Consider the following 57,671-nt stretch of genomic DNA (forward strand, 5'->3'; position numbering starts at 1 on the left):
TCTGCATATTTCTTGAACTCATACTTTTCCATTGCCTCACTTGCCTCATCAATAGTATTCTGGATGGTTTCCATTACTTCATCATCCAGTTTTCCTTCCGGAATGGCCTTGAAGTTCTTGTAGGCAAAGAGCAATGTGCGGTAGAGGAAATTGCCGAAGACTCCTACAAGTTCGGTATTGGTTTTTTCCTGGAATACCTTCCAGGAGAAATTGAGTTCTTTGGTATGGGATGTGTAACTTGCCAGATAATAACGCAACAGGTCCGGGTGGAAACCCTGTTCCATGTAGTCATCACCGACCCATACAACGTAACCACGGCTTTTTGAGAAAGTTTTGTTCTCTATCTTTACCATACCCGATGCTACCACCGATGAGGCGGGTGAATAGTCAGCACCTTTAAGCATGGCAGGCAGGAATATACAGTGATGGTAGATTATGTCTCCACCGATGAAATGTACTATTTCTCCATCATCCTTCCAGTATTTTTCCCAGCTGTTACCGGTTGCGTTTGCCCATTCTTCGGTGAAGGCGATATAACCTATGGGTGCATCCACCCATACATAGACAACAAGGTCATCACGACCCGGGAAATTGACACCCCATTCGAGATTACGGGTAATACACCAGTCATCAAGTCCCTGTTTTACCCATCCCAGGGCATAGTTGCGGGCATTGGAAGTACCGTCAAGTTTGTCAAGGTATTCAAGTAAGTAATCATTGAACTGGGATAATTTGAAGAAGAAGTGTTCCTGTTCTTTATACTCGGAAACCCCGCCACAGATAGTGCAGACGGGATTTTGGAGTTCTCCGGGTTCCAGATGTTTTCCACATCCCTGATCACATTCATCACCCCGGGCACTTTCTGCGCAGTGCGGGCATTCTCCTTCCACATACCTGTCGGGGAGGAATCGGTTACATCCGGCGCAATATGCAATCTCTATAGTTTTGGGGTATACGTAATCGTTTTCTATCAAACGATTTACTATATCATGAGTGCGGTTATGGTTTGTTGGGTCATCGGTTGTACCGAAGGCATCGAATTCGATACCCATTGACTTGAATGTCTCATCAAAATGGGTATGGTATTTCTTGATCAGGGCCTGAGGGGTAGTATTCTGTTCCTCAGCATTGAAGACGATGGGAGTACCGTGGGTATCCGAGCCACAAACAAATGTAACCTCATGGCCCATTTTTTTTAATGAACGTACAAATATGTCTGCAGGAATATAGGTCCTTAGATGACCGATGTGGGCCATTCCGTTGGCATAGGGTAATCCACAGGTCACAAGTATGGGTTTATCGGGTGAGAAGCGTGACATGTTATTTCTCCGTTTGTATCAATATTATGGATAATAATGTGTTTGCAATGGGATGGGGTACAATTATAAAATACATTTCGCTCCCTGTCTTAAGGAAAGTGAGGTGTGTCAGAAGGTATTTGAATATTCAGGGGAATATTTGCTTTTATATCGAGGAAAACAATGAACGAAAACGATCCCACCAATAATGATGAGGGCGAAAGTTTATCGGGCAGAGAGCAGTTTCTTGCAGGCAGTGATAAATCCCTTTATACGGAATTAGAAGACGAGCCGTATGAAGAGCCTGTGCAGGACGAGCCCGTATCCGGTTCACCCCCTTTATCCCCTCCCGACGAACCCGGCAAGGGCCGGATGGATGTTCCCCATACACCGCCTGAAAAAAAAAGTAACTTTGGTAAGTATGCCGCCCTTATTGCGGTCCTGTTTTTGATAATCGGTTCGAGTTTTGCAATAATCTATTATTCAGCCGGAGGGGATTTTTATTCCAGTAATGACAGGGTGGCTGTAATCTATATCCAGGGTACAATGCTGACCGGTAGTGTCCCTTCAGGACTGGGGTACGCTACATCCGAGGATATCTCTTCCAGTATCCGGAAGGCAGTTGATGACAATAGTGTAAAAGCCATTGTGTTGCGGGTCAACAGTGGTGGTGGTTCCGGTTCAGCCTCAGAAGAGATCAATACGGAAATAAGAAAAGCCCAGCAGGCAGGTGTGCCGGTTGTAACTTCCATGGGAGATGTGGCTGCAAGTGCTGCCTATCATGTCTCTTCAAGTACCGATCTGATAATTGCAAATCGAAATACAATGACAGGCAGCATAGGAGTAATCTGGACCTTCCGTAACATGTCTGCTTATTACGAGGAAGAAGGCATTGATTTCCATGTTGCTAAATCAGGCGAGTTCAAGGATATGGGCGGAACATGGCGCGGTCTTAGCGATGAGGAGAAAGAGTATGCAGATCGTGTAATAATGGAAAGCTACAATCTTTTCGTACAGGATGTGGCCCAAGGGCGCAACATGACGGTCAGTGAAGTGAAGGATGTAGCAGACGGACGTATCTACACGGGTGTCTCTGCCAAACATATCGGGCTTATAGATGAGTACGGCAATTTGTATGATGCTATCGATAGGGCTGCTGATATGGGGGGAATTGAAGGAGAACCCACGATTTACTATGTGAACAAACCCTCTATCACAAACCTGTTATTTGGCTCGGAAGTACAGAATGATAATGTGGTCGAGCATTTTGTGAATTACTATGAGAAATCTCCCTTTGGCAAACTTGCGTATTGAAGGTGTATTGGATGACAGGAGAAGGCAGAAATTTCATGGACGCAACCAAATTTGGTGAATTGGACCCTTCCCCTCAGATGCTGGGTCGTTCTCCTCCACCTCTCGAAATAGCCCCTGATGCAGGCAAGTCTCAGATATCCCTTCCAGATATTGGCGGTTTGGAAATGGATTCGGTCGATCTCAAAAGGGCTATTGAAACCCGTCGCAGTGTAAGGAATTTCACAGATTCTCCCCTCTCCCTGCAGGATCTTGCCTGGTTGCTTTGGGCCACTCAGGGTGTAAAAAAGACAGTAGATGATGTGGCCACTTTCCGTACCGTTCCTTCAGCGGGCGCAAGACACGCCTTTGAAACCTATCTTTCGATTGGTAATGTGGAAGGGTTGGAGGAGGGGCTGTACCGCTATCTTGCTCTGGAACATTCGATTGTTGAAGAACAACAGGATGAAAACATTATGGCAAGGGTGGCCCGTGCCTGTCTGGACCAGCCTTTTGTGCGTAACTGCGGAGCTGTTTTCATGTGGGTTGCCGTTTCTGAAAGGATGGCCTGGCGATATGGTGAGCGGGGTTACCGTTATTTGCATCTGGATGCCGGACATGTCTGCCAGAATCTCTATCTTGCATCGCAGACGGTAAATTGCGGTGTTTGTGCTGTTGCAGCTTTTAAGGATGATGAACTGAATTCCCTGCTTGGCCTTGATGGGGACAAACATTTCGTGGTTTACCTGGCTGCTGTGGGAAAACGGGATTGATTCATCCCATTTTTTCCAGTTCCCAGCCCAGGTGTTCTTTTATTATAACATAAGCCATTTCTGGGGGGAATGCTCCCGCTTCGGTCACGATCAGGTCGATGTATTCTGATGGTGTGACATCAAAGGCAGGATTGCTTATTTTTACATCTGGCATATCACCAAGTTTGTCTTTGGAAATGACTTCTTCAGGGTCACGTTCCTCGATTTCCACCAGATCTCCAAAAAGGGTAGAAGGGCTGAATTTGTAGGTCTCGGCTGCGGATATGAAATTGACACGGGCTTCATGGGCTGCCAGGGCCAGCTGGGACGTACCGATCTTGTTAACAAGAGCACCATTTACGGTTATTGAATCTGCACCCACAATTACAGTGTCCACATTTTTCATTGTATGTCGCACTGCGGAATCTACGATGAGGGTTGTGTCAATTCCGGCGTCACTGAGTTCTTTAATTGTGATGAATCCCTGTCTGCGAGGGCGGGATTCGGTTGCATAAACTTTTATTCTTTTTCCCTGGTTGTGTGCGGTTTTTATGATTGCAAGGGCTGCGTGGGAATTACAATGGGTCATGACGGTATCTCCGTCACGGAGGCGTTTTGCACCGATCTCCCCTATGTTATCAAGGGCGTTGTCGGCATTTTGGATAAATTCTGTGGCATTATCCAGGATCTGGCTGCGTGCTTCTTCCACAGTTTCTGCATCATAACTGCCCGCCAGCATTACTGCATTGGGCAGGGAGACAGCTGTGGGCCGGGTTTCAATAAGAATGGATTTGGCTTTTTCTACTTTCGCTACAAATTCTTCAAAGGACGAGGTTTCCAGCATTTCCACATAATCTCGCAATGCTCGGGCAGCTGCAGCGGCAATCCTGCCTGCCCCGCGAATCTCCATTGTCCGAATCTTTTCAGCCGTGTCGAGTAACTGCTGCATAGTTATTTGGATGGGATGTGGAAGGATTTATAGGTATTGTAACCAGATACAGTTATAGTATTTTATCAAAGACCCTCCAAAAACTATAATATTTCACAGGATCAAATCGCAACAATCATGCCCGATGCACCAAATCACAACAATGGTATCGAAGAATGTCTTTCTGAAGAGCAAGTGGAAGAATTGATGGTCAGGACTTCCAGAAAGCAGGTCCGATCGGATTATCGGCGTAGTCTGGGTTCGGAAGCCAGCAGAAGGTATTGTGACATAAATAACAAGAAGAACTAAAGGCTGGCAAAATTCCTTATATTGCAAATACATAATTTCCTGCATGCCATCCATGGAATCAATCAATCCATCAACCGGGGAGCTGGTGGAATCCTTTTCGATGCACAGGTCGGAAGATGTCAGGGATATCCTTGAGAACTCATATCAGGCATTTCTGGAGTGGAAATCCCTTGATATTGATGTGAGGTGTGATTATCTTCGGCAGGTTGCGAAGGTGTTGCGCCAGCACAAGCAGGAATGTGCAGAACTGATCACCCGGGAGATGGGAAAACCCATCAAACAGTCGTTGGGCGAGATTGAAAAATGTGCCCTGACATTTGATTACTATGCTGACAGGACACCTACCCTTATGGAGCCACGTGTGGAAGATACTGATGCGACCTATTCCAGTGTATTCTTTGAACCGATGGGTCCGGTTCTGTGCATAAAACCCTGGAATTTTCCCTTCTGGCAGGTGCTCAGCGCGGCTTCCCATATTCTGGCCGGTGGTAATACTATCCTGCTCAAACATTCATCCAGTGTGCCGGCATGTGCCCTGAAAATCGAAGAAATAATGCATCATGCCGGATTGCCGGAAGGTGTATTCCAAACCCTCCTGATTGATGGCAAGACAGCTTCATCCCTGATCTCATCTGAAGAAATTGCCGCTGTGTCCTTTACGGGAGGAACTGAAGCCGGGCGCCGGGTGGCTGTGAAGGTGGCTTCATCCCTGAAGAAATACGTGCTTGAACTCGGAGGTAGCGATCCTTTCGTTGTCCTTGAAGGAGCTGACGTACAAAAGGCTGCAAAGGCGGCGGCGGCTGCGAGATTTATCAATACCGGCCAAACCTGTATTGCTGCCAAGCGTTTTGTCGTGGAAGAATCATTGATGGAGGAATTTAAAAGACACTTCATTGAGCAAACACGTAGTATGAAGGTTGGTGATCCGCTGGAAGAAGACACAGACATTGGTCCTCTTGTGCGGGCAGAAGAAATGCACAGATTGGGTTCTCAGGTGGCAGACTCCATTGAAAAAGGTGCAAAGGTTGAACTTGACGGTGGACTGGTTGAAGGTGCAGGATTTTTCTATTCTCCGGTTGTGCTTTCCGGAATTACTGATAATATGGATGTAATGCGTCAGGAAACGTTCGGTCCCGTTGCTCCTCTGATCTCCGTGAAAGATGAAGCTGAAGCGATAAAGGTCGCAAACGCCACTCCCTATGGGCTGGGTGCAAGTATCTGGGGTGGTGATTCAGATCATCTGCTGCAAATCGGAAAAAGGATTCAGGCAGGAGTTGTCGGGATAAACGGTTTCTTCAAACCGGAAGCATGCATGCCCTTTGGGGGTATGAAGCAAAGCGGGGTCGGCAGGGAGCTGTCTGATTTTGGCTTCTACGAATTCATGCACATTAGATCCCTGAAATCCTTTTAACTAAACAGGCGAGAATTTCATAATCAGGGAGGTAAATGTTCGAATCAGTCGGTGATTTCCACTCCGCCCCTTGTATCAAAGGCCAGGTAGCCTTTAATGTTTGATGCTGCAGGTTTTGGTTGCGGGTAATTCCATGCACCGTCCTTAAGTGTGCTGTCTTCGAGAACAATATCATAATAACTGGCCTTGCCTTTCCAGGGGCAGACAGTTACTGTATCGCTGTCTCTGAAATATTCCATATTGACCGATTCCGGCGGGAAATAATGATTTCCTTCCACTTTCTCGGTAGCATTACTATCTGCAAGTACGACTCCTTTGTATTTTGCAACTGGCATATTAAATCCACTCCTCCTGAGAATATTGGATTAATTGATTTAAATAAGTAATCATCGTTTGATAACCAAGTGAAAGCATGAGTAAAAACAGTCTCAAAACTCTCGTGGAAAAGGAAGTTCCTGCAGACTTGAGTGAATATATCCCTAATAGATTCGATGTAGTCGGTGACATTGCAATTGTCAGTATTCCTCCTGAACTGTGGGACTATTCTGAAATGATTGCAACCAAAATCGTATCCATGAGGGGTAATATCCGGACTGTTCTTAACAAAGCAAGCCGGGTCAAAGGCGATCATCGTGTTTCAGATTTTGAAATTTTGCTGGGTGACAGTACTGTAACTACACACGGGGAATTCAAATACCGCTATCTTTTGGATCTCTCAGAAGTATTTTTTAATCCCCGGTTGGGTTATGAAAGGCACAGGGTAACCTCCCTGGTTCTTCCCCGGGAAGATGTACTGGTTCCCTTTTGTGGGGTGGGCCCGTTTGCAATCCCTGCTGCTATAAGGGATGTAAGTGTTTTCTGTGTCGAAAAGAACCGGTATGCATGCCACTGGCTGGCCGAGAATATACGGTTGAATAACTTTAAGGGAAATATCTATCCCATAAATGCGGATGCGGGGGATATTCCGGTTATTCTTGATATGAAATTTGACAGACTCATAGTTCCTACTCCCTATGGGCAGGATCATTTCTTTTCTTTGCTCTCCCCTCTTTTGAAAGAAGGCGGTATGATGCATTTCTATACTTTTCAGGTAGCCGAGGATATCGAAAAATCAAAACAAGCCTTTAAGGATGCAGGTTACGAAACAATTAGTGTGCGAAGATGCGGCAATGTAGCACGTGGTGTCAGTAGATGGGTGTTTGACCTGAAAAAGAACCGACTGGCAAAAGGGTAAGGTATAAAGATAGCTTCTAAATAAATTAAAACCGGTCTGTTATTATGTCACAACTGTCAACTTCAAAACCAACGATTGTATGCTCCAGTGTGGATGCTGCGAGTATGAACATAATGTCCCATCTTCTGGAAATGGATGAATGGGAAAAGCAATCCTTTGAGCCTCTTTATGAGGATATAACCAGTATATATGAATCCGGAAAGTTCCTGCTTGTGGAGGTTTCCATCCACCATATCTTTCAGGACGGCCTGGACGAAAAACTCGGAGAACTTGGATTTCTTCCTTCATGTTTCATTTTTGCTTCCAAACATAAAAGTGATGATGGCCGTAAACTTCTTACCGCCCACTTTACAGGCAATCCTTCGGAGGCAAAATTCGGTGGCTATCCCGGAAAACTTTCAATTGCTTATTCTTCTGCCCTTAAACCTTTATTGATGCAGTTGCAGTCCTTTTCTACAGGGATGGATTATGATGTGTCTATGGAATCCACACATCACGGGCCTACAGACCTGCAAGTTCCTTCCATCTATGCAGAGATTGGCAGTGGTCCTGCTCAGTGGGATGACAAAAGGGCTGCAGAAGTCCTCGCCAGGTCCATACTTTCATTCAATCCTCAAAAACTGCCAATAGCTCTGGGATTTGGGGGTGGACATTATGCAGCCAGGCAATCAGAAATTGTTCTTAACAATAATGTGACCTTTGGCCATAATATTCCTTCCTATCAGCTGGAATTTGTTGATGAATCCTTTTTTAGCCGGGCAGTGGATAAGTCGGGTGCAGATTTTGTTTATATGGACAGGAAAGCCATTTCATCTTCTGACAAAGAGCATCTGCATGATCTTGCCCGGAAAAATGGGTTGCTGGTTTTGAGGGAGAGTGATATTCAGCAGATTGGAAATATCCCCTGGGCTATATTCAAAAATATACTGGTGCGGTCCAGGGATATAGAATCCACTACACCACCGTTATTTACAGATGTTCTCAGGACAGATCTGGAATATTCTTCACCTGATGTTGTCCCGGATCCAGTTGAGTTGGTCATAGATGAGAGATTGGTCCACTATACCTGGAAGAGTAACCCGGACAGTTTCCTGGATATGCTGCAGAAATTTCCGCTTGTATATCTGCAGAGGGACAACGGGACTTACAGGGGCTCTTTCCTGTTATTTGAAAAGAAAGATGCAGAAGACTTGCAGACTCAGATTATAGATGAATGCATTAAAATACTAAAAGAACATTATGAAATTGAGTATATTAGAGAGGACAATATATTGTATCTTACCTACCGGAAGTTCAATCCGATAAAAGCGGAGAGTATAGGCGTTCCCGGAGGACCTCTGTTTGGTAAACTTGCCAGGGGAATTCCTGTTGAGGTTGATGGAAATATTATCCATCCGGATATGGTTCATGAGACAATTACAAAAGATCTTGTCCTGAAAAATATGATTCGTTGAATTCATGATTATCTTTGTGCTCGTGGAGGAAATTGAGTATGAAATCCATTGTTGAAGAGGCATTAGCTCGCTCAGCAGAAGAAAGACAAGTAAGTGCCGAAGCATCGGGACCGAAGGATGTCAATGCGGAGATCGAAGCAGTTTTGAAAGGTATGCATACCAATATTAAAGTTATTGGATGTGGCGGAGGAGGTTCGAACAGCGTCCAGAGGATGACGAATGAGGGAATTAAGGGAGCACAACTTGTAGCCCTCAATACTGATGCTCAACACCTTCTGAATGTTAGTTGTGATAATAAGATCCTGATTGGCAAGAAAAAGACCCGTGGTCTGGGTGCCGGCAGTCTTCCTCAAATTGGAGAGGATGCTGCACTTGAAAGTATTGATGAACTCACTGAAGTGGTCGAGGGTACCGATATGGTATTCATCACAGCAGGGCTTGGCGGGGGTACCGGAACCGGTTCCGCAGCCGTGGTAGCAGAGGCTGCCAGGGATGCAGGTGCCCTTACAATTGCTGTTGTAACTCTGCCTTTTGCAGTAGAGGGAGAAGTGCGCCGTACCAATGCTGAAGCAGGACTGGAAAGACTCAGGGATGTTGCCGATACTGTAATTGTAGTACCCAATGACAAACTTCTGGAAGTAGTGCCACGTTTGCCTTTGCAGGCCGCATTCAAAGTTTCGGATGAAGTGTTAATGAGGGCTGTAAAAGGAATTACAGAACTGATAACCAAACCCGGTCTTGTTAACCTTGACTTTGCCGATGTACGTACCGTCATGCAGAACGGTGGCGTTGCAATGATCGGTCTGGGTGAGGCTGATGGTGATAGTAAGGCCAGTGAATCTGTACAGAAAGCATTACGCAGTCCACTTCTTGACGTGGATATCTCCGGTGCAACCTCTGCACTTGTCAATGTTGTAGGTGGTCAGGACATGACTGTCTCAGAAGCAGAAGGAGTAGTTCAGGAAGTCTATAGCAGGATAGACCCTGGCGCAAGACTCATATGGGGTGCACAGGTCGATCCGGATCTGGAACACACAGTGCGCACAATGATAGTTGTGACTGGTGTCAAATCACCGCAAATATATGGCCCGGGCGGAGCAAAGAACGTTACAAGGAGATATGGAATAGACTTTGTGGGATGATTTCCTGCATTTTCTATTTTGGATATCATATTCCTCCAGTCGAAAGGTATTTTACATATAAGGTTATGTGAGTGGCGCTATAGTTTTATAGCATAATTTTACTTTAACTACTTCCATACCAATTATTCAACGTTTATCGGTTGTGGATATTTTGGCAGAGAACATATTAAAATCAGCAATGAACAATCGCAGTGTCAGCCAGATCCTGAAGTCCTATTACAGGGTGCTGAAGCTTTCCAGAAAGCCTGCCCGGGAAGAGTTCCTCATGATCTCAAAAGTTGCAGGTGCAGGGATTGTAGCAATCGGCTTTGTTGGCTTTGTGGTCTATATATTGCTGACCGAATTGCCGACATGGGTGTAACTCTATGAGTGAAGATAGCGCTATATTCGTGATAAAGACGACTGCAAATCAGGAACGCTCAGTTGCCGGAATGCTGGCCAAAGTGGCCAAAAAGGAGAATCTGGATATACGGGCCCTTCTTGCACCGGATGAGCTTAAGGGTTATGTACTTGCAGAATCTTCCAATTCAGGTGAGGTCGAACAGGCTATTCAGACGGTTCCCCACGCAAGGGCTGTTGTGAAAGGTCAATCGAGCATGGAAGAAATCATGCATTTCCTGACTCCCAAACCGACGGTCACAGGAATCACGGAAGGCGCGATCATAGAGGTTACTTCAGGTCCTTTCAAGGGAGAAAAAGCACGTGTCAAGCGTGTTGATGAGGGACATGAAGAAATAACTGTCGAGCTTTTCGATGCTGTGGTACCTATCCCCATCACTATTCGTGGGGATACAGTGAGAATACTCCGCAAAGAAGAGGAGTAAAGCCAATTAAAAATAATTATTTCAATCAAAATTAAAAGGTGATGATTAATGTCAAGTGTTGTTGAAGCATTGGTTCCCGGCGGTAAAGCAAACCCGGGTCCTCCACTGGGTCCGGCTCTCGGGCCATTGGGTGTGAACATAAAAGAAGTTGTTGACACTATAAATGAAAAGACCAGTGATTACAATGGAATGCAGGTTCCTGTAAAGGTCATTGTGGGCGATGATAAAAGTGTGGAGATCGAAGTAGGTACTCCTCCAACAGCCGCTCTTGTCCTTCAGGAAGCCGGAATAGGCAAAGGTGCAGGTGAAGAAGGTAGCAGTGAAATTGTAGGAAATCTCAGTATCACTCAGCTTGCCAAGATAGCCCGTATGAAAAAGGACGACCTCCTTTCCTATGAAATGAAAGCAGGCATCAAGGAAATTCTCGGTACATGTGTGCCAATGGGAGTTACCGGAGAAGGAATGGATCCCCGGGATTGCCAGAAGGCAATTGATGAAGGTAAATTTGATGAGGCACTTGCCTCTGAAGCATGGTAACCCCATGCATTTCATTTGACCGATAGGTTTAAAAATAATTGTCCTATATTGGTGAGCCCGTATAGATGACAATAAATCGTTCCGTAGGAGGCCTTTGCGGCTGATGATCACTACGGGAGGTACAGTATGGTAGAAGAATCTATATTAAACACAGTCGAAAGGTTATTTGAGGAATCCCCACAGCGCAATTTTGCGGAAAGTGTGGATCTTGCCATCAATTTAAAAAACCTTGACATGAGCCAGCCCAAATATCGTGTAGATGAAGAAATTTATCTACCCAATGGCCTTGGAAAGGACCTTAAGATCGCTGTTTTTGCAAAGGGTGAAGTAGGCCTTCAGGCAAAGGAAGCGGGCTGTGACTATGTTTTCACCGAGGAAGATATTAATGACCTCGCAGATGACAAAAGTCGCGCACGTTCCATTGCTAATGAATGTGATTTCTTCATTGCCGAAGTGCAGTACATGCCACTTATCGGTAAAACCCTTGGTGCAATTCTCGGTCCCAGAGGTAAGATGCCTGTCCCACTTACGCCAGATAAAAATGTGGCGGACATGATTAGATCCTCTAAGAATTCTATTCGTATTCGTTCCAAGGATAAACTCACTTTCCACGTTGCAGTGGGAAGAAGGGACATGGATGCAGAAAGAATTGCAGAGAACATTGAAAGCATTGTGAACAGGGTTGAGTCTGTACTTGATAAAGGGAAACAGAATCTCAAGTCCATATATGTTACAACCACAATGGGCAAATCTTTGAGGGTGGTATGATGGAAGAAGAGCTTCACCACAGTGAACATATCCCTCAATGGAAAAAACAGGAAATAGAGGATATAAAGGCTCTCATAGAAAAATATCCATTGTTTGGTATTGTAGGTGTGGGAGGTATCCCGGCCAAACAACTCCAGGCTATGAGACGTGAACTGAAAGATGTGGCAGTCCTCAAAGTATCCAGGAACACTCTTGTCAACAGGGCACTGGAAGGCTCCTCAAAAGATTGTTCTGAAATGATTGATTATCTTAATCAACAGTGTGCACTAATTTTCACCAATGAGAATCCTTTTAAACTCTATAAGTTGCTTGAGCAGAGCAAGACCCCTTCGCCAATAAAGGCAGGTGCGATCGCTCCTCAGGATATTAAGGTGGAAAAAGGTCCAACCAGTTTCCCGCCGGGTCCCATTCTTGGAGACCTCCAGAGTGCTGGAATCCCGGCATCCATCGATGGCGGTAAGGTTGTAGTCAGCGAAAACAAGGTTGTTACAGAAGAGGGTAATGTAGTATCCCAGAACCTTGCTTCAATGCTTGCAAGGCTTGAAATATTCCCTATAGAAGTGGGACTCGACCTTCATGCAGTTTTCGAAGATGGTTCAATCTTTACTCCCGATGTACTGGCAATTGACAATGATAAATACTTCTCCGATATTGCTGCAGCGTCCAGACAGGCTTTCAATCTGGCAGTCAATGTAGCATACCCAACAACCGCTACGATCAGCACTTTGATCTCCAAGGCATCTTCCGAAGCAATGAACCTTGGTATCAATGCAACAGTACTGGAACCAGAGATCATGGATTCCCTGCTTGGAAAAGCACATTCCCAGATGATTTCACTCGCATCTGCTGTATCTGCAAACAATGAAGATGCAGTGGACGAGGATCTCAAATCTGTTCTGGGTGCAGCAGCACAAAGTGCGGCTGCAACAGTTGAGGAACAGCCTGCTGAAGAAGCAGCTGAGGAAGAAGTAGAAGAGGAAGAAGAGGATGCAGAAGAGGGCGGTATGGCCGGTCTTGGAGCACTTTTCGGATGAGATTTAAGATTAATTACAGGTGATTCACAATGGAATATATATATGCAGCACTTTTACTCCACAACGCTGGAAAAGATGTTACTGAAGATGCAGTAAAAGCTGTCCTTGAGGCAGCAGGTACCGATGTAGACGAAGCACGTGCAAAAGCTCTCATTGCAGCTCTTGAAGATGTAGACATCGAAGAAGCTATGAGCACCGCAGCAGTTGCAGCCGCACCTGCAGCAGCACCCGCAGCAGCACCTGCTGAAGCTACAGAAGAGGCAGCTGAGGCTGAGGAAGAAGAGGAAGAAGACGAAGCAGAAGAGAGCGGCATGGCCGGTCTTGGTGCACTCTTTGGATAATTTCCTCACTTTGTCCGCTACGGCGGACACCTTTTTACTTTTTTAGAATAAACAGTCGACTTTATCTGTATTGACCAACAAGGATGTGGTCAATGTCCCGTTTCTCAATTGTATCTGCTCTGCGTCCGATATGGCAAATGAAAATACGTAGGCGTCCCTATGTTCTGTCACACGGTGTAACTTCCCGTTGCAATATGCAATGTCCTTTCTGTGAATACTGGCAGGAAGAAAAAATGGAGATGACATTTGAAGAAATTGCCCAAATGCTTGACGGGGCTGCAGATTTTGGTATAGGTGTCTACAATGCCTGGACAACGGAACCCCTGCTTCGAGAAGATCTTCCTGCTATTCTGGAACATGCTCATTCAAAAGGCATAATGACTTCTCTGGTAACCAATGGTCTACTTCTGGAAAAACGGTTGCCTGATCTTTCAAACCTTGATCTCCTTTCTATTTCGGTAGACGGGCTGGAAAGTTACAGGGAGATAAGGGGCATCGATATATCCCGCATCCTTCCCGGGATCAGGAAAAGTGTTGAGATAATGGAACATCCTGTCCTGTTGAATTGTGTTATAAGCTCTAAAAATGTGGATGAACTAACCGATCTTGTGTACTTTGCATCAGAGATTGGTGCCAGGATTTCTTTTGAACCTCTGTATGAATTTGAAAATATCAAGGATGATGTATGGGAGAACATGGAGGTAAAAGACCGTGAGATATATCGCAGAGCTCTGGATTCACTGATAGAGATGAAATCACAGGGCTATCCAATTATTAATTCCCTCACCTATCTCAAGATGGTACGTAACAGAAAACCGTCTTTCAAATGCCATGCTCCTGATATTATCCTGAATGTGGGCTGTGATGGTATGGTGGAAACATGCAGGGTGCATCGCCAACCCCTTGCTGATGTCAGGCAGGGCGTGGAAAATGCCTGGAGGGCAAGTAAAGCGACCATGGCAAAAACCGTGAATGAATGTGATAAATGCCTTTTCTTCGGTTATGCTGAAAACAGCTTACTGTATGATTACAATCTGGAGGCTTTGCGTCATTATGAATGGATGTGATCATTTTTCTATCCGGATTTCAGGATGACCTGCAATATCCAGTCTTTGCGCAGCATTTCCACCATTGACAGCTATTTCCAGAAAGCCGTGGCTGCCTGTGAGGACCAGCAATTCATTCTTCTGTACTTTACCATATGTCGGGGAATAAGACGCTACATTTCCATGCACGAGTAACTTTTCTGTGGGTCTGGCAAAGGCTTCCAGAATCTTTGCCGGAATATTTGTTATTACATTTCCAAAACTGTCGATGTAGAGCACTTTACCATAAAGGTTGTTCACAGCTGCATTGACTTCTCCAAAACTAAGTTCTTCAAAGGTTTCTAAGGGCTGGCCTATATCCTCTGCTTCATGGCCAGATGCCAGCAAACCGGCTGTAGGGGCGAATATATCCCTGCCATGGAAAGTATTGGATACCTTGCCCAGCATGGCTTTTTCTTCAATCTCGAAAACCTCAATATCGCCAAACCGTTGGGCAGCAGGGATAAGTAGTCCGTTATCCGGTCCGACAAAGTAATGATTTGCTGTTCGTACAATAATGGCTTTTCTGCTGGTACCCACTCCTGGGTCCACCACAGCCAGATGGATTGTACCTGAAGGGAAAAAGTGTGTGGTGGTGTAAAGGGCAAAAGCCGCAGATAATATGTCTCCCTGTTCTATATCATGTGTCAGGTCGATGAATGTTGGATCTTCGCACATGTCCAGGATAACCGCTTTCATGGAGGCAGGATAGAGATTCTTGAAATCTGTTGTAAGGGTAATGATTTTCATAATATTTTGTTTTGACAGGGAACTTATATGGGTGTCGCCAGCGGGCTTTTTTTAAAAGGCTTATATACTAATTCACCTATGTATCATCAATAAGCCGATGCTATTTAGTAAATCTTCATAAGATTGGAGGTATTATTATGGAAAGTTCTCAATTATTCTTGATTTTATTGGCAGTCTACTTAGCTGGACTGATCGGTATAGGCTGGTATTTTACCAAAAAACAAAACACAGTAACCGATTTCTGGCTTGCCGGCAGACGTATCGGGGCGATTGGTGTAGGATTCTCCTCAGCAGCGTCCTGGTTGACGGCAGGAGGCCTGCTTGCGGTTATTGCATTCTTTATGCTGCAGGGAATGGGTTCGATATGGGGATTTGTGGCTCCCAACATTCTTGCTCTTCTGATAATTGCTATCTTTGTGAAGAAGATCAAGAATCTGCCTGCAATTACCCAGGCGGAATTACTGGAACAACGCTACAGTGCAGCAATCAGGGCGCCCATTGGTATTATTATTACAATTGTAATGATCCTTTTTGCAGTGGCTGATATCAAAGGTTTTGCTCTGGTGCTTGAGATATTCTACGGTTTTGATCCACTTTATGCAGCTCTTATTGTTGCTCTGGCAGTTTCTGTTTATGTTACTTTAGGAGGTCTCAGTGCGGTTGTCTGGACTGATGTAGTACAGTTCCTTTTCCTCTCTGTGTTCACGATAGTCATCGCAATCGTTGCTGTAGGAGCAGCTACAGGTGGTGCTGTCGATGCCCCTGCAAATGCAGGCGAGTTATTTTCCAATGTCTCTTCTGGCTGGTGGAACCCGCTGTCCATTGGAATCCCGATGGTATTGATATTTTTGTTTGCAATCGTTCCCGGCTGGATCACCGAGCAGGACCCCTGGCAGAAAGTATGGGCCGCGCGTGATTCCAAATCCGCACGTAATGGGCTGCTTTTGGGTTCCCTCCTGATAACAATTGTATTTGCAGGTTGTGCGGTAATTGCTATCGCTCTGAGTTCCATTTATCCGGAAATACCGGCTGCAGGTTTCCCTATGGGAATGGCCCAGGCAGAACCGGCATTGCTTGTTTTTGTGCTTGAAAACTTTTCTCCGCTGGTTATTGCTCTGAGTGCGATCGGTCTGGCTGCTGCTGCTATGTCCTGTACGGATACCTTTGCAACTTCCGGTGCATCCTGTGTGTCCCGTGATATCTATCAGCGTTTCATTAAACCAGATGCCACCATGAAACAGATGCTTGCGGTTAACAGGCTCAGTGTACTTTTCATAGTCCTTGCAGCTACTGTGGGTTCGTTTTTCATTACCAGTATCCTTGAGGCTATTCATATAGCCACATACATTGCCAGTGCTTCCTACTTCTTCCCATTGATGGGAGGTCTTTACTGGAAGCGTGCTACCAAGGAAGGTGCCATGGCAGGCCTTATTGTGGGTGCAGTTGTCCAGATAAGCCTGATTGTGTATGATATTTACATGACAGCTCCAATGGCTCCTGCATATCTCCAGACGGTTCACCCGGTCCTGATGAACCATGGTGTTATTGCTGGTATGGGCCTTAGCGCAGTTGCCTTTTTCGGAGTGTCCCTGCTTACGAAACCATCCAGTGCTGTCAATCTTGCTCCTTTCTTCAAGGAAGAAGCAAAAAACCTGGCAGCTGAAGCAGCAGTTACAGTTGAGGAAGAAGATCCCAAATTCCAGAAGTTCCTCAAGAGAATCGATGAGCAACTTGCCGGTGAGAGAGCACATCTGCATGTCAGGCTTGAAAGTTCGGCTTCTGTGAACTGGTACAGGTTCGTTGAATCCCTGCGATCTTCTTATGTTGCCTGGGTAACTCCTACAGGTGTAGATTCAGTATATCGTCTTGTGCAGTCGGACATGCTTTCCTGTGTATCCATAACACGTGGTACCACAGATAAAGAGATCTGGTTTGCCTCGGAACCTCCTGCATCGGAAATGGATGTTCAGAAGAAGGAACTCTATGTAGCCTATAACGAGGTTGCTGCAGCTCTTGAAAGCATGGGTGTTTTCCTTACGGTAGTCGAAGAATGAGTGAAGGGGCAATCCCTTCCCTTCTTGGACACCGATAACTTTTTTAAATAATCGATCGGTGGATAGTATAATGCGAAAACAAGTGGTAGTCCTATTTCTGATACTCACTTCAGCCATCTATCTTAGTGGTTGCATCGATGACATTGTACCGGTTGATGAAGCTGCTGAAACAACCAATGCATCGGAGTATATACTGGACCCGTTCATTGCTAACGATTCATGTGAGTGTGGTATTAATACGACTACTTTTTATCTTTCCCCCGATTCGCCTGTAAAAGCGGTTTATGTATTTGAGAATGTAAATCGTCTTGAAGTAGTTCCTCTGGAAGATATCACAAATCCAGGTTCTGATGTACTTTCAAACATTGTGATTGTGGCCAAACCGGGAGGAAATAACGGTAATCCAGCTTCAACAGTCAGACAGTTGTCCACCTCAGATCCAATGGATTCGATAGACTATACCCTCTCTGAAGAATCCGAGTCCGGGCAGACCAAACAGGTAATTTCCTTCAATCAAAGTCTTACAGGGTTTGTGGCCTATACAATGGAAGTGCCTATGGGACAGGATTTCATGTATGTACCATCACATCTTTCCACTGTAAGGGTGGTCCTTCCAGAAGGGTATACAACAGGCAACCAGTTTATAGGGAAGGTTGAGCCAGCACCCGATTACAGGTACTTCGATGAACAGGGCAGGGAAGTACTTGTCTGGAATAATCTACGTCAGGATACTTCTTCATCATTGTCTTCTCTGGCAAAAGGTCTCTTGCCTTCCGACGAAGAAGAGGAAGAAGAAATTAAGTTTAAGACTCTCTATCTCAAATTTTATTCAGAAGATGCCCCCCGTAACCTGCTGATCGGTACATCAATACTTGGTGCAGGCGTGCTTCTGGTCATTGGGAATTTCCTGCGAAATCGTAGAAAACTGAATGAAACGATACGGATTGCAGAAGAAGAATGGAAAAAAGATAAAAAACGTTAATCTTCATATCACAAATTGCATTCCATCATATCCCATTGGGAATTTCTGTGCTGCGATGGAATGGGGTTTGAAAAAGTGGCTTATATGGGTAAAAACGACTTCTTTTGCCTTTATTTTTTGGGCAAGTTCCAGTGCATCCTTTGCATCCATATGTTTTTTGATATGCAACACATCTGAATCCGGTACAATCGCATCGGCAATTAAAAGGTCAGGACTATCAATCATTTCAAGACTCTGTTTTGGGATTTCCTTCTCACAATCTCCTGTGAACACCACTTTTTTACCATCTTCTTCTATGAGTACGCCTACCGGATTGCTCACCGGCCGGTGCTTGACTTCAAAAAGAGTAACCTTTAGGCCGATAATTTCAAAGGTTTCATTGATTTTTACGTCGTTTCTTCTGGGTTTCAAAAAGGCAAGGTATTCCAGGATGTAGTCAAGGGTTTCAGCAAGGCCGTATACGTCTACCTTTCTTTGCACCCTGTGGAATTCACCAAAACCGGTAAAATGATCATAATGGCCGTGGGTCCATATAACTCCGTCCACATGCTTTATGTTGTGCTCAAGCAATTGCTGGCGCAGGTCGGGTCCTGTGTCCAGCAAAATTGTACCCTTCTTGGTTTCTACAAGGATAGAACATCTGAGGCGGTTGCTTTCCCCCCCCTTCTGTGCATCCTGGCAGGTGGGGCAGTTACAACCGATGACAGGTGTGCCGGGAGCATCTCCTGTGCCCAGTAATGTCACTTTCACTTAAGACACCCTGTCATACCGCTGGAGGTATTTCTCGGATTTTATATGTGAACGATTATTGAATGATTCCACCGCATCCAGAAGGTCTTTGTTACAGAGTTCCCGGCGCTCCTCAAGCAGGGCATCCAGAACACCCTCCCGGATTACCACTCTTAAGTCGGACCCACTGTAACCTTCTGTAATTTCGGCAATCGCTGCAGTGTCAAAGTTTCCTTCGATATGCCTTGTGACAATGTCAAGTATATTTTTCCTCATCTCATAATCCGGAAATGGGAATTCAAGTATTTCATCAAATCTCCTCCATGCAGCTGAATCCAGCATGTGAGGATGGTTGGTAGCAGCGATCAGGAGTACTCCATCCCTTGTGAGACTTATTTCATCGATTGCCTTGAGGAGTGTGTTAACAGCTCTTTTCAGGGCTGCATGTTCATCCGAGGTCCGGGTTTTTGCAATAAAGTCGAATTCATCCACAAAAAGAATGCATGGATTGAGTTTTTTTGCCAGTTCAAATACCCTGTCAATGTTCTTTGCTGTTTCACCAAGATACTGGTCTGTAATCATGGATAATTTTACTTCAACAAAAGGAATGGATAACATTTCGGATAGCGCTCTTGCAACTGATGTTTTCCCTGTACCCGGGGGACCAACCAGCAATACCTTGCCCACATCGTACAGCCCAATTTCCTTCAGGTAATCCCGGAACTTGATGGCTTTGACAATCTTTTCAACTTCGGATTCCTGTTTTTTTGTAAGGATTAGTTCGGACATGCCCTGCTGTATATCTTCCGGGGCCAGGAGCTGTGCCAGTTTGAGCATATCTTCCCCGCCTTCTTCCTCCATTACCTCGGCTTTGAGGGATTCTATCCATTCCCTGTCTACTTCCTTGGGTTTGGTGCTATCTCGTGCCTTACTGTAGCTGACTCCTTCTTTTTCAGCTTTCTCAAAGTAATATGCCAGTACAGGATTTTCCTCGATGCGACTGGAGGTGTCCTGTTTTTCGAACCAGCTAATGGCCATATCAATAGAAGTTAATTTGATTTTGTAACCAACTTCATCTATTTCTACAAAGGGAAGGCCCTTTAACATCTTTTTGGTTTCACTTTCTCCATACAGTTTACTCACATCAGTGAGGGATACATGAATGGGTCGTGGTACTCCTTTGGCCTCTTTTTTCCAGTAGTGCTTCCTTATGGGTTTTGGAAGGTCGTTGACATCCAATACTTGGTTCTGGTTGTATATCTGGGCCGTCAACAAAAGTTCTATTATATCAAGTGTATTGTCGGACATTTTGATACCTTACATCCAGGATTTTTATTTAAGGGAGGTCGAAAATGGTTTGTCTGAACCACCTTATTATGTATTTTCCCTAAATATAACTTATGCTACCTTATTTGCAGGTTCCAAGTCAGGCAAGTTTCAGATATCCTTTGCCGGGAGTGTAGATGTCTCCCGAATTTTTCAGGTTTTGAAGGGCTTTTTCGATTTTTTCCCTCTCAAAACCTGCATCTTCAGCCATTTGGAATAGCTGTCTGATCTGAATTTTTTCCTGTTTTTCAAGTGCATTTATGATATATTTAGAAGGATTTGCAGATTTTTTTTGAGTAGGCGGACTTGGCTGGAGCTGATCAACGCTTGCATCTGATAGTATCTGGCTGACTTTTTTTGAATCGGATCCCTGTATCTGTGCCTGAAGAGATGTGCGTGCCGCTATTGCTTCATCGAGTATTTCTGTCCTGTGGAATTTCCTCAATTTACGAAACTGCAAGGTTGCACCACATCTCTGGCATTTTATGGTTTTTTGACTCCGGTCTTCTATAACCTGGCATTGCAAGCGACATTTGGTGCAAATAATTACAGCATAGGCTACCATGTAAACACTTCCTTATTTTCCATAGCGGCGTTTCCTTTTCTGGAAATCCCTGATAATACGCAAAAAATCAATCCTTCTGAAATGGTTCCAGTTAATATCTGTGAAATACAGTTCTGAATAGACAGATTGCCATATAAGGAAATCTGAAAGATGTCTTCCTCCCGAGCGTATTATCAAATCCGGTTCTCCCTCTATTGTCAGATGGGATTCCAGAATTTGTTCATCAATATCTTCGGGTTCTATTTTTCCTTTTTCTACATCACAGAGAATTGTCCTGACAGAAGAGGTAATCTCTTTTTTTCCTCCATATCCCAGTACAAAAATGATACTGGGGTCATTTCCGGGTTTTGTGAGTAATGTACTGCCGTCTTCTCCATATACGTCATAGCCTGTTTTAGGGGGCAGTTTGGTGCAAATTGTTTCAATGACCTGAACCAATCTGTAGATCATCTTGTTTTTGAGATCGGCTTTTTCATCCAGAATATCCACATTAAAATAGATTTTCTTGATGTCAAACTCCTGGCACCAGGTTATGAATTGGAGCGTTTTTTGGCTACTATTCTTTTGGAGTAGATCTGTTTCAGGCAGGACTATAGCAATAGAGGAAGGTGGATTTTGCTGTCCCTGTTGTATTTTATTCAGGAGACGTTTTTCATATAATTTATGTAGCAATCCGAAGCCCTCCTTCTGAGATGTCATTTGGCGGTTGAGACTATCTTTATAACATCTCCGTCCTTGAGTTCGTATTTGTCTCCGAGTCTCATTCGGCTACGCCCGTCTACAGCATATAGGAAACGGTCCCCAATGTCGGTGTGCACCTTGTATGCAAGTTCATGCGCAGTGGATCCTTTTTTGACTAGGTAGGCATCAGGAAGCATGCGACCTTTCTTGTCGGTCCAGTGCCCTTCATCTTCGACAGGGTAGACTACAATTAGGTCGAGCTGGTCAAAGACTGCCCGGTTGATGCATTCCTGTACTCCGCATCCATGGGGTTTGCGGGATACCACGAAACTTTTAAGCTTTTCCAGTCCCTTTATCTGTTTTTCACTCAGGTCACTTCTCTCTATGGCAAAGTCCTCATTACCTGGTTTGTAATCAATTGCTCCGGTACTGGCCGCATTTCGGATGGCCAATTCGGCGGCAGCACTTGTGGGTACGACTATCATCTCAAGTTTTTCAAGGTTTTCGACATTTTCCGGCGGGGCTACATCCAGTTTGTTTGCGGCGATGATGACAGGTTTGCTGAGCAATCGGATGTACTCACAGAGCTGGCACATATCTTCATCATCCCATTTGATATATTCGCTTTTATCGAGCTGGCCTATTGCTATGTTCACATGTTCTTCACAGACCCCGGCTCCCATGAGCTGGTTTGCAATCGCTTCCTCTACTTTTAGATTTTCTGCTTTTATTTTGCGTGCCAGGCGTTCCCAGTTGCGACACAGGATACCTTTCATCCACATGGTTATTTCCCGGTTGAGGAAGTCGATATCTTCCAGGGGATCATGGCTGGCGATGTCTCCCGGATTTCCCTCTATATCTGTGGCGCCGGAGGCGTCAATTACGTGAATGATTGCCTGGGCCTGGCTCAGTTCGTCCAGAAAGGCATTTCCCAGCCCGCGGCCCTGATGGGCATCTGGCACAAGACCGGCCACATCGATGATCTCGATTGGTACAAAACGTATCCCGTCTTCACAGTTACCACATCTTTTGTCCCGCTCGATGCATGGGCAGGTTGTGCGAACATAGGTAACCCCGCGATTGGCATCAATGGTGGTGAAGGGGTAATTGGCGATATCCACCTCTGCCATGGTTGCGGCTTTGAAGAATGTTGATTTGCCTGCATTTGGCTTTCCTGCAAGGCCTATAGTCATTGTCATGTTCTATCAATCACATGCTTGATGGATTTAACTTTTGTTGGTGGTTTAACGCTTTACCACCAAACATTTATATTCGAGAAGATAATTAGGAAGCCAAGTCAATGAGTGTCCCGGTAGGGTAGCGGATATCCTTGGGGCCTGCGGAGCCTTAGACCTGAGTTCAAGTCTCAGTCGGGACGTACATTGTACTTTTCGGAGGCACTTTTTCCGTGTGGGGTTAATTAAACCCTCCTCGGTGGTGCCTCTGATGAGTATCTGTTTTTTTATGTTGTCATTTCTAATACGATTCTCGTCGATAATTATATATTTCTGAAAAAGACCCTGATGTTGTCGATACTGCCACAATTATTGTTAATGTACAAAATCTAGAGGTTGTGGAAACAGTATATTCACAGGGAATGAAGGACTGAATGCTGGATATCCGCGCAGTTGTCATTTAACTATTTTTGTTTATTTTTGAATAGCTGTTTTTTATCCGCATTTCTCAGTCTTTATATAGGATCAGTCTTAATTTATTTTATAGTCTATCTATATTGCTATATATAAAGGAGGTTTGTATGTATATGAGAGGGCAGGTTATTTTCATTCTGTTTATATCACTTATTTGTCTCTCTGGTGTTGGCTGTGCAGCTGAAATTAACCATAGTTTTCTTACAGGACCCTATGATAGTGGACCCGAGGTGACGGAGGAGTGTATAGGTTGCCATGAACCACAGGCAAAGGACATGCTCAATTCAACCCATTGGTTATGGACCAGTTGCGGTGATTGTGAATGTGGGGAGATAGAAGCTTATAAGAACATGGGTAAAAGAACAGTTATAAATAATTTCTGTGTGGCCATTGCGTCCAATGAACCACGATGTACTTCGTGTCATGCCGGTTATGGCTGGGAAGATGACACTTTTGATTTTAACAATGCATCAAACATCGATTGCCTGGTGTGCCATGATAATACAGGGACATATAACAAGATTCCAACAGGCGCAGGTGCCGTAGACACTTCCGTTGATCTTACAGAGGTTGCTCAAAGTGTAGGTTCTCCCACCAGGGATACATGTGGTGGTAACTGCCATTTTTATGGTGGTGGCGGAGATAATGTGAAACATGGTGACATGTCTTCTGCACTCAGTGACCCATCTCCAGAATTAGATGTGCACATGGGTCTTTTGGATTTCAAGTGCCAGAATTGCCATGAAACAAGTGACCATAATGTAGCCGGACGGTTTGCCGGGCTGCCAGATAGTGAATGTCGCGTGCAATGTTCCGATTGTCACGGCCAGACTCCTCATGCTGGTGAATATAAGGAACGTCTGGACGACCACGTTGATGCAATTGCCTGCCAGACATGTCATATTCCTCAATATGCACGTGAGGTGCCTACCAAGATGTACTGGGATTGGTCTCAGGCAGGGCAGGATATCGATCCTGTACCAACGGATGAATATGGTAAAGCTACCTATAACAAGAAAAAAGGTTCCTTTGTTTGGGAAAAGAATGTGACACCAAGTTATGCCTGGTACAATGGAACTTCAGCTCTCTATAAGTTGGGAGATAAAATCAACACTGATGGGGTGACTGTCATGAATGCACCTCTGGGTTCAAGGGATGATGCAGATTCACAGATTTATCCCTTCAAGATTCACAGGGCAAAACAAATCAGTGATTCTGAGTATAAATACCTGATAGTACCTGATTTGTTTGGTGGCGAAAATTCCTATTGGGCCACATATGATTGGGATAAGGCCTCAGCTTCTGGAATGGAGTATGTAGATATGCCTTATAGTGGTGAATATGAATTCGTTGAAACATCCCTTTATGAGAGCATTAACCATGAGGTTCCACCAGCTGAGCACTCTCTTGATTGTAGCGATTGTCACCTCGAGACAGGTATGATGGATTTCGAAACTCTTGGTTATGAAGGAGATCCAATGCTTGTAGGAGAGCGTTTTGCTGAAGAAGTTGAAGATGTAAGGCAATCTGTGGAGCAGGATGCGTCCGAAGCTGGAGAAGAATCGTCCGAAGCTGTACCCGGGTTTGGAATATTCCTGGGAATAGGCATGCTTCTTGTTGTAAGCATTCTCTGGGGTCGCCGCTGATTGACCCCTCCCTTTTTTATAGGATACTACTTTATCTGTGCCTATCGACTGTAAATGTTATACTCTTTTTCTCAATCGTTCAAGCAACGTTTATATAGAAGTTCAATCATCTAGAACGAACAGGTTGAGAGTACATAGTGCTCTTTTCGTGATGCAATTTACTGGATCATAATTATATAAGGAGGTCAAATTTTGGCAGGACAGCCGATATACATTTTAGCAGACGGAAGTCAGGTAACAAGGGGCAGAGATGCCCAGAGCAACAATATTCTGGCAGGCAAGGCAGTTGCCAACGCAGTCCGTACTACCCTTGGTCCCAAGGGTATGGACAAGATGCTTGTGGATTCAATGGGTGATGTGGTAATCACCAATGACGGTGCAACCATTCTCAAGGAAATGGACATTGAACACCCCACGGCCAAAATGATCGTTGAGGTGGCCAAGACCCAGGATGATGAAGTCGGAGACGGTACGACCACAGCAGCCGTACTGGCCGGTGAATTCCTTTCCAAAGCAGAGGAACTTCTCAAGAAAGGTGTACACCCCACAATTATTGCAACAGGTTACAGGCAGGCATCCAAAAAGGCGGTTGAAATCGTAAAAAGTATAAGTATAGATATTTCCCGTGACGATACTGAAGCCCTCAAAAAAGTGGCAAACACCGCAATTACCGGAAAAGGTGCAGAATCTCACAAGGAAATGCTTGCAGAGCTTACCGTTGAAGCCGTATCTCTCATAGGAGAAGAAACGGATGATGGCTATGTTGCAGATGTAAGTGACATCAAGATCGAAAAACAGGCTGGTGAAAGTGTTGGTGAATCCAAACTTGTAAAAGGCCTTGTTCTTGATAAAGCCCGCACACATCCCAACATGCCCGAAAAGATCGAGGATGCAAAAATCCTTGTCCTCAGTGTCCCGGTTGAATTCAAAAAGACCGAGATGGATGCCGAGATCAAGATCTCTTCCCCGGATCAAATGCAGATGTTTTTGGATCAGGAAGAAAAGATGGTCAAACAGATGACCGACAAGATCCTGGATTCCGGTGCAAATGTTGTATTCTGCCAGAAGGGAATCGATGATCTTGCACAATACTACCTCGAAAAAGCTGGCATCTATGCCGCCAAGAGGCTTAAAAAGAGCGATCTGGATCGTATCTGTGAAGCCACCGGTGCAACCAATATTCAGGATATCGATGAAATTACTGCTAATGACCTCGGTTCTGCAAATCTTGTAGAAGAACGTGACATAAAAGGCAACAAGATGACCTATGTCATGGGATGCAGGGAAAAGAAAGCAGTTTCAATAATCCTTCACGGTGGTACCCAGCACGTTGTAGATTCCCTCCAGCATGCAATTGACGACGCTCTTCATGTAGTCGCTGTGGCTCTGGAAGATGGTAAAGTAGTTGCAGGCGGCGGATCTCCGGAAGTAGAACTCTCCATGCGCCTTGGTGAATATGCATCTTCCCTCAGTGGCAGGGAACAGCTTGCAGTTGCCAAATTCGCAGAAGCATTTGAAGTAATTCCTGAGACCCTTGCTGAAAACTCTGGTTATGACCCAATAAACAAACTTGTTGAACTGCGTTCCAAGCACGAAGAAGGCAACAAGAGAATGGGGCTTAATGTATATACCGGTGAAATTGTTGACATGTGGGAAAACGATGTAATCGAACCACTCCGTGCCAAGACACAGGCAATTAACGCCGGAACAGAAGCAGCTGTCATGGTTCTTAGAATTGATGACGTTGTTGCAGCATCCCCTCACTCCAATCAGGCAGCACCTGAAATGCCTGATATGGACATGGATATGTAAGATAAGGTGGTTATACCACCTTCTATTTTTTTCAATGTAATTTATTTCCGGGGTAAAATTTAAAAATACTGTTAACCATTTATGGTTTATGGTTAACAATAATAATTTATCCGATTCTTCCGTCAGGAAAATGGTTTATGCTGCCCTTTTTGCTTCCATGACTGCGGTGGGTGCTTATATCAGTATCCCCGTGGGGTTGATACCTCTTACCCTGCAGACTTTATTCGTAATTCTTGCAGGGGCGGTGCTGGGTGCTCGATGGGGTATGCTGAGTATGGTCATCTATGTTTTGCTCGGGATTGCCGGATTACCTGTATTTTCAGGTGGTAGCTCCGGACTTGGTGTGCTGGTGGGTCCCTCGGGGGGCTATATCATCGGTTTTATTCTGGCAGCGCTTGTAATTGGTTACCTCTTTGAGAAATTCCAGAATAGATCCATTGCCGGTGTGGTGGCCATTTTCCTTGTCGGTATGATTGCTATTTACGTTCCCGGCTACTTCCAGCTGATGTATGTGGCCTCTCTGGGTCCACAGGAAACATTTGCATTAGGTGTTGCTCAATTTATTCCCGGCGCTGCCATCAAGATTGCTGCTGCGACCATTATTTATCGCTATCTTAAGACGGAATCTTTGGTATGATAGAGATTGAAGATTTAAGTTTTGGTTTCAAGGAAAATCAACGTGTTCTTGACAGCGTCAATGTGTCTATTGACAGCGGTGAATTCGTTGCTGTAGTAGGTGGTAATGGTAGTGGTAAGTCTACTTTTGTCAGGCATTTGAATGGTTTACTGCTGCCGGATGAAGGTATGGTGAGAGTGCGGGGTATGGATACACGCACTATCTCCAATCTGACTGATATACGCAGGAAAATTGGTATGGTTTTCCAGAATCCTCTCACCCAGTTCGTAGGTGCCACTGTGGAGGAAGATGTGGCTTTTGGTCTTGAAAACCTGGCCTGTCCTTCATCAGTAATCCGCAACAAAACGGATAGTTCTCTTTCTGATCTGGGTATATCCCATCTGGCTGGTAAATCTCCTCTGGAATTAAGTGGAGGACAGATGCAACTTGCAGCCCTTGCAGGCGTCCTTGTCCTGGAGCCTGAATGTGTGATATTTGACGAGGTAACCTCCATGCTGGATCCTTTTTCAAAACAACAGGTGCTTTCAACAATCGCAAGACTTCATGAAAAGGGCAAGACGATAATAATGGTCACTCACAATCTGGAGGAAGTGCATCTTGCTGAAAGGGTTATAGCTTTTGAAAAGGGCAGGGTTGTTTATGATGGCAAATCCTCTTTGTTTTTTGATTCCCCTGCCGTGTCAAACCCCGGTATTTCAATTCCTCCTCTAACTGAACTTGCCCTGTGGCTGCAGGAGAATGGTCTGAAGGAGATCGATGTTTCAAACCCTGATGTTAATACACTGGAGGAATCTATCTGGCAATTGAAGTCAAGAAATTGAATTTTTCATACGGGCAAAACATAGTCTTACAAAATGTATCCATGTGCATAAAACCCGGTGAAATCGTGGGCTTGACGGGGCCTGTAGGTACGGGTAAATCAACCTTGTTGCGTCTGCTTGTTGGTCTGCTAGAACCGGACAATGGTATTGTGCAAATCGATGGTTATCCATCTCGTGCTAAAAAAGTAAAGGAAATGGTAGGTGTCCTGTTCCAGCATTCTTCCAGGCAACTTTTTGAAAAAACGGTTTATGATGATATTGCTTTTGGTCCTTCAAATTTTGGTTTTGATAGAAGGGATATTGAAAAGCAGGTCAACAAGGCAGTAAATATAGTGAGTCTGGATAAATCCCTCCTTGAAGTATCTCCCTTCAGGATTAGTGGGGGGGAACAGAAACGGGTGTCTTTGGCAGGAATAATCGCCCAGTCTCCCCGATATATGGTGCTCGATGAACCTTTTGCAGGGCTTGATACAAAAGGAAAAACGCGTCTGCCTCATATTATACAGACCTTGCAGAATATGGGAGTAGGAATCATCGTTATTTCTCATCATCTTGATAAACTGCTTGAAGTAGCTCCGCGAATTATCTACCTGCAGGATGGAATTATTTGTTTTGATGGCCAAAGACAGCAGTACCTTTTGGATGATAGTCTTCCTCTACCGCCTATAACCGCTTTGATGAAGAGGCTGCATGCAAGAGGTTTACCAGTGAACCCGGCTACGTTTACAGTGGAAAGTGCAATCAAGCAATTGGAAAGATTAGAAATCGGAGATGTGGATGACGCCTGATTATTTTTTGAGTTTTGTTCCCGGAGATTCCTTCTTGCACAAGCTTGACCCCCGCACAAAACTAATAGCTACGATGCTGATCAGTATTTTGATCTTCAGGTTGCATCTTACAGGTCTGGTCCTGCTATTTGCATTATTCATGGTTTTGTGTTATCTTTCGTCTGTGCGGATTGCACTGCTGCGAAACGTTTGTCCAATTGCTCCTTTCTTAATCTTTATTTTTATATTCCAGTTATTTCTGGTACCGGGGAATAGTTTTATGGATTTGTATGGTTTTTCTGCTACATCAGCAGGCCTTTTTGAGGGCTTGAGGATTGTGGGGCGTTTTATTCTTTTGATAGAATTTGCCTCCCTCCTGACGGCTACGACTTCTCCTGCTCACATGACGACGGGAATTGAAAGGCTACTTCGTCCTCTGCCGGGTAAAATCTTAGGAGTGACTTCGTTTGAAATTGCCACCATGATGTCCCTATCCATCCATTTGGTTCCTGTTTTGAACAGGTTCCTGAAAGAAGTGTATCAGGCACAGCTGTGTAGGGGTCTGGGAAGACAAAAAAGGATTTCAGGATTGGTCTCACTGGCGATACCTTTGCTCAGGGGAGCCTTCAGGATGATGGATGATATAGCTATGGGAATGGAAAGCAGATGTTATCAGGGCAACTACAGAACATCCCTTTTTGAGTTAAAAATGGATAAATATGACTGGATGGCCCTTATGTTGGTTTTTGTATTGTTGTTTGCCTTCTGGAATTTGAATATCACTCTTTTGCCCTCTTATCAGATATAATGCGGGCAATTCTTTCCTTAAATTCATCTACAACAATATCTGCATCATCCATATCTGGTTTCTCTTCTGTCCAGTGATTGGATTTAAGTGGGATCGGTATGATTTTTTCCTTTTCTTTTTCGGAAACAGGTGATTTTTCCCACTAAAAATCCTCTTTTTTATTCATTGCCCGTCCCTCACTTTGCTAAATGGTTTGCATCTTTATCTATATATAGACAAAGATTTATACATTTTGGCAGGTTATTTCTTCTTTTAAATATTTGGCTGCTTTTCGATACTTCGTGTTCCTATTTTCGTTATCATAAGCCATTATTTAGAATGTTCACGCCGATAGGATAATGCGGTATCTTTATGTAGCCGTGAATTTATGGAACCTTTTATAACTCAATTTAGCCGATTTGTACATATAAATTGCTAATATATTGGAGGTGTTCCGGCATGGTATACAGTTTGGGAATAGATGCTGGAGGAACTTATACCGATTCTGTTCTTCTGGATGATGACACTGATAGTATTCTTGATTCAAATAAAGCACTTACAACATATCCCGATCCCCTGGATGGGATAAAAAACTCAATTGATGGTCTCGACCAGGAAAAACTCAAGAAAGTAAAGATAGTTTCCGTATCAACAACCCTTTCTACAAACACGATCCTTGAAGGAACGGGTTTCCCAGTTGGCTTGTTTTTGATCGGAAATTATGATCTCAAGGAAAAACTTCCGACTCCTCATTATGTAAAAGTTGCTGGTGGTCATACCTATAATGGTGCGGAAAAAGAACCCCTGGATGAGGAAGGAGTCAGGGACTTTGCGGTGAAAATAAAGGACAAGGTTGCAGCTTTTGCAATCTCTTCCTTTTTCAGTATTCGTAATCCTGACCATGAAATTCGGGCCAAGCAAATAATCCGTGAAGCGACAGGTCTTCCTGTAGTATGTGCACACGAACTTTCTCAGGACCTGGGTGCCTTTGAGAGAGCAACGACTGCTTTTTTCAATGCTCAGCTATTGCCCATCACAGAAAGATTCATGTCCACTGTGGAAAAGGATGTAAATTCCAGGGGAATCAGTCCGAAGATATTCATGCTCAAATGCGATGGCTCTGTTATAGGTATAAAAAGTGCACTGGAAAAGCCGATTGAATCTATTTTCTCGGGACCTGCGGGAAGTCTTGTAGGAGCTTCCTTTTTGACAGGAAACGATTCATGCGCCGTTATTGATGTGGGAGGTACAAGTACCGATATATCCGTTATAAAAGACGGCGTTCCTGAAATGAGTGAGATGGGAGCGGTTGTCGGTGGATGGAAGACCCGTGTCAAGGCTATTAAGATGGAAACCTCAGCAATGGGTGGTGACAGTCACATATGGGTAAAGGATGGTAAATTGAATATCGGACCGCGACGTGTAATTCCCCTTTGCAGGGCAGCGGATCTCTATCCCGATTTCCTGGAACTTCTCAAGATCAATCCCATGCCAACCAAAACTTTGATCGGCATGAATTTCCAGCCTACGACCTTTTTTACACGTACTGAATATGAAGCCATGGGCCTTAATGACCTGGAGCAGGAATTGCTTGATTCCATCTCTAGTAGTCCTACTTCTCTGCGGGAGTTACGCAGTCGCATGGGCCGCTATCCTTCAACCCGAATTCTGGACAGCCTTATTCAGAAAAGGCTTGTACAATGTATTGGTTTTACTCCCACGGACGCTCTGCATGTACTGAGTGATTATACCGCCCGCAATGTGGAGGCAGCTGAGGTAGGTGCTGAATATCTGGGTTCCCTGTGTAAAAGAACCGGGGAGGAATTTGCCAGATATGTCAAGGAAACCTTTGCCAAGAATATGGCCTCAGACCTGATTTCCTTCTTCCTGGAAGGCATTCCAAGGGAAGAGGTTCGTAAAATATTCGATATAGATTGTCCTACAAAATTTAAGGTTGATATCCCGGTTGTTCTTATCGGTGGACCTGTGGTTGCTTATAAGGATATACTTGGAAGTATCCTGGATGCCGAGATCATTGTACCAAAATATTCAGATGTCGGTAATGCCACAGGTGCCCTAGCAGCCAAAGGTGTAAGGAGGGTTGATTTCCTTATAAGACCTGCTTCCATGGCAGCTCCTGATTGGGAATTCTACGTATTTTCCGAAAAAGGGCGACAGAGTTTCTATGAATATAATGATGCTATTTCATACGCCAGGGAAACAGGACAATCCATGATAATGCAATACATGGAAGACGCCGGTTTGGATCCGGATCATGTGGAAATTGACGTCAAAAAGGATGAGATTGTGCCGGAAGGTTGGAATTTCCCAATGGAAACTAAAATCAGGGTTATGGGAGTCGGTACCCGCCTGATAGATGAAGAGGCCTGAAAAGGTCTCTTTTTTTCTTTTTCAGTAGGTTGATATATTATTGGATACTACCCTTTTGTCGGGGGTATATCTATGCATTTTTGCAAAGATAAAAATAAGAAACTGAACAGGGAATGCTTTTTGGTCGCAATTCTTGTTTTGATCGTTATCTTCCTTTTCGGGTTTGCAATATATGAACTGGTAATCCAGCCTATGCTTGGTGGTTTCTGAGAGGTACATTTTCACTTGTTCATTTTTTCCCTTTCCAGGTTCAAGACCCTGCGGATTACCAGTTTTTTCTTTCCCAGGCCCGCATCGGGGTTTTCAGGATAGTTCTCCTTTACATATTCATAGAGTTCGGCAGACGTCATTTTTTCAAGTTTGTCCTTGAGTTTAAGCAATTCTTCCATCTTTCTCCTCCTGTCGTTTTTTTGTGAGAAATTCTAGTTTTTATATTTATTCCTTATGGTGTTTGCATTCCGGACAGAAATCATTATGAATTGCAAGTTACATGTAGGTATCATATAAACAGTATGAGGTTTAAAATCTATGAGTGAATCCAAATTCGAACCGTTGCCACGTTCCTATTTATTTAACAGTTTGCTGGATAAAGATACTATAATACTCGCTGCAAATCCGCGTATCTCTCTTGTTATGCGTGGGATTATGAAAGCAGCCAAAGATGCAGATGCTCCCCTGATGGTAGAACTCGCCCGTTCTGAATCCGATCTGGACGGTGGCTATTCAGGTATGACCCCTGCTGAATTTTCAAAACGGTGCAAAAAAACCGCCAATGAAGTTGGTCTGGATGTATGGTCTCTGCATGCCGATCATATTGGCATCAAGAAAGGCACTCCTGAGGATATTGAATCTACAAAGGAACTTGTAAGTGGGCAGATTGATGCGGGATATACCTCTTTTGCAATCGATGCTTCCCATCTTTTCAATTTCCAGGGTGGCAATCTCCGGGAAGAACTCTCCCAGAACATTGATGCAACTACAGAGATCGCCCATCATATCCAGGATAAAATGGATGGTCGTAAGTACGGGCTTGAAGTTGAGGTTGGTGAAATAGGCCGTGAGGATGAAAATGGCAGGGTACTTACCAAACCTGAAGAAGCAGTAACCTTCATCAAAGCGCTTAATGAAAACGGTGTATATCCACATGTGATCGCAATCGCAAACGGTAGTGCCCATGGGAACACCTATGACACAAATGGAAATCTCATCCAGCAGGTTTCAGTTGATATAGAGCAGACCATTGCGGTTGCTGACGCCCTGAAAGAGAATGGCTTTAGTGTCAGGATCGCCCAGCACGGGATTACCGGTACTCCCAGGGAACTCATTTACGAGCATTTCCCTCACGGGGATATATTGAAGGGCAATGTTGCCACATTTTTCCAGAATATTGTATGGGAAGTGTTCAGGATATATGAACCTGAGCTTTTCAGTGACATCCGGAAATGGACCATTGAGAATTTCCGCAGCAAAGCTCCCGAAAAGAGTGATAATGAGATATTCGGCAAATTCAGCAAGTATGCAGTAAGGCAGTTCTTTGACCGCATAGATGCTGTTGATGAGAACACAAGGCGTGCCATTGATGCAAAGGTCTATGCTGAAACCCTCATGTTCCTTGGGGCCTTCAAGGCTGAAGGTACTGCCCAGCAGGTCAGGGATTATATCAAATCCCTGTGATCTTTTTTAAAGTGTAATAATAAGTTGTTGTTTCTGGCTAAATTCCAGAATGGTATCAGCAATAGCTTCAGGTTCGACCATCTCGATGCCCGGTATCATTTCTTCATACTTAAGCCCTACAAGTGAAGAACCCAGTTTGCAACACATAAAGTTCACACCCAGATTCATACATTCATCGATTTTCTGGTCGTATTCCAGCGCTCCTGCTTTATCCTTCTTGGCAAGCATTACTCCCATTGGGCCAAAAAGGACTATATTTACATTCAGGCCCTGTTCACTGTAGTGCTTTGCAAACCTAAGGGTCTCCAGTGGACCGGTACTTTCGTAAATCATGCTTTTTAGCAGGATCAGGACATTTGTAACTTTGTGTATATTATCTCTCACAGGTATTGCTCCAGAACATCTTCTGCTGCTTTTGGGCCCACATTATCAAGATGTACCGATTTCTTGGTAGTTTTTGCACCGGATACAATTGTTATTGAGGAACTGTTTATTTGGAATATATGACTGAGCTTTTGTATAAGCTGGTCGTTGGCTTTTCCTTTTTGTGCGAGTTCGGTTAATTTACCCTCAACCCTTTTGCGCCAGGTATTGTAACCTGAAGGAACTACCAGTTTGCTGGAGCCGGGATTAATTTCAAAATCAATTATACAACCATTCCCCTTTGTGTGTATGGCATCCCGGATTGGCATATTATTCCATCAATTATATTTTGTGGAGAACGATGCTGTATCCCGACGCACTAACTCCAGGATATCATCCTATGGAATATCCGCTGTCCATCCCGGTTACCCTCGTGACAGGCGTAATGTCACACCGTCTCCTGCTGTAGCGTACTGAGGTTGTCTGTACACTCATCGAATGGCTTGTGCCATATTCTTGTGCAAGGACCTTACAATACGCAAATAGGAGTACCAGCATTCTCCGTTATATATCTGACGTCTGACAACCAATAGTTATAAACGTTATTATGAGAGATGAAAGGTTCATGAAAATAGCGATACTGGGCGGCACGGGACATATTGGTAAAGGCTTTGCTCTGCGGTGGGGCAGTCTTCACGATATTATCATTGGCTCAAGAAATGCAGAAAGGGCGGCTTCAGCTGCAAAAGAGTACAGATGCATGCTGGAAGACCTTGGAAAGAAAGCTTCCTTTGAAGGCGTAGATAATAAAACGGCTGCGCAAATGGCTGATGTCGTATTGCTTGCAATAAAGTATCGTCATATTTCATCTGTTATTGAAACCATTACTCCCGTGCTTAAGGACCAGATTGTGGTTTCTGTGGTTGTTCCTATGGAAAAGGACAGCTGTTACATCATTCCAGATGCAAAACATATGGAAGTTGATGTACGGGATTCTGCATACAATGCGGAATATTTCTGTTATACACAACCTGTTGGTGGGAGTGCCGCCGAGGAAATTGCACAACTCCTTCCCCAAAACATTCGACTGGTGTCGGGTTTTCATAATGTTCCTGCCAAACATCTTGAGGATCTCTCTCTCGCGCTGGATTATGATATTGCTGTCTGTGGGAATGATATGGCTTCAAAAGAAGTTGTCTGCAAACTCACAGATGATATACCAAACTTGCGACCATTGGATGCAGGTCCCTTAAAGGCCTCTTCCATGATCGAGTCTCTCACTCCTCTGCTGATAAATATAGCAGCCAGGAACAAAATGGATGATGTGGGAGTAAAGTTCATTTGAAACTGGCAGCATGCAAAGCTACTCTCTTATATATTTTTTAAAAAAGGAAGTAAAATAAGGGTATTTACCCTTATTCGTCCAGAATCTGTTCTGCTACGTCCCTGTAGGCATTCATGACATAATCGATGCCTGAGACTTCTGCGGCTTCTTCTGTAAGAGCCATAACGTCTTTGCGGGACAGTGTGTTGATGTTGAATCTGCGTGAACCTGCCATGAGCTGCTGCAGACCGACCTTGAGTTTTTCTCCGTAGGAGTAGATACCCATTGCACCGAGCGGGATGTCCTTGACATCTTCACCATAGCGTTCTTCCAGGTCTTCGTAGTGGACAAAGATCTCTTCTGGACGGTGACCGAATTCGGAAACGGTTTTTGGCAGGTTGTCTTCTTCGAGCCATTTGCCGACGTTCTTACCGACCATACCTGGTATCATGAGGCCACGGCCCATGCATACTGCCTTGAAGTATGGGGAGCCCATTGCAAGTGCTTTGTAGATACCATCTTCACTGGAGAATCCACCAGCCATTGCCAGATCGGGTACTCTTTCACCTTTGTTGTTGAGTTTTTCTGCGAACTCATATACAAGGGACTGGAGATAGAATGTCGGGATACCCCATTCTTCCATCATTGGCCAGGGGCTCATACCTGTACCACCTGGTGCACCATCGAAGGTGAGCAGGTCGATCTTTGCTTCGGAGGAATATTTGAGTGCCATTGCGGCTTCAACCATGGAGTATGCACCGGTCTTTAAGGTGATACGGTCATATCCGATGGATCTGAGGCGGTCAACTTCTTCGAGGAAGCCTTCCTTGTCAACAAAACCAAGTCTTGAGTGGCGTTCGAATTCCCTGATTGCACCGACCTTGTAAGCTTCCTGGACGGCTGCGTTTTCGGGGTCCGGGGTTACGATGTATCCACGTCTCTTGAGTTCAAGTGCACGGTCAAGTTCACGTACCTTGATTTCTCCACCAATACATTTGGCTCCCTGTCCCCATTTGAGTTCAAGGGTGTCCATCTCGTGTTTGCTGGAGATATATTCTGCAACACCGAGTTTGGTATCTTCTACGTTCATCTGGACGAGCATTTCACCGTAGCCTTCGTGGAACTTGTTGTAGGCTGCGATCCTTCTGTCCATTTCCGGTGATTCGGTGACCAGACCATTGTTGTCCCGTTTGAGTTCCGGATCGATTCCGCACACGTTCTCACCGCATACAAGGGTGATTCCGGTGATTGCTGCACCAACGGCGAACTCGTTCCAGTTTTTCCTTGCGATTTCGGTGGAACCGAGGGCACCGGTGAATGCGGGGATTTTCATTTTTACTTTCTTGTTCCAGCCGTATTCAGTTTCGGTGTCTACGTTGGGGAACCTTGCGGTCTCGGGGCTGGCTTCCATTCCATCAGGAAGGCCAACTGCACCAACTGCATATCCCTGAATGTTGAGGTGAGAATAGTCTACAGGGTATTCCTTGTCTGCTCCGGCAGTTACTTCTCCGAAAGGCCCTGGATAAAGGACTTCACGTCCCCTGAATGATGATTTGAATATTTCACAGTTACCACGGCATCCGTCTACACAGCGTGTGCAGATTCCGGACATCGGGGCAACACTCTTGGACCTGTTGAAGGTCCTTGTTGCTTCATTTGCATTTGGTTGTCTAAGATTGCCCATCTTAATTACTCCTAACGTTTAATGTATAAACGTGACTTTAGCCACTAGTAACTAATCGTTTACCGCATCGGTTCTATTTAAAGTTTGCTCAGGATTAGGGGTTGCCTCTAAAGTCCACTTGACCACAAACTCAGCTATTTGACCATAAAGTATGCCCTCTGACTATAAAGTAATATTTTCGATATCAAGAAATACGTACAGATTGGTGAAAAATGTCAACAATTATCTATTTGTTTGAATACGGAAGTCGGATTCTGTGCCACGGAAATGGTAAAAATTATCCAGGGTAATTTAACCTAGGGTCATCTCGTCATGAATTTTATTTAAACAACATGTGATGCTTTTGACCATAAAGTGATTTTCTGATAGAATTTAAAATAGACATCTGTTGAATTACATATTTAAAATTATTAGATGTATTATGGAAATACACAAATATTATTATGATATTTCCTATAAATAATGAATTAATAGCTAAAATAGTAATAGTTACAATTTATATGAGAACTAGTTTACTTATAATATCCTATAATGGGTTAAACATCACTAAATAACATATTAAATGGCGGTAAATATGACAATGAATTTAGAAAAAATTACAATAAAGGGATTGTTTGGTTATAGAGACATGGAAATTCAACTACAGGACAATAGTTTAATACTTGTTGGAGAAAATGGTTCTGGAAAAACAACAATTCTCAGAATATTATTTTATATATTATCGGGTAAATGGGCAGAACTTTCTAAAGTTAATTTTCGCCACATTGCAGTAAAAATATCTGGCAATACATATAATATAGACAGTGAAGATCTAAAGGAAAAATACCCCGATTATGAAAATATTGCTGATATACCCATGAGGGAATTGAGTCGTTTAAAGAGAAAAAGTTTGCTAGTAAATCATAATAGATTATATCCTGAAATAGACATCTTATGTAAGAAATATGGGGTTAGCAGAAGAAGTTTATTAGAGGAAATTGGACTTCATTATCCTTATAGTGAAAAAGATAATTTTCATGAAGAATATTGGCAAAATTTAAAAAAAATCCAACAAGAAATCGATGCCCAAATACTGTATCTTCCAACTTATAGGAGAATTGAACGAGAACTCAGTAGTATAATAAAAGGAATGGATTCAGATGATTTCCCTTTTGAATATAGAAATCGATATTTTTCAGAAGACCCAGATGATATAAACAATTCATACATTGAATTAGTAGAATTTGGAATGAAAGATGTTGAAAAATCTATAGAAAATACACTATCTGACCTCAAAGATTTTGTACGGACAGAATTAAACAAACTAACTCTTAATTATTTAGGAGACGTATTAGATAAAAAATATGATGAAGTTAATAAAGAGGCAATATCTAAAACATCCCCAGACAAGGTACATAACGTAGTTGACCGAATTGACGAAAATATATTATCTACTAGTAACAAACAAAATCTTATTGATGTTATCCAACAAGCTTCTTCTTCTGGACACCTCACCGAACGTAGCAAAATAATATGTCATTATTTTATGAAACTATTGCAGTTTCAAAATAATCTTCAAGATCGTGAGAAACAAATATCTAAATTCTGTGAATTGTGTTCAGAATATATTGAGGACAAACAGTTTTTGTACGATAGTGCTAATTTTAGTTTTTCAATCATCTCGAAAAATCTAGATGACAAGCAAAATACCATTCAACTCAAAGACTTATCTTCGGGAGAAAAGCAGATCGTCTCATTATTCAGTCATCTGTATCTTTCTGGAAATACACATTATTTTGTAATAATTGATGAACCAGAACTTTCATTGTCAGTGCCTTGGCAACGTCGATTTTTAGCTGACATATATTACAGTAATTTTTGTACAGGGGTAGTTGCTGCTACACATTCACCATTTATTTATGAAAATAAACTCGAACAATATACTCATGCTGTGGGTGAATTTGAAATAGGGGGATGGAAAAAATGAGTATGATCGACATACATAAGGAAGCACGTGCGAGTGAAAAAGCATTATATCACACATTCTTGACTAATTATAAAAAAAATTCCAATATAGTTTATGGATTTGTTGAAGGCTTAGATGACCCCACTTATTATCAACGAATTGAAAATTTAATTCCTCATGATTGGAGATTGAAATTATATAAATCAGGAAATAAAGATAAGGTTCTTCAAATTCATAATAATATGGATTGGACTCGCTTTCATTCAAAACGCATCTGCTTTTTCATTGACAGAGACCTTTCTGAATTTATTGATGATGTAGGAGAAATTGATGGAAATGTATACGTTACAGACAAATATTCTATAGAAAATGATTTTGTCAATTGTGAAATGCTAGAAAAGTTGCTTTCAGAAATCATGCGAATAAATATCGCAGAAATGTCTAGGGATGAGCAAGAAAAACTGCATATGATTTTTGATGATAACTTCGAATTATTCAAAAGTACGATGGTTCCTGTGATGGCTCAAATTATACTCTGGAAACGCAATAAAAAAAGGCCATTATTGGATAATATCGATCCAAGTGATTTTTTTTATTTCAAGAATGCTGACATGTACATTAAGGAAGAGTTTGAAAAAGAAAATGATCGAATCATACATATAAGCAAATGTTGCAATATAGAGCCTGATGTACTTGATTCTATAAAAGATATAAAAATAGAGTTTTGTAGAAAGCAAGGACCAAAAAAACATATTAGAGGAAAATATATGCTTTGGTTTATGCTTATGTGTACAAAAGAAATTCATAAATCTATAACATACATATGCAGTAAATATCGTAAACCACCTAAAGTACGTACAGAAATAGGACTAAAAAACGCTGTCGTTCATCTAGCTCCCAGAGCCCGTATACCAGAATCATTAAAATTATTTGTGGAAAATAATTACTTGTACTACATTAATAAAACAGATTCTGTTAGTATGAGAGCCTGATAATTGTTGTACGTTATAATTTATGACAATAACAATAATTCATGTATCTTATATTTTAGAAATATTTTATTTAAAGTACATCAACAAGTCTCAAATATATAGTGCTGACAATCGAAAATCAATTCAATAGTTATATATATCTTCCAAGCAGTAATTATTTTTGATGAGTGCCACAAATGATACAGAAGTTGAAACACGTTTAGATCTGATAGATTCTGAGTTGGAAAAATGGTGGGTTCCTATATCTAAATACATCCGCACAGAGGTAAACACAGTCCAGTCTGATTTTAAAAATTGTACCTATATATTGGATGATGGCACTTACAAAAAAGGCGATAAATTCATTGACTATCTTCTTCTGGCAGATGATAACTCACCACTTGCTATTATCGAAGCAAAAAAATATTCCAAAGACCCAGATAAAGGCAGAATTCAGGCACGAACTTATGCCAAAGATATTGAGGCACAGATTGGAAGACCCATACCAATTTTCCTGACCAATGGTTTGAAATGGAAATTTATAGACCATAGTGGGTATGAACGTGAAGTAAGCGGTCCATTCAGTCAGGATGATCTCTGGAGAAGATTGCGGTTATATCTTGAACAAAAAGATCCCGTTCAATATGGTGTCAATCCTAAAATTGTTGACAGAAAGAAAAGCGTTGAAATTGTAAAAATCCTAAATCAGCATTTTTCAAATGGATATCGTTCTGCTCTGATACAAATGGCTACTGGAACTGGTAAAACAAGAGTAGCAATGGCAGGATGTGATGGTCTCATCCAGTCCAGATATGTTCAGAATATTTTATTTGTGGCAGATCGTTCAGTACTGGTAACGCAGGCAAATACACAGGGATTCCAGAAATTCTTTACTGAGCCGATAGCAGATCTACGGAATGGATTTACCAATTCATCCAGATTATACACCTCGACCGTTCAAACACTTATGACAGAGCCAGATGGTGCTGATGTCAGGATGTACCAGAAGTTCAGTCCTGGATTTTTTGATCTTATTATATATGACGAAGCTCACCGATCCTTTTATGACAAAAATAATGTTGTAATGGAGTATTTCGATTCAATGAAACTGGGTCTGACTGCTACACCAAAATCAAATGAATCCAAGAATACATATCAACTGTTTGGATGTGATATTGGTGTACCTACTGCAGAATATCCTTATGAAGATGCGGTTTATGATGGTGTTCTAGTACCCTACAGCACAAAGGTAGTGGAAACAGAAGTATTGACAAAAGGTATTGATGGTAGTGGGTTATCAGAAGAACTCAAAGATCAACTTCGAAGACAGGAAGAAAATCCCGATGATTTGAAATTTGAAGGGAACGAATTTGATTTCATTTTCATGGACAATGAAACCAATAAGCTAATTATTCAAACTTTCCTGGATACATGTTATAAATCCGACGACGGTCTGCCCTCTAAAACAATCTTCTTCTGTGCAAGTATTGATCATGCCGACCATATGAAGAAAATGTTTGACGAAGTGGCACCCAAAATTGGAAGATATGTTGAGGTAATTACTTCCGATAAGTATCGTTATGAAGATGAAGTAGGTAGGTTTAAGACAAAATCAGATCCAAGGATTGCTCTTTCCGTTGGTGTACTTGACACAGGTGTAGATATCCCTGAAATATGTAATCTTGTTTTCATAAAATCAGTTCGTTCAAGTGTACGTTTCTGGCAGATGTTTGGTAGAGGAACACGTAATCAGGAATCATGTAATCATCTTGAATGGTTACCAAATAGAGAAAAGAACAATTTTTTCATTCTGGATTTCAAAGTTGGCGATCATTCAAACGTTGAATATCATCTTGGAGGCCAGTCCGAAGATAAAGAACGAAAACGTATTGGTCTGCCTGAACAGATTTTCATTAAAAGAGTGGCTCTACTGACCAAGGATCTCAACAAGGAGCAACAGGAAATTATTGGGACGCATGTAATCGAGACGGTCAATAGTCTTGATACTAATTCCCACATAGTCAGGAAAAAACTACCAGCAATTGAAAAGATCAAGAAATCCAGTCCATTTGAACTTTCTCAATACATTAGTGATCTGAATAGTGAAATTGTACCACTGATAATGTACAATAGTGGAAATGATCCCAATATAATGCGTTTCATCCTCGAAATTGAAGAGTTGTATATACACATCTTGAATGAAGATAGGGAAGCAATCAAGGAGTTGAAGAACTACTTCGAAATATATGCAACCAATATACTTCAGAAGGATAATCTCCAGGAAGTCAAGAACAATAAGTCCCTGATATTATCAATGTTACAGGACAAGTTCTGGGATGATCTTACTTTTGCTAGAGTTGATCAGATTGTACGTGAGTTTGCTCCACTTGTGAAATACTATGAACCCGAACGAGGTAAAAAATATCAAATCGATGCACCTGACCAAATCTTAATGGAAAAGGACATTGAGTTTGAAGTCAAGGATGATCCTGACATAGGCAATTTACTGGATCAAAATCCTATTGCAGGCAAGATTCGCCAAGGTACGGGAGTTACTTCCGCTGAAATAAAGGAACTGGAATCATTGCTTGAAGGTCTTGACAAGAGACTGACTATAGATCGTATCCAACGGCTACGTGGGATTGATTACCTTCAATTCCTGCGGGATATTCTGGAAATCGATTTTGATGACACTCCTGAAGAAGTGATCAAGACAGAGTTTGAAGCCAAGGTTCTTGATGGACATGATTATTCCACAGAACAGAAACGGCTGTTGAACGTTGCTCTGAGTCAGTTCATTATGAATAAACAAATTGAACTTTCAGATTTCAGTCATGATCCAATTGCACAATACCGTCCGCTTGATATTTTCGATGACGTAAATGAACTGGAAGAAATTGTTGATAACTTTTCTAGAATTCAGATGTACTGAAAATGGGTATAAAAGAGGGATTATTATGTCATATCAGGTGAAATCAATCTTATCTTTATTTTTTGTTTTGATGTTAATTATATCGTTGCCAATATGTGCAGCAGATCCACCAGAGGACGATTCTCCCACTGAAACTCAAACAGTTGATGATTCAACCAGTGAAAGCTATAAAGTCCTATTCGAAGAATCTCAAAATGAAACAGCATACTACAAAGAGCAGTATGAAGAATTATATGAAAATGGGTCCACGAATATTTCTAACAAATATATTACGAACATAAAAAATGAACTTACTATTGCCAATGAACAAATTACTGTACTTAATCAAAGTATAACCAAATTACAGAGCACCATTAATTATCTGTCTATTGGAATTTTCTTTACATTTGGGATTACATTAATTGAATTTTTGTATGTTCTAAGAATGAAAATAAATAATGGAAAACAATCAAATGACGATGATTCCAGTAAATAATTGATTTCCATGAACTTCGATCTTAAGTCTGTGTTTGACAATATGAAATATAGTTTTACACAGGCATTCAACAAAAAAACAATAGCAATATCCTTTATAATTCTTTTAATCATATTTTTATTACCGAAGACGAGTCTTGTAGTTTTCGATTATGTATATGGTGAAACGGTGATGGATGAAACATCTTCAATGGTTATTGGTAATTCTAGTGACCCAAATGAGATGGCTATATCAATAATGTCATGGGAATCAAGTCATTTTTATAATCCATATAGTAATTTTGATAAAGATAGTAAGTTGCAGAAATTTGGTTTATATAATTATTCTGGAAGTATCGAGGAGAGTAAATTATTTTGGCGAGATGCTCCTGTCCCATGGATAATTCATTTCGGTACTGCTAATTGTGAAGAGTATTCAAGGGTTTTTGTCGAATTAATGAGGCATAATGGAGCAGATGCCAGATTTATTCATAGTCTTGCAGGTGATCATTGTTGGGCAGAATACAAAAATGAAAATGGAAATTGGATTGTTGTTGATCCGTCATGTAATCGTGTAATTGGAACTGCTAGGTTTGAGTTTGCAAAACACTGGAACAGAGACCTATGTTACATAGAAGTCATCGATGAAAATAGCAACTGGATAGATGTATCAGACCAATATATCAATCGTTCAGATGTTTATGTAGAAATTCATGAAAATGGTAAACCCGTTGATAAATACGATCTCTACGTTTACAATCACTATTTGAAGGACACAAAAGGTGGAAAATATGACAAACCGATAATTGCAATCAGAAAGCAATCTTTCAATAAGTCAGGGATTTCTACTTTTAAGCTGGGTACAGGGAACTATACCTTTACATTGATGAATCCACATTTTCCGTTTTTCAAGTATCAATTACCCGTTAACATTACTGAAAACAAACCAAAACACCTCGTTTATAATTTGGATGAAGAACAACGCATTTATTTTTATGATGAATTTTGGATTATGCGGTTTATTTCATGTTTTAGTATAAACTAATCATTGCTAATTACGATATAAATCGAGAAAATCATACTAAGTTCATTTTAAAACAGAAAATTGGCAAAAAATGAAAAAATATGGTAAACATTGGTTTACCTAATTAATTTATATACTATTACTGCGTATCCCCATGTATGGAATACAAAACCCTGGCTACAAAGCTACGACAGGATGATTTTTCCAAGTTCAAATATATCTGCGATAAGAAGGGATTATCGCAGTCTGCATACATGCGGGAGTTGATTCTTTTTGAAATTAACAATCCGATGCATCAATTTGTTGCAGGAAAAAATGTATTTGAATACATTCCAGACAAGGACCTTTTTTCCTGGTATGTGACGACAGATCATGGGGAAAGTCATGCTGTGATTGAAAATATTTCTGCTGAATTTCTGAGAGATCTCCAGGATGCCATTAACGAAGGTATGGAACGGAGATCATCAGTCATTGGACAGATGAAAGAGGATTCTGTTGCTATTTCTGAAAAATTTATGAGGAACGATATATGAAAACTGATAGAAACCTACCTGATGGCTGGGAATGGAAGAAATTAGGTGATGTGATACATACAATATCAGCTGGTAAAAAGAAACTAAAAACTGATGAATATGAAAACACTGGTGATTTAGCCATTATAGATCAAAGTCAGAATTCAATATCTGGTTACACTAATGAAAAAAGTCGTTGTATAGAATGTGATTTACCAGTTGTAATATTTGGTGATCATACGAAAGTAGTAAAATATATCGATTTTCCATTTGCTATCGGAGCAGATGGCACAAAAATTCTTACTAGCGACAAACCAGACATCAATCTCAAGTATTTGTATTACATTATGGGTGCAATTAAATATCCATACGAAGGCTATGCTCGATTTTTTAAATACTTAAAAGAAACAACTGTTCCTATCCCTCCTCTTGATACTCAGCAAAGAATAGTTGATCTTCTCGATTCCATGGAAGAACTCCAGTCTCTTCGTAAAGAAACTCTTGATGTTTCTGATCAATTGATTCAGAGTGTATTTCTGGAGAAGTTTGGAGATCCTGTGAAGAATCCGAAGGGATGGGAGATAAAAACACTAGGCGAATTTGGGGACATTGTTACAGGCAACACTCCATCTAAAAAATGTTCTGAATATTATGGAGATTTCGTTGAGTGGGTTAAATCAGACAATATAAATTCAGACTTTATGTACTTAACAGAAGCCAAAGAAAAACTATCTGAATTGGGTGCAAAGGTTGGTAGAACAGCACCAGAAAGATCTGTATTAGTTACTTGTATTGCGGGAAGTTTGTCTTGTATAGGTAATGTATCAGTAACAAATAGAGAAGTTGCATTCAATCAACAAATAAACGCCATAATTCCATATGATTCTACCAATGAACTATTTCTATATCATCTAATCTCATATTCGAAGGAATATATTCAGCACCATTCCACTCAATCAATGAAAGGAATGGTTAGTAAAAGTAATTTCAGTTCTATCAAAATGATATACCCCCCGTTCTACTTACAACAACAATTCGCTGATTTTGTACAGTCCGTTGAAGACATGAAATCCAGTCAGGTAAAATCTGCCGAGACAATGGATGAAATGTTCAATTCTTTCCTTGATAAAGCCTTCAGAGGTGAACTTGTATGCTAAGTCCTGATATGAAATCCAATATAAACAAACTTTGGGATCGATTCTGGAGTAATGGAATCTCCAATCCCCTTACAGCTATAGAACAGATATCCTACTTGATCTTCATGAAAAGACTTGAGGATGAGGATAACAAGAGCAAAAACAATGCTCGACTAAGAAACGAGATATATAACTCAATTTTTGCGGGAAATGAAGATTGCAAATGGTCTGTTTGGACGAAGTATGATTCCAATAAAATGCTCAAACATGTACGGAATGAAGTATTCCCGTTCCTGAAAACAATCGATGGGAAAAAATCCCTCTACTCAAAGTACATGGATGATGCGGTTTTCGTAATAACTTCAGGTTCATTGCTATCAGAAGCTGTAAAGATTATCAATGACCTTCATATCACCGAACAGAACAGGGATGCACAGGGCGACATCTATGAGTATATCCTGAGTGAACTCAGGACTTCAGGAAAGAATGGCCAGTTCAGGACACCAAATCATATTCGAAAACTAATGGCAGCATTGACACAACCAAAAGTTGGAGACATGATCTGTGATCCTGCATGTGGTACTGCAGGTTTCATTGTCTCTGCAATGATGCATATCCTGAAAGAACATACATCTGACAAATTCATTGAGACCGATGAACAGGGATTTAAGCACAATTTTGTCGGGGATCAATTAAGCAAAGACGATTACGAAACCCTGCTCAATGATACATTCTATGGCTCAGACATCGATCAGACAATGGTACGCATTGCCATGATGAATCTGATGATGCATGGAATCAGAAATCCACATATAGCCCACAGAAACAGTCTCGTGGAATGTGAAAAAGAGAAAGGAAAATACACACTTGTCCTAGCAAATCCACCCTTCAAAGGGAGCATCAACAAGGAAGAAATCAAAGGCAAATTCAGTATTACTACGACAAAAACTGAATTGTTGTATCTGGACCTAATGTGTGACCTATTACAGACAGGTGGTAGATGTGCTGTAATCGTACCTGATGGTGTATTATTTGGCAGCAGCAATGCCCATAAAAAAATTCGTGAGAGGATAGTAGACGAATGCAGTTTGAGTGGAGTTATTTCAATGCCATCGGGAGTGTTCAAGCCATATGCAGGTGTATCGACAGGAATTCTTGTCTTCACCAAAGGTGAACCAACCGAAAAAGTCTGGTTCTACAATATGGAAGCAGATGGCTTCACATTGGACGATAAGAGGACTTTCATCGATGGGAAGGGTGACATTCCTGACATAATCGAAAAGTTCCATGACAGGGAAAATCAGGACTTTTCTGACCGTACAGGGAAATGTTTCTTTGTGCCTGCAGATGAGATTCGGGAAAACGATTACGATCTAAGTATTTCCAAGTATAAGGAAATTGAATATGAGGAAATCGAATACGAACCACCCGAAGTACTCTATAACAGGCTACAATCCAATGAAGATGATATTTTGTCAAAGATGAAGGAGGTACAGGAGAAGTTAGGCGAATGTGTTGTAGATAAATGATGGAGGCTTTCGGTCTCCATTTTTATGGGATTTTTGGATTAACGTTGAACGATCCAATTAATCCTGGTATCAATATACAGTCCTTTAGAAATTGTGGTCTATTGGATTGTAACAATATAAAATTCATGAGAATTTGTTGAAAATTGGAGGTATCAACAATGTATAGGAATGATGATTTATGGAGAAAATTAAGAATGCGCATAAACTCGTTAGGTGGAATGAGAAAAAGGAACATAACAATTCCAATAAAGATGATGGAATCGAACTAACAGAACTTAATTCAGATGAAGTTACCTACGTTGAGCCTGAAAAGGAATCCATCTCAGAATTGGAAGAAAAGTACAATGAATATTTAAAGGAAAAATCTGAAGATGATATCCAAAAGGTAAAAGTACCAAAAGCCAAACCTGAGAATTCAAATCCTGTACCTACAATTGAATCACTTGCTTCCATCAATCCGAGATACGTGGCTTCATCATTTATCGATGGGATTACACGTATGCGTAATGTCGACCCAATTAGAAGTGTTAGAGGATTACGGATTGCTAAGACAAAGAAACTGACAAAAACCAATAATGGATGGCTGGTTCCAGGTGCTGGTAGGAAATCATATGACGTCACCATCAATGGGGATGGGGTATATTCATGCAACTGTCAGGATTTTAAGAATAACACGAACGTGTGTAAACATATTCATGCAGTATGGGCACTTGAAGAAAATGTAAAAATTCCTTCGGTTCAAGTTTTGGACAAACAGATTAAGGCACTCAAGAAAAGTGAAAAGAAATATTCCAAATCATGGAGTGTCTATAACAAAGCTCAACGTGGAGAAATAAATGCATTTCTTGAAGTCCTCAAGGAGGCCTGTAATTTAATTGATGAACCTGCACAAGATAAGGGTCGACCTCGAGTACCACTGAGTGATGTGGTTTTTGCAGCCACATATAAGGTATATTCGACAATTTCTGGCAGGAGATTTGAGTCACATGGTGAGAGAGCACATGATGATGGATATATCGAGCATCTTCCTCACTACAATACGGTCTCTAAATATCTAAGAGATCCGAATTTGACTCCTCTCCTTACATATCTGATTGAAAAGACCAGTGAACCCTTTTCGGCAGTAGAAACTGAATTTGCAATAGACTCAACTGGGTTTGGTACAAAAGTAACAGATACCTGGCACGATAAGAAATATGGTGTAACAAAGAAAAAGAAAATGTGGACAAAACTTCATGCAAACGTAGGTGTGAAAACCCGAACATTTGCTGCGGTTAAGGTAACAGATATACATGCCAACGATTCATCTTGTTTGAAGGAACTTGTGGGTCGAACTGCAAGCCGATTCAAAATCAAAGAACAATATGGAGATGGAGCATATTCATCTCGTGAGAATTGTTCAATCGTAGCTGACCACGGAGGTACACCATACTTCTTACTTTCAAAAAGGGCAAGAAGAATTGCCAAAGGAGTTCATATATGGAGTACAATGTATGATATATTCCACGAAAATAAAGAGGACTTCTACAAACATTATAACAATAGAAATAATGTTGAGTGTGCGTTTAATATGATCAAATCCAAAATGTCAGGTAAGCTTAGAAGTAAGGTATTTGAATCCCAGGTAAATGAACTTCTCTGCAAGGTTTTATGCCATAACATCATTGTGCTTATATCTGAATTATACAACCTCGGGTATACGTTAGAAGATGTTAAAGAAAGCAGCATATTGGATTCACAAATGAATGTAATTACTGTGAATTCATTTGAAGGAACAGAACAAGAGCATGTACATGCATGATCTTGGTTTTGTTTTCATTTCTTTTTTAATTCTAATAGTTTGAGTTTTTGATATTGCAATCGTACATCATTTCTGATTTTCGTATCTAATATAACCAGCAAACGTTTTCCGAGTCAGTGTTTTGACCACAAAGTATGCTATTTGACTATAAAGTAGGTGTTTTGACCATAAAATGCCCTACTTTATGGGCAAGCCCTCAGGATTAGGGGTTGCCTCTAAAGTACCTTAGTTTGTAGGCAAATGGCCTACTTTATAGTCAAGAGGGTTACTTTGTGGTCAAATAGTCGAGTTTGTGGTCAAGTGGACTTTATGGGCAAGTCCAAATAAAGAGGAAAACATCTATATTGAGGATATGAAGAACAATACGATCCGCGATGAAGAAAAATGCCTTTTATGAGTTCATTGTTATCGTGCTTGTTATTACTGGTGGTTTATTTGATAAAGATAAAATAAAACCATCTGCTGACACGAGTGTTTATTTAGGCATCTGCTTCTTTTTTATTTTCATCTTTACCTATATTCATTGACATAACCTCCCAGACGTACAGTCCTCCTAATACAGGCCCTATCACAAGCAAAAAGGGAAAAAACAAAAAACCAATAATTTCACTATGAATGCCAAAGGCACCGATTAACCCATTGTAAACAAGCACTAAACCATTTATTGCGGAAAAAACCAAAATTATCTTTAGATTCCTGGTATTGTCGCATCCGACAGAACGGGCATAAGTGTAGAAACTTACAGGCATTGCTACTAGCAGTAATATAAGCATCACAACTGCAATTCCTTGTGAAAAATATAATTCATTCTCAAATCCTAAATTAAGGTTTGAGTGCAAGATAATTGCCCAAACTCCAATTACACATGAACAGAGAATCAAAGGCAAACCAGCAACATTCCTGCTCTTAAATACTTTGAATCCAATCACGGACATTGGAAGCATGTAGATAACACCTACAACTAGATGATAGATATCTAAAATAGGATCAGACAAGTACATGTTGGCTAAAGTCATTCCGAACATTGACCATCCCAACCAAATCCATCCTATAAAGAAAAGAGATGCCTCCCAAGGTACCTCTTTAATTCTATCAATAGATGATGCTGCTAATCCATATTTTCTATTCATTCGTTCTTTCTCCGAATCCAATAATATATTTTAGATGTATCATATACATGTATAACTTCTATAATAAATGATCCATGGTCGAAATTTAACAAATGTGTTATGTAGAAGATATCACTTACTTTCGATCCCAAATATTTTCATGTTTATATCCCCACTTCCGACATTATCAATATATTTAAATTACATGTATATATACACCTCAGACAAATATAATAAATGTACATTTATAAATGCTGGAATTTAATGCATTTTTCAAGAATCGAGATCAATAATTGATACCATTGCTTGACTTAATGGGCAAAAATCGAATTCTACAATCATTTTTGCATTCTTTAGTTAGAAACACAGGGGGTTGAAGTTACTGGAGATATTGGGTATTCTGTAGGTCCCGTTAATGATAATCGAACCGATATTCAACAAATCCAATGGACTACCAGTGTTGGAAATAATGGAGATATACTGGCAAAAAATGTAATTTGCAAAATTATACTTCATCCTGAAGTGTCATCAAGATTGATTTCTTTTGAAGGAAATACAATGCATATTGGAGACTTAAAATCTGATACTTGGGAGGGTTTCAAAGGTAATGAAACGTTTGATGCATCCAATATAAGTAAACATGATATTGATCAATGGGGAACTCTGATAAAGGTAAAAGTAACATGGCAAGAGAAGGGAGAAAAGTTTGAAAAAACGATTCCTGCTATAGTAAAATGATTTCTTTCATTAGATATGGAAGATAACTTCAACTCAGTTCGTAACTTAAGGCAATAATATATACTGTCTGTTCTAATTATCCACCAGATGATTCCAGGAGTCGAAATAACAAGATACTAGCATTATTTTCAGTTTTACTGATTATAGTCATAGGATTAGCGGTGATCAACTATTCAGGACCTTCAACATGTGGGGTAGATGAAGACAGTATTCAGGACACAATCAATGAGGAAGAAATTGAATATCTCAATTTCACGGGATTTATTACTTCAATCAGTGATACAGAACCAATGACAATACTGCTTGAAAGTGAAGAAATTCGTAGTGCAGGATACGATAAAGGTATAGAATTTGTTGTACTTCCAAATACCACCATAGTAAATCCAAATGGTGGACTTTATGACATAGAGAATCTGCAGGAAAACATGGAACTCAGGATATTCTGCAAACCTACGATGACAAGAAGCATACCACCTATTGCGCAGGCACATCTTGTACAGATGACTGGTAATTCCAAAAATGATTCTATACAGGCCGAAAACAGTTACAATGGAACTATATCATCCATTCAAAAGTCTGATGACCATACCAACATCATGCTTGAAGGTGATGAACTCCGTGCTGATGGACATGATAAAGGAATACGGTATACTCTAACAAGTAATACTACTATTGAGGACAATGTCGGAAACATCCTGAATTCAGATGATTTGGAAGAAGGTATGGAAATACAGGTATTCTATGGTCCCGTGATGACTTCAAGTTATCCGCCAATGGGACAGGCAAATTTGATACGTGTATTATGATCGGAAGAATATGATGTTAACATAGGTGTTAACATCATTCTTCGTAAAGAAAAATATCTTCAATTGAGCATTCGAAAAATCGTGCCATCTTGAAAGCCAATTTTATACTTGGATCATATTTGCCACGTTCTATGGCATTGATTGTTTGTCTGGTAACTTCCATTTCGTTGGCCAGATGCTCCTGAGTAATATCTTTCTTTGCTCTCCAGACTTTTAGTGTGTTCTTCATTCAATATCCATCCTGAAATTACATTTGTCTTTTGTACCAGTAGTAAAATCCAGCATAGGACAACATTGTTATAGCAAACAACAGGGACACAATGGGGTATGCCTGGATATCGAATGCTGTAACTCCAAGAAATGCCATCAATAAACCTTCGAGGATTATAAGAATTGTCAATGTTTTGTGGCTGGCTTTCTCAGCAATATGAAATATTCTTTCATCTTCAACTACGGTTCCTTTTTTCTGGAGTCGGATGCTACGGATACTGATTACAATAAGTGCAACACCTGCACCTACGAATGCGCCACCAGTTCCACTTGGATTTATGATCCATCCTGGTTCAAGGATGTGAATTGCTACTCCGATCAGGGCTATTATAGTCCCTATTATTAACATGCCTATATCTTTGGTCTGCATTCAAATCACTATGTAAACTATACTTTACACAATGTATATATGACTTTTCATAAAGGCAAGTTATTGCTACATAATATATTATATATTGCTCAATCATTCCAACATTAAAATCATTTATATATTCTACACTTTTAGATAAAGTAACGTTAAAGAAGAATATTTTGATAAGAATAGAGTTATTTATCTTGAGGGTGAAGAAGAGTAAAACCAATTATATTAGAACTACACACCTTTTCCTACCAAAAACATGATATACAATATTAATCCTAAAAAACACATTCATATAGTTCGTACAAAGCTATTAAGGCGATTTAATGAACATTAAGAGCAAGGAAGACGTATACAACGCGATAGAGAATAATAATGTCAAATTCATCAGACTACAATTCACCGATATCCAGGGAGTAGTCAAAGATGTGGAAATTCCTGTCACGCAGGTTAAAAAAGCCCTTGAAACAGGCATTTCCTTTGACGGTTCATCAATCGAAGGATTTGTGAGAATAGACGAATCCGATATGGTATTGAGACCGGATGTGCGGTCTTTTGCCCTGCTTCCCTGGGACCAGGGAAAGGGAGTTGTAGCCCGTATGGTTTGTGATATCTTCAAGCCTGATGGCTCTCCCTTTGAAGGAGATCCCAGGTATGTCCTGCGCAGCATCCTGAAGGAGGCCCATGATTTGGGATTTTCTTTAAATGTGGGTCCTGAACTGGAATTTTTCCTTTTCCAGATTGAAAAAGGCAAGGCAACTACCAAACCCCATGATTTCGGACGCTATTTTGAATTTGCACCTGCAGACCTTGCAGAGGATATACGCAGGGAGATTGTTCTCGGTTTGATCGATCTGGGCTTCAATATCGAGGCCGCCCATCACGAAGTTGCTTTTGGCCAGCATGAGATCGATTTCAAGTATGACGATGCTCTCTCAACCGCTGACAATGTGGTAACCTTCAGGTATGTAACCCGTACGATTGCCAAACTCAACGGCCTGCATGCCACTTTCATGCCCAAACCCCTTACTTCTGAAAACGGTTCGGGAATGCATGTAAACCTTTCTCTTTCTAAGGATGGCAAGAATGCTTTTTATGATTCACAGGATGAGGAAGAAGTGGACCAGATGACCTATCATTTCATTGGCGGGATCCTGGAACACATCAAAGGTATCACTGCAATTTCCAATCCATTGATCAATTCATATAAACGTCTGGTGCCGGGTTATGAAGCACCTGTGTACATCACCTGGTCCGGCCCGAACCGCAGTTCCCTTGTCAGGATTCCTGCCGCCAGGGGCCAGAGTACCCGTGTGGAACTGAGAAGTCCCGATCCGTCCTGTAACCCCTATCTGACCTTTGCGGCAATCTTGGCTGCAGGTTTGAAAGGTATCAAAGAGGAGATCGATCCGGGTGAAGGCACCGATGTGAATATTTATGATCTCACTCCCAAGGGTCTTGCAGACAGGAATATCGAAACCCTGCCCCCGACCCTGCTGGATGCAGCCAATCATCTGGCAAAGGACGATTTCCTCAGGGATGCATTGGGTGCGCATGTGCATGAGAACCTGCTGCGGATTGCCTATGCCGAGTGGGATGCCTACAAATTGCAGGTGCATGACTGGGAAACCAACCGGTATCTCAATGCGGTATAATATATAAGATAGATTAATATATTCATGATATCATAAAGCATATCATGATAAAACGGCTCCGTGATTTTGCCAGAAAAGATGATGCGGTCATAGAGGTATTCAGTGAAATACTGCTGACCGGCATCATCGTACTTGTAATCGCGGCAGCTGCTGCTTTTGTTTTATCTTCTCTTGATGAACCCGATAACGTCAGGGTGGACATCGACCACTGGGTCGATAACGAAACCGACACTCTCTACTTCCGCCACAGCGGAGGGGAAACAGTTGATGTGGAAGACCTTGAACTCTTGGTCTATGTCAATGGCTCCTATGAAACCCTTTCCTCCGAGCAGATCCGGGCGAATTACGATTCAGATGAATGGGCTCTGGGGGACGTAATAGAGATTGACACTTCTTCACAGTTTGACATCACCAATGAAACAATCTCTTCAAAATTGGTACATACTGCTTCCAGCATGGTAATCTATGATGCCTATGGTTCAATTGGGGATAGCGGTGCTGATGATGGCGGCAGTGGAAACGGCGGAGATGGTGATAATCCAAGTGCTGATTTTGCCTATTCTCCTCCAAACCCTACTACATATGAAACGGTTGATTTTACCGATCAATCCTCCGATCCTGACGGAAACATTGTTGGATGGTCATGGGATTTTGGTGATGGGAATACTTCAACTGATCAAAATCCTTCCCATCAGTACTCTTCTGAAGGAACTTATACCGTAACTCTTACGGTTACTGATGACGATGGAGAGGTATCAACAACTTCGAAAACAGTTGAAGTTATTGGTCCTTTGGTCTATCTAAATGATGCAATTGCACTTGATATTGATAATGATGGTACTCCATCGGGTGTTCAATTCAATGTCAGTAATTATGGTGGTGAGGATTTAACAGTAGTTTTTATAAATGTGACCCCAGAGAATGCAACAGTCGGTGGTCTTAATGATCCCGAAGGGGGTATAGGTCAGTGGCAAAGTGAGTTTTATGTTGAAAGTGCTGGTGTAGGGTATACTACCGATTTCGGTTACGGTGAAGTTCTTCCTTATACTTTTAATATGAGTGAGGCCGGGAACGAAAATGATGAACCCATTCTCGCTGCAAATTCCAATGCTACCTTCTCACTCTACCAGTTTACTGATGGTAGTGGTGGAGGAACAAGTTCAGGGATCCCTATAGACATTTCTGGAGAATCAGTTGACATCACCTTAACAATGTCTGATGGGCCTTCTTATAGTTTTACTATTATACCAACTGTTGAAGACGATGACACACCACCCTTGCCTATTCCTGTATCGCTTTGGCAATTTGATGGAGGCAGTGTAGATACTGCCATTGACTCTAAAGATGGAAATAATGGTAATATTATTGGTGCGAGCAAAGTATCTTCCGATATTTATGGCAAATCTATTAAATTAGACCAAAATCCGAATCCAGGACTCGGTAATAAAGATTATATCCAAATTCCAGACTCTTCGAATTTAGATCTGACGAATGCTGGTAGTCTCGAAGTCTGGGTAAAAGCAGATTCAAGTAGTTCTTCAGGTGCTCTTATTCACAAATATTCACCATCTGGTGCTAATGGTGCTTATTCTTTGAGTCTTATCGGAAATTCTATTTCATTTGTAGTAAATGGGGTTTCAATACCCTCTCAAATTAGTGGAGATATCACTGAATGGCATCATATTGTTGCAACTTGGAGCTCATCTGGTTCTTCAATTTATGTAGATGGAAATAGTTTATATTCACATTCATCGAGTGGTGTAGCTCCCGTTACAGACGGACCTCTTTGTTTAGGTTGTTCTATCTATAAGCATAATAAAAACAAGTATAAATATGATAGTTATTTTGATGGAGAACTTGATGAAGTAGCAATTTATGATTATGCATTAAATGCAACTGAAGTACAGAATAGATACAACCTTTACTCATAATCTTTTCCACACCACCCGCCACAATTATAATACCTGATTGAGAATTCCCAGTCATGACCGACGTAATGCTGCTCTGGGATACTCCCATTCTTTTTGAAAAGCTGTTCAAGGAACACGGCTACGAATGCCTGCGGGTGGATGGCAATTCGTTGGGTACTCCTTTTCTACCCTCATCAAAATGCCTGATGGTGCCCACCGGTTTTGCCAATCCGGCCTATACTAAGGTGCAGAAAGGTATCGAAAATAAGGGAAACAAGATAGCCGATTTTGTGGAAAAGGGTGGTGTGCTTGTGGTATTCGGGGCCTGTATGCCGGAATATGAATATGACTGGCTGCCTTTTGAACTGTCTTATGTGGAAGAGCACATGCAATCCCCACTGGAGGTTGTGGATGATTCTATGCCCTGTATTATTGCACAGACCCAGGAGCCGGTGGAATGCGATGGTTACTTTTCAAAGGCTGATGGGGAAGTTATTCTAAAAGATGAGCAGGGCCGGGCTGTGATGGTGAAAAAAGAGTTCGGAGAGGGCCTGATTATTGCCACAACTGTCCATGAATTCCCATCTGCGGATTTTCTGGGATGTGCGGTGGATCAGGGAAAGAGTACCAGATTGTAATTACTGGTAGTTTCCCTGCCTCAATTTCTCAATTTCTTCTTCTGCATCATCCAGTTTGAGGACGAACAGTCCCTTGCAGGGTTTGACGTACTGGAAATAAATGGAATTGCCCTTGACGCCTATGGGTATGGTCTTGCCGCCTTTGAGCATCACTCCTGCCAGGCTGTAGCCACCCGGGACGTGGTAGACCTCGTCACAGTTTTCGCGAATAAATTCCTCACTTTTCTTAACGGATGCGCCCTTTAGCAGGATCTCATAGGGAAGGTCACTGATACATGCCATGTTGATCATTCAATAATTAGGTCTTTTACACGGATATCTTTTTCCGTAATCCTGCCCACAATTTTCCCTTCGACTATTTCTGCAACTTTTGTAGCCTCATGCGGTGGGACAATAAGCAGAAAGCCCATTCCCATATTGAAGGTACGATACATCTCCAGTTCCTCGACATTGCCTTGCTTTTGCAGGAAACGGAATATCTCTGGTGGCTCGATAGGGTCGGTGAAATCAAATCCCAGTTCGCTTACCCTGTGCAACTTCAGCAGGCCGCTGCCGGTAATGTGTGCCAGGCCGTGTACCTCACATTCACGGATGGCATCGAGCACTTCCATGTAGATCCGGGTGGGGGTGAGCAGTTCCTCGCCGATTGTGCGGGAGCTGTCATAGGGCAGAGGGTCATGATAGGAATATTCAGAATTCTCAATAATTTTTCTCACAAGGGTATAGCCGTTGCTGTGGACACCGCTGCTGGGTACACCCACAAGCACGTCGCCTTCTTTGACCTTCTCTCCTGTAATAATGGCATCCTTGTCCACCTTTCCCAGGCATGTGCCTG

The 57,671-nt window shown here is 41.9% G+C and carries 59 protein-coding genes and 1 tRNA gene (2 of these 60 only partly in view); 42 read left to right on the top strand and 18 right to left on the bottom strand.

Annotation, left to right across the window (positions count from 1 at the left end):
- A protein-coding gene (gene metG, locus BKM01_RS05695) for a methionine--tRNA ligase (RefSeq protein WP_072358573.1) crosses the window boundary here: on the bottom strand, positions 1-1,319 show its 5' portion. It extends 724 nt beyond the left edge of the window; 1,319 of the gene's 2,043 nt are visible here — the first part of the coding sequence; the start codon lies at positions 1,317-1,319; its stop codon lies off the left edge, out of view.
- A 162-nt stretch (positions 1,320-1,481) separates the two neighbouring features.
- On the opposite strand from metG, the gene sppA reads away from it, so the two are divergent.
- On the top strand, positions 1,482-2,612 hold the full coding sequence (gene sppA, locus BKM01_RS05700; RefSeq protein ID WP_072358574.1) for a signal peptide peptidase SppA: 1,131 nt from the start codon (positions 1,482-1,484) through the stop codon (positions 2,610-2,612).
- A gap of 11 nt (positions 2,613-2,623) precedes the next feature.
- A complete protein-coding gene (locus BKM01_RS05705; RefSeq protein ID WP_072358576.1) occupies positions 2,624-3,361 on the top strand; it encodes a SagB/ThcOx family dehydrogenase in 738 nt (245 codons plus the stop codon).
- A gap of 1 nt (position 3,362) precedes the next feature.
- Here the strand turns inward: BKM01_RS05705 and BKM01_RS05710 are convergent, their stop codons facing one another.
- On the bottom strand, positions 3,363-4,289 hold the full coding sequence (locus BKM01_RS05710) for a ribose 1,5-bisphosphate isomerase (protein ID WP_072358577.1): 927 nt from the start codon (positions 4,287-4,289) through the stop codon (positions 3,363-3,365).
- Between the two features lie 117 nt (positions 4,290-4,406).
- Here BKM01_RS05710 and BKM01_RS10780 point away from each other — a divergent pair, with 117 nt between their 5' ends.
- The gene (locus BKM01_RS10780; protein WP_157769619.1) at positions 4,407-4,577 is read left to right on the top strand and encodes a hypothetical protein; all 171 of its coding nucleotides are present in this window, start codon (positions 4,407-4,409) and stop codon (positions 4,575-4,577) included.
- 43 nt (positions 4,578-4,620) lie between these two features.
- Positions 4,621-5,988, top strand: a complete 1,368-nt coding sequence (locus BKM01_RS05715) for an aldehyde dehydrogenase family protein (RefSeq protein ID WP_072358578.1) — start codon at positions 4,621-4,623, stop codon at positions 5,986-5,988.
- A 44-nt stretch (positions 5,989-6,032) separates the two neighbouring features.
- Here BKM01_RS05715 and BKM01_RS05720 read toward each other — a convergent pair whose 3' ends face one another.
- Entirely contained in the window at positions 6,033-6,323 is a 291-nt protein-coding gene (locus BKM01_RS05720; RefSeq protein ID WP_072358581.1) for a DUF427 domain-containing protein, read from the bottom strand.
- A gap of 77 nt (positions 6,324-6,400) precedes the next feature.
- On the opposite strand from BKM01_RS05720, the gene BKM01_RS05725 reads away from it, so the two are divergent.
- The 10 genes from BKM01_RS05725 (at position 6,401) to BKM01_RS05770 (ending at position 14,389) form a co-directional block, all read left to right on the top strand.
- Positions 6,401-7,222: a class I SAM-dependent methyltransferase gene (locus tag BKM01_RS05725; RefSeq protein ID WP_072358583.1), complete on the top strand. Its 822-nt coding sequence runs from the start codon at positions 6,401-6,403 to the stop codon at positions 7,220-7,222.
- Positions 7,223-7,266: 44 nt separating this feature from the next.
- Positions 7,267-8,676 carry a D-aminoacyl-tRNA deacylase gene (locus BKM01_RS05730; protein WP_084006244.1) on the top strand — a complete coding sequence of 470 codons (1,410 nt, stop codon included), beginning with the start codon at positions 7,267-7,269 and terminating at the stop codon, positions 8,674-8,676.
- 38 nt (positions 8,677-8,714) lie between these two features.
- Positions 8,715-9,818: a cell division protein FtsZ gene (ftsZ, locus tag BKM01_RS05735; RefSeq protein ID WP_072358587.1), complete on the top strand. Its 1,104-nt coding sequence runs from the start codon at positions 8,715-8,717 to the stop codon at positions 9,816-9,818.
- Between the two features lie 163 nt (positions 9,819-9,981).
- A complete protein-coding gene (locus BKM01_RS05740) occupies positions 9,982-10,179 on the top strand; it encodes a protein translocase SEC61 complex subunit gamma (protein WP_370448644.1) in 198 nt (65 codons plus the stop codon).
- A gap of 4 nt (positions 10,180-10,183) precedes the next feature.
- Positions 10,184-10,642 (top strand): transcription elongation factor Spt5, encoded by a 459-nt coding sequence (locus BKM01_RS05745; protein WP_072358591.1) that lies wholly within the window; start codon positions 10,184-10,186, stop codon positions 10,640-10,642.
- Between the two features lie 48 nt (positions 10,643-10,690).
- Positions 10,691-11,179 carry a 50S ribosomal protein L11 gene (locus BKM01_RS05750; protein WP_072358593.1) on the top strand — a complete coding sequence of 163 codons (489 nt, stop codon included), beginning with the start codon at positions 10,691-10,693 and terminating at the stop codon, positions 11,177-11,179.
- 126 nt (positions 11,180-11,305) lie between these two features.
- The gene (locus BKM01_RS05755) at positions 11,306-11,947 is read left to right on the top strand and encodes a 50S ribosomal protein L1 (RefSeq protein WP_072358595.1); all 642 of its coding nucleotides are present in this window, start codon (positions 11,306-11,308) and stop codon (positions 11,945-11,947) included.
- The gene (locus BKM01_RS05760) at positions 11,947-12,981 is read left to right on the top strand and encodes a 50S ribosomal protein L10 (protein ID WP_072359582.1); all 1,035 of its coding nucleotides are present in this window, start codon (positions 11,947-11,949) and stop codon (positions 12,979-12,981) included. The genes BKM01_RS05755 and BKM01_RS05760 overlap by 1 nt, the downstream gene beginning before the upstream one ends.
- Before the next feature lie 29 nt (positions 12,982-13,010).
- A complete protein-coding gene (rpl12p, locus tag BKM01_RS05765) occupies positions 13,011-13,322 on the top strand; it encodes a 50S ribosomal protein P1 (protein ID WP_072358597.1) in 312 nt (103 codons plus the stop codon).
- Positions 13,323-13,414: 92 nt separating this feature from the next.
- On the top strand, positions 13,415-14,389 hold the full coding sequence (locus BKM01_RS05770) for a radical SAM protein (RefSeq protein ID WP_072358599.1): 975 nt from the start codon (positions 13,415-13,417) through the stop codon (positions 14,387-14,389).
- On the opposite strand, the gene BKM01_RS05775 is transcribed toward BKM01_RS05770, so the two are convergent.
- Positions 14,390-15,157, bottom strand: a complete 768-nt coding sequence (locus BKM01_RS05775; RefSeq protein ID WP_084006245.1) for an SAM hydrolase/SAM-dependent halogenase family protein — start codon at positions 15,155-15,157, stop codon at positions 14,390-14,392.
- A 137-nt stretch (positions 15,158-15,294) separates the two neighbouring features.
- On the opposite strand from BKM01_RS05775, the gene BKM01_RS05780 reads away from it, so the two are divergent.
- Both BKM01_RS05780 and BKM01_RS05785 read left to right on the top strand, forming a co-directional pair.
- Positions 15,295-17,211 (top strand): sodium:solute symporter family protein, encoded by a 1,917-nt coding sequence (locus tag BKM01_RS05780; RefSeq protein WP_072358603.1) that lies wholly within the window; start codon positions 15,295-15,297, stop codon positions 17,209-17,211.
- 70 nt (positions 17,212-17,281) lie between these two features.
- Complete coding sequence (locus BKM01_RS05785; RefSeq protein ID WP_072358605.1) at positions 17,282-18,193, top strand: DUF5803 family protein; 912 nt, start codon at positions 17,282-17,284, stop codon at positions 18,191-18,193.
- Positions 18,194-18,196: 3 nt separating this feature from the next.
- Here BKM01_RS05785 and BKM01_RS05790 read toward each other — a convergent pair whose 3' ends face one another.
- The 5 genes from BKM01_RS05790 to BKM01_RS05810 all read right to left on the bottom strand — a co-directional run bounded on the left by BKM01_RS05790 (position 18,197) and on the right by BKM01_RS05810 (position 22,693).
- Entirely contained in the window at positions 18,197-18,943 is a 747-nt protein-coding gene (locus BKM01_RS05790) for an MBL fold metallo-hydrolase (protein WP_072358607.1), read from the bottom strand.
- The gene (locus tag BKM01_RS05795; protein ID WP_072358609.1) at positions 18,944-20,230 is read right to left on the bottom strand and encodes an ATP-binding protein; all 1,287 of its coding nucleotides are present in this window, start codon (positions 20,228-20,230) and stop codon (positions 18,944-18,946) included.
- Positions 20,231-20,348: 118 nt separating this feature from the next.
- Positions 20,349-20,813: a DUF5817 domain-containing protein gene (locus tag BKM01_RS05800; protein WP_072358611.1), complete on the bottom strand. Its 465-nt coding sequence runs from the start codon at positions 20,811-20,813 to the stop codon at positions 20,349-20,351.
- Between the two features lie 12 nt (positions 20,814-20,825).
- Complete coding sequence (locus BKM01_RS05805; RefSeq protein ID WP_157769620.1) at positions 20,826-21,485, bottom strand: undecaprenyl diphosphate synthase family protein; 660 nt, start codon at positions 21,483-21,485, stop codon at positions 20,826-20,828.
- Positions 21,486-21,508: 23 nt separating this feature from the next.
- On the bottom strand, positions 21,509-22,693 hold the full coding sequence (locus BKM01_RS05810) for a redox-regulated ATPase YchF (protein ID WP_072358615.1): 1,185 nt from the start codon (positions 22,691-22,693) through the stop codon (positions 21,509-21,511).
- Between the two features lie 107 nt (positions 22,694-22,800).
- Here BKM01_RS05810 and BKM01_RS05815 point away from each other — a divergent pair.
- The 9 genes from BKM01_RS05815 to BKM01_RS10785 all read left to right on the top strand — a co-directional run bounded on the left by BKM01_RS05815 (position 22,801) and on the right by BKM01_RS10785 (position 32,214).
- Positions 22,801-22,872, top strand: a tRNA-Arg gene (locus tag BKM01_RS05815).
- A gap of 378 nt (positions 22,873-23,250) precedes the next feature.
- A complete protein-coding gene (locus BKM01_RS05820) occupies positions 23,251-24,789 on the top strand; it encodes a tetrathionate reductase family octaheme c-type cytochrome (RefSeq protein ID WP_072358616.1) in 1,539 nt (512 codons plus the stop codon).
- Positions 24,790-24,981: 192 nt separating this feature from the next.
- Positions 24,982-26,601 carry a thermosome subunit alpha gene (gene thsA, locus BKM01_RS05825; protein WP_072358618.1) on the top strand — a complete coding sequence of 540 codons (1,620 nt, stop codon included), beginning with the start codon at positions 24,982-24,984 and terminating at the stop codon, positions 26,599-26,601.
- Positions 26,602-26,689: 88 nt separating this feature from the next.
- Positions 26,690-27,238: a biotin transporter BioY gene (locus BKM01_RS05830; protein WP_072358620.1), complete on the top strand. Its 549-nt coding sequence runs from the start codon at positions 26,690-26,692 to the stop codon at positions 27,236-27,238.
- Positions 27,235-28,059 carry an ATP-binding cassette domain-containing protein gene (locus tag BKM01_RS05835; RefSeq protein WP_072358622.1) on the top strand — a complete coding sequence of 275 codons (825 nt, stop codon included), beginning with the start codon at positions 27,235-27,237 and terminating at the stop codon, positions 28,057-28,059. Before BKM01_RS05830 ends, BKM01_RS05835 begins: the two co-directional genes overlap by 4 nt.
- A complete protein-coding gene (locus BKM01_RS05840) occupies positions 28,056-28,847 on the top strand; it encodes an ATP-binding cassette domain-containing protein (protein ID WP_084006246.1) in 792 nt (263 codons plus the stop codon). Before BKM01_RS05835 ends, BKM01_RS05840 begins: the two co-directional genes overlap by 4 nt.
- Positions 28,837-29,634, top strand: coding sequence for an energy-coupling factor transporter transmembrane component T family protein (locus tag BKM01_RS05845; RefSeq protein ID WP_072358626.1), 798 nt, complete (start codon positions 28,837-28,839; stop codon positions 29,632-29,634). Before BKM01_RS05840 ends, BKM01_RS05845 begins: the two co-directional genes overlap by 11 nt.
- A 438-nt stretch (positions 29,635-30,072) precedes the next feature.
- Positions 30,073-32,004 (top strand): hydantoinase/oxoprolinase family protein, encoded by a 1,932-nt coding sequence (locus tag BKM01_RS05850; RefSeq protein WP_072358628.1) that lies wholly within the window; start codon positions 30,073-30,075, stop codon positions 32,002-32,004.
- A gap of 72 nt (positions 32,005-32,076) precedes the next feature.
- Positions 32,077-32,214, top strand: coding sequence for a hypothetical protein (locus tag BKM01_RS10785; protein ID WP_157769622.1), 138 nt, complete (start codon positions 32,077-32,079; stop codon positions 32,212-32,214).
- Between the two features lie 11 nt (positions 32,215-32,225).
- Here the strand turns inward: BKM01_RS10785 and BKM01_RS10910 are convergent, their stop codons facing one another.
- Positions 32,226-32,393: a hypothetical protein gene (locus tag BKM01_RS10910; protein WP_169922780.1), complete on the bottom strand. Its 168-nt coding sequence runs from the start codon at positions 32,391-32,393 to the stop codon at positions 32,226-32,228.
- A gap of 139 nt (positions 32,394-32,532) precedes the next feature.
- On the opposite strand from BKM01_RS10910, the gene BKM01_RS05855 reads away from it, so the two are divergent.
- Positions 32,533-33,678, top strand: coding sequence for a class II fructose-bisphosphate aldolase (locus BKM01_RS05855; RefSeq protein ID WP_085503676.1), 1,146 nt, complete (start codon positions 32,533-32,535; stop codon positions 33,676-33,678).
- Positions 33,679-33,684: 6 nt separating this feature from the next.
- Here the strand turns inward: BKM01_RS05855 and BKM01_RS05860 are convergent, their stop codons facing one another.
- Both BKM01_RS05860 and BKM01_RS05865 read right to left on the bottom strand, forming a co-directional pair.
- On the bottom strand, positions 33,685-34,062 hold the full coding sequence (locus tag BKM01_RS05860) for a DsrE/DsrF/DrsH-like family protein (protein ID WP_327078530.1): 378 nt from the start codon (positions 34,060-34,062) through the stop codon (positions 33,685-33,687).
- The gene (locus BKM01_RS05865) at positions 34,059-34,370 is read right to left on the bottom strand and encodes a DUF167 domain-containing protein (RefSeq protein WP_072358631.1); all 312 of its coding nucleotides are present in this window, start codon (positions 34,368-34,370) and stop codon (positions 34,059-34,061) included. Before BKM01_RS05865 ends, BKM01_RS05860 begins: the two co-directional genes overlap by 4 nt.
- Between BKM01_RS05865 and BKM01_RS10790 the strand changes: the two genes are divergently transcribed.
- On the top strand, positions 34,351-34,518 hold the full coding sequence (locus BKM01_RS10790) for a hypothetical protein (protein ID WP_157769623.1): 168 nt from the start codon (positions 34,351-34,353) through the stop codon (positions 34,516-34,518). The two genes, BKM01_RS05865 and BKM01_RS10790, sit on opposite strands and share 20 nt — an antisense overlap.
- Before the next feature lie 130 nt (positions 34,519-34,648).
- Positions 34,649-35,386 (top strand): NADPH-dependent F420 reductase, encoded by a 738-nt coding sequence (npdG, locus tag BKM01_RS05870; protein ID WP_084006248.1) that lies wholly within the window; start codon positions 34,649-34,651, stop codon positions 35,384-35,386.
- Between the two features lie 70 nt (positions 35,387-35,456).
- Here the strand turns inward: npdG and BKM01_RS05875 are convergent, their stop codons facing one another.
- The gene (locus BKM01_RS05875) at positions 35,457-37,049 is read right to left on the bottom strand and encodes a glutamate synthase-related protein (protein WP_072358635.1); all 1,593 of its coding nucleotides are present in this window, start codon (positions 37,047-37,049) and stop codon (positions 35,457-35,459) included.
- Positions 37,050-37,611: 562 nt separating this feature from the next.
- On the opposite strand from BKM01_RS05875, the gene BKM01_RS05880 reads away from it, so the two are divergent.
- From BKM01_RS05880 to BKM01_RS05920, 9 genes are all read left to right on the top strand, one after another.
- Positions 37,612-39,015 (top strand): AAA family ATPase, encoded by a 1,404-nt coding sequence (locus BKM01_RS05880; RefSeq protein ID WP_084006249.1) that lies wholly within the window; start codon positions 37,612-37,614, stop codon positions 39,013-39,015.
- Positions 39,012-39,986 (top strand): DUF4435 domain-containing protein, encoded by a 975-nt coding sequence (locus BKM01_RS05885; protein WP_072358639.1) that lies wholly within the window; start codon positions 39,012-39,014, stop codon positions 39,984-39,986. Before BKM01_RS05880 ends, BKM01_RS05885 begins: the two co-directional genes overlap by 4 nt.
- A gap of 163 nt (positions 39,987-40,149) precedes the next feature.
- Positions 40,150-42,897, top strand: a complete 2,748-nt coding sequence (locus BKM01_RS05890; RefSeq protein WP_072358641.1) for a DEAD/DEAH box helicase family protein — start codon at positions 40,150-40,152, stop codon at positions 42,895-42,897.
- A gap of 25 nt (positions 42,898-42,922) precedes the next feature.
- A complete protein-coding gene (locus BKM01_RS05895) occupies positions 42,923-43,372 on the top strand; it encodes a hypothetical protein (protein WP_072358643.1) in 450 nt (149 codons plus the stop codon).
- 171 nt (positions 43,373-43,543) lie between these two features.
- A complete protein-coding gene (locus BKM01_RS05900; RefSeq protein ID WP_157769624.1) occupies positions 43,544-44,395 on the top strand; it encodes a transglutaminase-like domain-containing protein in 852 nt (283 codons plus the stop codon).
- Positions 44,396-44,532: 137 nt separating this feature from the next.
- Positions 44,533-44,907 (top strand): hypothetical protein, encoded by a 375-nt coding sequence (locus BKM01_RS05905; RefSeq protein ID WP_072358647.1) that lies wholly within the window; start codon positions 44,533-44,535, stop codon positions 44,905-44,907.
- Positions 44,904-46,043, top strand: coding sequence for a restriction endonuclease subunit S (locus BKM01_RS05910; protein WP_072358649.1), 1,140 nt, complete (start codon positions 44,904-44,906; stop codon positions 46,041-46,043). The genes BKM01_RS05905 and BKM01_RS05910 overlap by 4 nt, the downstream gene beginning before the upstream one ends.
- On the top strand, positions 46,037-47,551 hold the full coding sequence (locus BKM01_RS05915; RefSeq protein ID WP_072358651.1) for a type I restriction-modification system subunit M: 1,515 nt from the start codon (positions 46,037-46,039) through the stop codon (positions 47,549-47,551). Before BKM01_RS05910 ends, BKM01_RS05915 begins: the two co-directional genes overlap by 7 nt.
- Before the next feature lie 178 nt (positions 47,552-47,729).
- On the top strand, positions 47,730-49,352 hold the full coding sequence (locus BKM01_RS05920) for a transposase (protein WP_072358653.1): 1,623 nt from the start codon (positions 47,730-47,732) through the stop codon (positions 49,350-49,352).
- Between the two features lie 479 nt (positions 49,353-49,831).
- On the opposite strand, the gene BKM01_RS05925 is transcribed toward BKM01_RS05920, so the two are convergent.
- Positions 49,832-50,482, bottom strand: coding sequence for a hypothetical protein (locus BKM01_RS05925; protein WP_072358655.1), 651 nt, complete (start codon positions 50,480-50,482; stop codon positions 49,832-49,834).
- A gap of 501 nt (positions 50,483-50,983) precedes the next feature.
- Between BKM01_RS05925 and BKM01_RS05930 the strand changes: the two genes are divergently transcribed.
- Both BKM01_RS05930 and BKM01_RS05935 read left to right on the top strand, forming a co-directional pair.
- Entirely contained in the window at positions 50,984-51,199 is a 216-nt protein-coding gene (locus BKM01_RS05930; RefSeq protein ID WP_143744106.1) for a hypothetical protein, read from the top strand.
- 161 nt (positions 51,200-51,360) lie between these two features.
- Positions 51,361-52,005: a hypothetical protein gene (locus tag BKM01_RS05935; RefSeq protein WP_072358658.1), complete on the top strand. Its 645-nt coding sequence runs from the start codon at positions 51,361-51,363 to the stop codon at positions 52,003-52,005.
- Between the two features lie 34 nt (positions 52,006-52,039).
- Here the strand turns inward: BKM01_RS05935 and BKM01_RS05940 are convergent, their stop codons facing one another.
- Together BKM01_RS05940 and BKM01_RS05945 are read right to left on the bottom strand one after the other, a co-directional pair.
- Positions 52,040-52,234, bottom strand: coding sequence for a helix-turn-helix transcriptional regulator (locus tag BKM01_RS05940; protein WP_072358660.1), 195 nt, complete (start codon positions 52,232-52,234; stop codon positions 52,040-52,042).
- A gap of 18 nt (positions 52,235-52,252) precedes the next feature.
- Positions 52,253-52,645: a DUF2178 domain-containing protein gene (locus BKM01_RS05945; protein WP_072358662.1), complete on the bottom strand. Its 393-nt coding sequence runs from the start codon at positions 52,643-52,645 to the stop codon at positions 52,253-52,255.
- Between the two features lie 314 nt (positions 52,646-52,959).
- Here BKM01_RS05945 and glnA point away from each other — a divergent pair, with 314 nt between their 5' ends.
- Genes glnA through BKM01_RS05960 form a run of 3 tightly spaced genes read left to right on the top strand, consistent with a single transcriptional unit; the run spans position 52,960 to position 56,836 of the window.
- Positions 52,960-54,288, top strand: coding sequence for a type I glutamate--ammonia ligase (glnA, locus tag BKM01_RS05950; RefSeq protein ID WP_072358664.1), 1,329 nt, complete (start codon positions 52,960-52,962; stop codon positions 54,286-54,288).
- A 44-nt stretch (positions 54,289-54,332) separates the two neighbouring features.
- Positions 54,333-56,219 carry a LamG-like jellyroll fold domain-containing protein gene (locus BKM01_RS05955; protein WP_072358666.1) on the top strand — a complete coding sequence of 629 codons (1,887 nt, stop codon included), beginning with the start codon at positions 54,333-54,335 and terminating at the stop codon, positions 56,217-56,219.
- Positions 56,220-56,272: 53 nt separating this feature from the next.
- Positions 56,273-56,836 carry a hypothetical protein gene (locus BKM01_RS05960; RefSeq protein WP_072358668.1) on the top strand — a complete coding sequence of 188 codons (564 nt, stop codon included), beginning with the start codon at positions 56,273-56,275 and terminating at the stop codon, positions 56,834-56,836.
- Here BKM01_RS05960 and BKM01_RS05965 read toward each other — a convergent pair whose 3' ends face one another.
- Positions 56,837-57,118, bottom strand: coding sequence for a DUF1894 domain-containing protein (locus BKM01_RS05965; RefSeq protein ID WP_072359586.1), 282 nt, complete (start codon positions 57,116-57,118; stop codon positions 56,837-56,839).
- A gap of 5 nt (positions 57,119-57,123) precedes the next feature.
- A protein-coding gene (purM, locus tag BKM01_RS05970; RefSeq protein ID WP_072358670.1) for a phosphoribosylformylglycinamidine cyclo-ligase crosses the window boundary here: on the bottom strand, positions 57,124-57,671 show its 3' portion. Its footprint extends 451 nt past the window's final position; only the last 548 of its 999 coding nucleotides appear in the window; its start codon lies beyond the right edge, outside the window — the gene reads right to left on this strand; the stop codon is at positions 57,124-57,126.

The sequence above is a fragment of the Methanohalophilus portucalensis genome (assembly GCF_002761295.1).
In the GTDB taxonomy this organism is placed as follows: domain Archaea; phylum Halobacteriota; class Methanosarcinia; order Methanosarcinales; family Methanosarcinaceae; genus Methanohalophilus; species Methanohalophilus portucalensis.

Coding starts and splice junctions, on each gene's coding strand:
- BKM01_RS05800 (WP_072358611.1), bottom strand. CDS start 20,813: ATGGTAGCCTATGCTGTAATTATTTGCACCAAATGTCGCTTGCAATGC.
- BKM01_RS05885 (WP_072358639.1), top strand. CDS start 39,012: ATGAGTATGATCGACATACATAAGGAAGCACGTGCGAGTGAAAAAGCA.
- BKM01_RS05895 (WP_072358643.1), top strand. CDS start 42,923: ATGTCATATCAGGTGAAATCAATCTTATCTTTATTTTTTGTTTTGATG.
- BKM01_RS05820 (WP_072358616.1), top strand. CDS start 23,251: ATGTATATGAGAGGGCAGGTTATTTTCATTCTGTTTATATCACTTATT.
- BKM01_RS05865 (WP_072358631.1), bottom strand. CDS start 34,370: ATGCCAATCCGGGATGCCATACACACAAAGGGGAATGGTTGTATAATT.
- BKM01_RS05920 (WP_072358653.1), top strand. CDS start 47,730: ATGGAGAAAATTAAGAATGCGCATAAACTCGTTAGGTGGAATGAGAAA.
- BKM01_RS05875 (WP_072358635.1), bottom strand. CDS start 37,049: ATGGGCAATCTTAGACAACCAAATGCAAATGAAGCAACAAGGACCTTC.
- BKM01_RS05940 (WP_072358660.1), bottom strand. CDS start 52,234: ATGAAGAACACACTAAAAGTCTGGAGAGCAAAGAAAGATATTACTCAG.
- BKM01_RS05905 (WP_072358647.1), top strand. CDS start 44,533: ATGGAATACAAAACCCTGGCTACAAAGCTACGACAGGATGATTTTTCC.
- BKM01_RS05960 (WP_072358668.1), top strand. CDS start 56,273: ATGACCGACGTAATGCTGCTCTGGGATACTCCCATTCTTTTTGAAAAG.
- BKM01_RS05965 (WP_072359586.1), bottom strand. CDS start 57,118: ATGGCATGTATCAGTGACCTTCCCTATGAGATCCTGCTAAAGGGCGCA.
- BKM01_RS05775 (WP_084006245.1), bottom strand. CDS start 15,157: ATGAAAATCATTACCCTTACAACAGATTTCAAGAATCTCTATCCTGCC.
- BKM01_RS05915 (WP_072358651.1), top strand. CDS start 46,037: ATGCTAAGTCCTGATATGAAATCCAATATAAACAAACTTTGGGATCGA.
- BKM01_RS10910 (WP_169922780.1), bottom strand. CDS start 32,393: ATGGAAGAATTGCTTAAACTCAAGGACAAACTTGAAAAAATGACGTCT.
- BKM01_RS10790 (WP_157769623.1), top strand. CDS start 34,351: ATGGCATCCCGGATTGGCATATTATTCCATCAATTATATTTTGTGGAG.
- sppA (WP_072358574.1), top strand. CDS start 1,482: ATGAACGAAAACGATCCCACCAATAATGATGAGGGCGAAAGTTTATCG.
- BKM01_RS05835 (WP_072358622.1), top strand. CDS start 27,235: ATGATAGAGATTGAAGATTTAAGTTTTGGTTTCAAGGAAAATCAACGT.
- BKM01_RS05845 (WP_072358626.1), top strand. CDS start 28,837: ATGACGCCTGATTATTTTTTGAGTTTTGTTCCCGGAGATTCCTTCTTG.
- BKM01_RS05880 (WP_084006249.1), top strand. CDS start 37,612: ATGGCGGTAAATATGACAATGAATTTAGAAAAAATTACAATAAAGGGA.
- BKM01_RS05900 (WP_157769624.1), top strand. CDS start 43,544: ATGGATGAAACATCTTCAATGGTTATTGGTAATTCTAGTGACCCAAAT.
- BKM01_RS05955 (WP_072358666.1), top strand. CDS start 54,333: ATGATAAAACGGCTCCGTGATTTTGCCAGAAAAGATGATGCGGTCATA.
- BKM01_RS05710 (WP_072358577.1), bottom strand. CDS start 4,289: ATGCAGCAGTTACTCGACACGGCTGAAAAGATTCGGACAATGGAGATT.
- BKM01_RS05715 (WP_072358578.1), top strand. CDS start 4,621: ATGCCATCCATGGAATCAATCAATCCATCAACCGGGGAGCTGGTGGAA.
- BKM01_RS05730 (WP_084006244.1), top strand. CDS start 7,267: ATGTCACAACTGTCAACTTCAAAACCAACGATTGTATGCTCCAGTGTG.
- BKM01_RS05890 (WP_072358641.1), top strand. CDS start 40,150: ATGAGTGCCACAAATGATACAGAAGTTGAAACACGTTTAGATCTGATA.
- BKM01_RS05780 (WP_072358603.1), top strand. CDS start 15,295: ATGGAAAGTTCTCAATTATTCTTGATTTTATTGGCAGTCTACTTAGCT.
- BKM01_RS05760 (WP_072359582.1), top strand. CDS start 11,947: ATGGAAGAAGAGCTTCACCACAGTGAACATATCCCTCAATGGAAAAAA.
- glnA (WP_072358664.1), top strand. CDS start 52,960: ATGAACATTAAGAGCAAGGAAGACGTATACAACGCGATAGAGAATAAT.
- BKM01_RS05725 (WP_072358583.1), top strand. CDS start 6,401: ATGAGTAAAAACAGTCTCAAAACTCTCGTGGAAAAGGAAGTTCCTGCA.
- rpl12p (WP_072358597.1), top strand. CDS start 13,011: ATGGAATATATATATGCAGCACTTTTACTCCACAACGCTGGAAAAGAT.
- BKM01_RS05795 (WP_072358609.1), bottom strand. CDS start 20,230: ATGTCCGACAATACACTTGATATAATAGAACTTTTGTTGACGGCCCAG.
- BKM01_RS05910 (WP_072358649.1), top strand. CDS start 44,904: ATGAAAACTGATAGAAACCTACCTGATGGCTGGGAATGGAAGAAATTA.
- BKM01_RS05705 (WP_072358576.1), top strand. CDS start 2,624: ATGACAGGAGAAGGCAGAAATTTCATGGACGCAACCAAATTTGGTGAA.
- BKM01_RS05745 (WP_072358591.1), top strand. CDS start 10,184: ATGAGTGAAGATAGCGCTATATTCGTGATAAAGACGACTGCAAATCAG.
- BKM01_RS10785 (WP_157769622.1), top strand. CDS start 32,077: ATGCATTTTTGCAAAGATAAAAATAAGAAACTGAACAGGGAATGCTTT.
- BKM01_RS05945 (WP_072358662.1), bottom strand. CDS start 52,645: ATGCAGACCAAAGATATAGGCATGTTAATAATAGGGACTATAATAGCC.
- BKM01_RS05770 (WP_072358599.1), top strand. CDS start 13,415: ATGTCCCGTTTCTCAATTGTATCTGCTCTGCGTCCGATATGGCAAATG.
- BKM01_RS05850 (WP_072358628.1), top strand. CDS start 30,073: ATGGTATACAGTTTGGGAATAGATGCTGGAGGAACTTATACCGATTCT.
- ftsZ (WP_072358587.1), top strand. CDS start 8,715: ATGAAATCCATTGTTGAAGAGGCATTAGCTCGCTCAGCAGAAGAAAGA.
- BKM01_RS05720 (WP_072358581.1), bottom strand. CDS start 6,323: ATGCCAGTTGCAAAATACAAAGGAGTCGTACTTGCAGATAGTAATGCT.
- BKM01_RS10780 (WP_157769619.1), top strand. CDS start 4,407: ATGCCCGATGCACCAAATCACAACAATGGTATCGAAGAATGTCTTTCT.
- BKM01_RS05855 (WP_085503676.1), top strand. CDS start 32,533: ATGAGTGAATCCAAATTCGAACCGTTGCCACGTTCCTATTTATTTAAC.
- BKM01_RS05810 (WP_072358615.1), bottom strand. CDS start 22,693: ATGACAATGACTATAGGCCTTGCAGGAAAGCCAAATGCAGGCAAATCA.
- BKM01_RS05830 (WP_072358620.1), top strand. CDS start 26,690: ATGGTTAACAATAATAATTTATCCGATTCTTCCGTCAGGAAAATGGTT.
- BKM01_RS05925 (WP_072358655.1), bottom strand. CDS start 50,482: ATGAATAGAAAATATGGATTAGCAGCATCATCTATTGATAGAATTAAA.
- BKM01_RS05755 (WP_072358595.1), top strand. CDS start 11,306: ATGGTAGAAGAATCTATATTAAACACAGTCGAAAGGTTATTTGAGGAA.
- BKM01_RS05750 (WP_072358593.1), top strand. CDS start 10,691: ATGTCAAGTGTTGTTGAAGCATTGGTTCCCGGCGGTAAAGCAAACCCG.
- BKM01_RS05785 (WP_072358605.1), top strand. CDS start 17,282: ATGCGAAAACAAGTGGTAGTCCTATTTCTGATACTCACTTCAGCCATC.
- npdG (WP_084006248.1), top strand. CDS start 34,649: ATGAGAGATGAAAGGTTCATGAAAATAGCGATACTGGGCGGCACGGGA.